Below are 57,671 nucleotides of genomic sequence, written 5' to 3'. Positions count from 1 at the left end.
TGCATGACACTATCGAGTAGAAATGCTGTTCTATGAAGCGCTGCATCAGATGCATAACGACCAGAGATAATTGGCAGTCCAGTACCTGAACTACATAAGCGTGTGTAATAGTAGCTGTTTGGCATGTTGCTAGGGTAAACTTTAATACCGCCTTGACAACCAATTGCACCATCTGGGATTGGATCAACAGGAACTGTCGGATCATCACCTAACATGTTGTAGTTACCATTGCCTTCAACGGTGATAACTTTCATACATTGTCCCGCTTGGTCGGTAACTATCCATCTGTCGCCAGTGTAACTACTACGACTCCAGCTGTCGCCTGGGGCAAAGTTATCGTTATATACTTTGTTATAACGAGAGCCATCGGCTGACAACCATTGTACTTTCAAGCCAGTTTCACTGTTGTTATTAATGGTGAAATTTGTTGAGGTACCGTTACGGCTATAAGCTTGACCTTCTAGAGAACAAGAAGCATCAGGCACTAAGTCTGGTGTAGGAACAACAATGTCATCGATAGTGTAGTCAACAACAATAGAGCCACCGCTAAATCCTGCATAAGCAGACACTAAGGCAAAATAAGTCCCTTCGCCATCGCCAGCACTACAACTCTCATTGCTATCTGGTGAATCAGATTTACAGTCGTAACTGCTAGTAGTTGGCATGCTGCCTTTTTTCACATAAAGATCGGCATCACCATTGTTTGCCGCAATACTAAAAGTTACCTCTTTGGCATCTGCTGGCACTTCAATGAAAAAGTCTTTCGTATCTCCGGCGTTGGCAATGGCAAGGCTCTTGCTGCTCGCTTTAGTTAATTCATTATCTTCTGGTGTGATAACAACATCGTCATCAGCTTCAACTTTGAAATTACCATTGGTTACTGTAGTGAATAACTCAACACAACTTTCATTGGTGTCTGTTACTACCCATTTATCACCAATATAAGAGGTACGGCTAAACGTTTCACCTGGCACAAAAGCATCATCGTAAATATTAGAATATAAGGTACCATCTTCTTGTAACCAGCGAATTTGTAGTGTTTGGTTGGTTAAGTTTTCTATATTAATAGAGGTAGTGGTTGACGTTCTACCAGAATAAGGTCCCATGGCGGCACATGATCCTTCACCCGGAGTAACAGGGTCAACGGGATCTATTGGATCAGTGGTAGGTGTATGGTCCCAACATTCCTTATTAGCACTGTCATGATAAGTAGAGGTACATTGTAGCCATTCGTACCATTCACTGCCGTTTTGATAAGAAAAGTTTTGAATATAACTATTATAAGCAGAGTAATTGCCACTTCTAAAATAAGATAGAATAGTATCAAGTGCTTCAGGATGGCGTTCAAATATAAAGGCAACACCGAGATAACCCCAGTTGTATATACGACCCGTGTCATGTTCATAAGTAGTATTTACTACATCAGCAAGAGAGTAACTTGCTTGTCCCGCCAGCTCGCGGGCATAGTCATAAGGCCAATCAACCCAAGCAACATATTCAGCTGAGCCTTCTAACCAAAAAACAACATTATTCGAGCTTTCCATATACGTGGCAAAATTGCCATCCATGTTGTACCTGCCGTCAAGGTAATGATTAAACTCATGGGATAAGTTCATTATCCACCAGCTACTGCCATCATCAGTAATATAGGTTACATAACTGGCTTGGTTACCGGGAACACTCGGATCACCTTCTAAATACATACCACCATTATTGGTATCGATACCAAATATTTGCGCTGCATTGTATTGATAAGAGGCGTAATCTTTAAAAGCGTTAATTTGCACTGTGCTGTTGTTGTCACCCGCTAAAGGCTGTTTAGCCGTTTTCATTAATCTGTGGTAACGCTCTTCTTCAGAAATTAACTCATCACATACCGCTTGCAAGTTTTGAGCAGTAATATATGACTCGGAACGAATTGATATTTTTGCACCACAGTTGTAGTTATAACGCAGTATATTTTCACCGGCATTATAAGCTGTTGTAGACTGAGCTACTGGGCTACTTTGTGAAAGTGAATGGGCATGTGAACCAGGTTTACTTAAGTTAATAATGCTATCTGCCGTTGGTGGGCTATTAACGGTTGCGGCGTTGGCTCCCATAGCCATCATAGTTATCGACATTGCGATTGTAGCCAATGCAGTTTTATAGCAAGCAGCATGACTGCTTTTATTTTTGACCTTACTATTTATCATTTTGATATCCTCATATTGTTTTTTTTAGCAAAGATTAATCACTTTCACTGTTAGCTCGTCAATTCAGTACAACTCACTACAGCATTTATAACTGTCAGGACAACCACTTTTTTTAAAGTTTTAATGTACTCGTTTTGGTAATAATAATTGCCTATAGAGCACTACAAAATGAGTCAAATAGTTACCGGACATTACCAATGTATACAATATACTTAAAAGTTCAAGGCTATTTTTTATGCAATAGTTATTTTTAAAACTTCTCATGCCTAACGGTTATTTTCTTTATTAATCAAGTGCTTGTTGTTTTTTGTGATCTGGGGTTTTTCATTGGTAACACCCAAATTGATATTGGTGACACTTTTGCTACGGCTAATGACATAGGTACTAGGTAAAAAAAAATATTTTGTTATTAATAAAAATAGAAATACGTAACTAAATATATAAAACACCGTTAATTGGCAACTTAGTTTTGTTTTATTCATTGCTGCATAGCGAGTGATTAAGACAAAAAGTCCAGCCAAATAATCTGTTTTTATCGACTAGGAGTAAAAAATGGCTGCAATTGCAGGAGAAGGTAAGATAGAAAATTGGTCATCAAGACTAACTTTTCTTATGGCCTCTATTGGTTTTTCTGTTGGGCTAGGCAATATCTGGCGCTTTCCCTATGTAACAGGTGAAAATGGCGGCGCAGCGTTTGTCTTGGTTTATCTTGCCTGCGCACTGTGTATTGGTGTGCCGCTCGTAATGTCAGAGTGGGCAATTGGTCGCCGTGCTAAAAATGCGGCCTCTGCGGCTGGCAGTTTTAAAGAGGTAGCCCAACAAAATAATTTATCATCTCGTTGGTCAGGTGTTGGCGGTATGGCAATTGTTGCCGTGTTTATGATGATGCTCACGTATACAGTGATAACAGGTTGGACTTTAGACTATTTTACTATGGCGGTAGTAGGGGAGTTTAAAGGCATTAATGCTGAGCAGTCGAAAGTTGTTTTTAATGAGCTGATGTCTGATCCCATGCGGTTACTATTTTGGCACTCGTTAGTCATTGTTATCATCATGTTAGTTAATGCACGAGGCTTAAAAGGTGGCATTGAAAAGGCGGTGAGTATATTAATGCCATCATTATTTGTCTGTTTAATAATCATGGTTATTTATGCCGCTGCAGTTGGTGACTTTGAAGCAGCAGTTAACTTTTTACTCACCCCTGACTTTTCTCAAATAACAGGGGAAACCTTTTTACTGGCATTGGGACAGGCTTTTTTCTCCATTGGTATTGCGATGGCGGTAATGGTTACTTATGGCTCTTACTTACCTAAGAAAGCTTCAATTGCTCAAAATGCTTTTATAGTGGTTTTTGCTGACACCTTGGTTGCTATGCTGGCTGGCTTTGCAATTTTTCCTTTGGTTTTTGCCCACGGCTTAACGCCTGATGCTGGCGCAGGTCTCGTTTTTCAAGTGCTACCCATTGCTCTGGGAGATTTACCAGGCGGGCAGTTATTTACTGCAATCTTCTTTTTATTGCTTATCGCCGCAGCCTTTACTTCATGCATTGGCAACTTCGAACCCATCATCGCTTGGGTAGCGGAAAAGTTTTCTTTTACCCGAAAAAAGGCCACCTTTGTTAGTGGCCTAGTTATGTGGCTTTTGGGTATCAGCTCTGTGTTGTCATTGAACCTAATCAAAGAGTTTCAACCATTCGGTTTTATATCGTTGCTTGAAGGTAAGACTATTTTTGAAAGTCTTGATTATATCTCTGCCAGTATTTTATTACCTATTGGCGGATTTTTAACGGCAATTTTTGTTGGTTGGCGAATTCCTGCTAAAGAAATGAAAGCCGAGTTAGGGTTAAAAAAATCAGCCTTTCTGGCCTGGCAAGTGCTAATCCGTTATTTGGTACCCGTTGCTATTGCCATAGTGTTTATCTCGGGCGTTACCGCTTAAGAGTCAGTGAGCTTTACACATGAAATATCGTTAAGCCTGCTCTGCAGCTGGTTCAATGGTTAATTCAATCATTGTATTAACTGCTGAATCATCCGCTGACTCCACTATTGAATCAGCCAAAGATGACAGGCCACTCGTTCCATTTATTAGAGTTATTTAATTATGAAGTTAGCCCAATTTTTACTGTTTATATTTTTTTATCTTCCCAGCATTGCCAGTTACGCCAATCTTACTGAACTCACCATTGTCAGTTCAAAGGGTAAGCAAGCTATTGAAGGCGCCATTGTTTATGATAAAAAGTCTCGCGTAGGCGTTCGAACAGATCTTAAGGGGAAAGTTTTATTAGATTCAGGTATGAAAGTGGTGCAAATAAAAGCCAAATACCACAAGCCACAACTGCTTAGCCTTGCCGAGCTAACCAGCAATACGATTGTGATGCAACATGATGAAAAACTTCTGGTGGCAGAACAAAAACTTAGTTACCCCAAAAAGAATAAGCTTTGGGGAAATTACAGTGAATATCGGGCGAATAATGATTTGCTCAGTTACGACTTATCAATCAAGGTCGATCCTGATAAAAAATATATATCAGGTAATAATAAAATACGTTTTAAAATGCTTAAAGCTGACAATATGATTCAGCTTGATCTGTACCAAAATCTTGATATAGATAAGATTCTTTATAATGGTAAGCCGCTTAAGTATGAACGAGAGGTAAATACGGTTTATATCTCTTTTCCTAAAACACTGACAAAAGACGCCATAGAAGAAATAGATTTCCATTATTCTGGCTATCCAAAAGCAACGGGCCGTTTTGGCTGCTTTACCTTTAAAAAAGACTCTCTAGGCAAACACTGGATAAACACCGCCTGTCAAGGTACTGGCTCTATGGTTTGGTGGCCAAATAAAGATCAACAACCAGATGAAGTGGAAAACATGATCATGCGGGTGTCGGTACCATCTGATCTGAAAAACATCTCTAACGGACGCTTAATACAAACCAATATTTTAGCTAATGGGTATACCGAATATGTATGGCAAACACTTAACCCAATCAATAACTATAGTGTTTCTTTAAACATTGGTAATTATGTACATTTTGGTGAAACACTTGGCAGATTAACACTCGATTATTATGTGTTAGAGCAAGATTTAGATAAAGCTAAACGGCAGTTTAAACAAGCCAAACCTATGATGGTTTCGTACCAAAAATATTTTGGCGAATATCCATTTATTGAAGACGGTTATAAACTTATTCAAGCGCCTTATACTGGCATGGAACATCAAAGTGCAGTGACTTACGGCAATGGATTTAAAAATGGTTATAACCGCGGAGCTGACGTTAGTGCAGATTGGACAGGTGTTGGTATCTCGTTAAAATTTGATTTTATTATTATTCATGAAACAGGTCATGAGTGGTTTGGTAATAGCTTAACCAGTTATGATTTCTCTGATTCATGGATTCACGAAGGCTGGTGTACCTATGCAGAAGCTGTTTATGTCGAAGATCAGTTTGGTTATGACGATGCAATCAAATATATAAATGGTTATAAGAGTAAGGTTGAGAATAAATTTCCTATGATAGGTCAACCCTCCGTTGCTCATTGGCCAACATCAGATATCTATTTCAAAGGTACCTTATTTATCAATACCCTTAGGCATATTGTTAATGACGATGACAAGTGGTGGTCTGGCGTGAAGGCATATACCACCGGCTTTAAAAAGTCTCACTTATATACCGTTGATGTTTTGAATTTCTTTAATCAATATTTTGATGAAGATTTTGAGAAGATATTCGACCAATACTTATATTTTAATAACATACCAACCTTAGAAGTATCAAAAGCGGAAGGGCAGGTAAGGTACCGATGGCAGTCTGACGTTGACGGTTTTAATATGCCCATAGATGCAAAAGTTGGCGGCGATAAAATTCGACTTTACCCAAACAATACTTGGCAAACTATAAGCACACCGGGAGATTTTTCTGTATTGGAAGAGCTATTTTATATTAATGTGAAGGAGGTATAAAATAGCTAGTACTAAAATAGTGCTGACTTCAGGGAATTGATATTGGCATGCATTTTTTTTAAAGGTATTGCTAGAGTAAGTTTTTCTGTGAATTTTAAGGTTGCAAAACTTTGGTCAAATAAACTAATATCTAGTTTGGTTAACACTAAGTTACATTTATGCGTTTTATAAGTTGTTGAATTTATTGTTTTATATTTATGGCGTAACCTTTGCTTTATTTGATAATAACTCGTTAACGCATTAGCAGTAGCTTACCTTCAACTTTCAGGTTAGATGTAAATTTAGGTTTATTTTTACGTAAAGGTTTAGGTTTAGACAAAACAAGGAATAGATATGTCAGTAACACTTGAAGATAGACCCATTGAAACAGTACGTAGTGAAGTGATTGATCAACTGATCATGAACTATAGCCATGGCGAAATATCTTATGAGGCGTTTGAGCGTAGATTAGATCAAGCGATGGAATTGGCTAATCATCAAGATTTAGTTGAGCTGACCAGTGATTTACCCCTTGCGGTAGATAAAGCTTTTGTTGAAAGTAAAAAGCAAGATTTAGCGCCGAACTATGTTGCTGGTGAAGCTGAAGAAGTTGATACCATGGTAAATATCTTTAGCAGTAGCAATCGTGGTGGCGCCTTTAGAGTTGCCAATGAAATACGCTATTTTAGTCTTTTTAGTAGCACTGAAATTGACTTTACTGATGCAATCTTTAGTCAACAAGAAGTTCGTATAAAAATGTTTAGCTTATTTAGTAGTGATACTATTTATGTGCCTGAAAATGTGAATGTAGCTTCTAAAGCTTTTTGCATTTTTGCCAGTATTGATAACTCAGCACCAAATAACGGCGTTAGCCATGTCAGGGCAACGACACCAGTACCAACCATCATTATTGAAGGGTTTTCGATATTTAGTAGTGTCGATATCGATTTAAAGCGCACTATGAAAGAGAAATTCATTAAGATGGCGGACAGCTTTAAAAAAATGTTCTCTTAATATCAGTTTGTTTAGTGATTTTAGCTAGTGAGTAATAAACTGAGAGTCATAAATAGTAAATGATTAATAATGAGATTAGGCTAAAATCATTCATTAGAGCTTGTAAAGCTTTAAGGTGCAAAGAGCTAATCTCAATATTAATGCCTATGTATGAACTTACTTGCTTGCGCGTCATATTATCCGAATTCAACAATCTACTTTTCATAACTCGCTATTATGATGGCACTACCAACAGACTCAACAAAATACCTTTCTTTAACCACTAAGTATTGAGCGTCTGAGAAAAATCCTTCCATTTTATTCTTACTGCTAAAGTTTATAGTAAATACTCGGTTGATATCACTATGGTTATTGGCGGGTGAAATTAACACCTCAGACACGGTAAAATCATAACCAAAAGAGCCTTCATAATCCGTAAGTATTGGTTTCATAGCTGTGCGGTAATCGTTATATTTCAGATCATCTAAAACATGCAAACCGACGAGTATTTCATACGACATATAATCCCTTAAATTTAATTATTAATATTGATAAATAACGATATTTTGTTTACTTGAGTTCCAAGTTAGCTTGCTTGTTTTTCAACCAGTCACTAATAGAACTTGTGGTCTCTTTAATAGAGATGTTTCCCGAGATAATTAAATCACAATTCAGGCTAACTTTGTTAGCGGCTTTGATATAAATTTCTCTAAAGTGGTCATGGTATTTATCTAAGAAAATCGCAATTGAATTTAACGAAGCTGAACTCTTACCAAGGAGGTTATCAGTATGCCTTTTTATAATGCGGCTTAGGCATAACTCTAAAGGTTGATCCAATAAAACAACATAATCAATTAATAAAGACATTGAGTCTCGCTCTCTGCCAAAAGGCTCCTCAATGAAAATGAAACTGCTGCTGTTCGTTGACCTTAGTGCTTGTAAAGCCCTAACAAATTTAGGTGTTTGGATAAGAGAAACGTTAGCGCCATTGTTAAGCCAACGTTTCATATCCTGGGGGTAAGTACGAATATCGGTATGATCATCAAAAAGTAAATATGGGCAATTAAAGCTCTTTGCCAAAAATTTAACCGCGGCAGTTTTACCTGCACCAGATACTCCGCTGATAGCGATTACTCTTGCTTTGTTATTTTTCATCGACCATAGCTTTTATCTGTTTTTTTTCTGCATCGGTTAATACCTTATACCACCTAGGGTACGACCAGCCATAACCCCACCGAAATGATGTTGGCAAATATGGACTGCCGCCAACACGAACACCCGCTAACATAAGGTTGGCGATGTGAGGTTCGCCAACCTTAGCAACACACTGTTGCAGCTCTTTGTCAGCGACCAGTCTTTCTTGGTATGTGCCTCCTTGCCAATAAGCATAATCATGAGCGGTACAGCACGATAGCCATAATTGATTATGCTCAAATGTTCCATCAGGAAATGAGCTACATCCGTCCGAAGTGAAGGGTTTGATATTCTCGGCATTTACATAAAATGAAATGAAGAAAAGTAAAAATACAAAAGTTATACGCATATATACTCTACTGGTTAAATTTAGCTGCTTTGGTTTGACTCATGTTTTTTCTCATGGTCATACCAAATGCCATACTTATCACCATGCCATATAAGTCCGTGGTATAAATAGGCAGTAGCAAGCATTAGTATACCGCCCACAAGTGCCGCTTCACTAATAAGGCCTAAACAACAAAAAATAAAGCCACTTATATGACCAATAATTTCAATTCGATAGGCTGATTTTCTACTGGGTCTGGTTTGTAAAAAATTAAAAACAAACCAGCACTTCAATAACAAAGGTAAAGTCTTCCAGTTATCTGATTTTTTATCTATCATAAATTTCTCCTGATTCAAGGTTGTTATATCAACATCAAGTGCAGCAGCAATACATTTAATAGACTCTAGGCTAGCTTTTTTTCCGCTTTCTATACGCTGGATTGTCCTAACATTTAGTCCAGACATTTGAGCTAATTGCTCTTGTGAAAAATGGCGGTTAATACGCAGTTCTTTGAGAATCATTAAATTTACCTCTGTACTTAAGAATCACAAGTATTCATTAATTTTGTTATTGTCGGTGACGATTTATACCTGACTTGTCCCCGACATGTACCCGACAGTGCCTGTTTACACTGCTAAACGAAGCTAATAGTTTATTTTTTGTTTACCGTGTTTGTTAGCTGTTCGTCTTAGGTATTGCTCTCTTTTAATGATTCGGCAACACGAAGTTTAAGTTTTGGCAGCAGTTCGATTTCAAACCAAGGATTCTTCCGAAGCCAAATATTATTTCTCGGGCTAGGGTGTGGCAACGGAACTCTATTTGGCCAACAGCTTCGCCATGATTTTACCAATTCTGTCACTGAAGCATTCGTGCCATCTAAATGATATTTATGGGCATAACTTCCGAGTACAATAGTGAGTTCTATATGCTTAAGGTGGGCAAGGATTTTACCTCTCCAAGCCGGTGCGCACTCTTTTCGTGGCGCAAGGTCACCTGTTTTACCTGTACCAGGAAAACAAAATCCCATAGGTAAAATAGCAACTATCTTACTGTTTTGTTATGTCTTTTCAGTCTGACAATTCCAACATATTTCAAAAGATGAAGCATTTGTTTCAGAACAACTTTTACAACTCCATTCAGCACTATCATTACTTTGCTGTGATGACTTTACGATTGCCATCGCAGAATCAAAATCTGAATCGTTAACAACCCAAAGCTCAGGCCAAGAGTCAAAGGGCGATATTTCACCCACAGCTCCCTGCGCGTATTCATTTTTGATCATGACTTCAATATCTTTAGTTTCAAGGAGATTTTTTACATTGTTGACAATAAAACTATTTTCGGCGCTATACACTATCTTCACAGTTGACTACTCCTAACTTAAAATAAAGTGTTCAAAACTAGTTATTACAATAGAAGGGAAACATTTCCTCTTTCAATATAAAGTAAACACTGCTTTAAAAGTAATTACTTTACCTTATTAATTGAGAAAAATACTTACCACTTAAAGTAATAGTCTCCAATTATTATTTTTTATTACAAAAGTAACTGAATCAATGTAGGAGAGTAATGTGTTAAAGGTGATTTTGTAATATTTAACTTGGTAATACTGAGCTAGTTAAGCACTTTTTTTGTCGAGGTCACAGTAATTACAGAGTACTAAAAATAATTAAAGCTGAGCCATTTCAATGATTACATGGGGAAGCTTAACTACAGTCGGAACTTCTATAAATATTCAAAAATTCACTACTTATGGTTGTTGGACAAATAACCAAACAATTAGTAGAGTTAATACTCAATAACTGGTGCGGGAAGTGCTATAATAGGTCATACCAGTTAAACCTACATTTACCTTAAGGCTTTTTATGCGCTTTCTTTCCCGTCGTCTTGTGATGCCCAACGATTTAAATTACGCCAACTCTTTATTTGGCGGTCGCGCCCTTGAATGGATTGATGAAGAGGCCGCTATTTACGCTATCTGTCAATTAGAAACTAACTGTTTAGTAACTAAGCATATCGGTGAGATTAGTTTTGAGTCTGCTGCTATGCAGGGGGATGTAGTTGAGTTTGGTTTAGAAACTAAAAAAGTAGGTCGTACTTCTATTACCGTAACTTGTTTGGTGCGTAACAAAGCCACTAAAAAAACCATTTGTTTGGCTGATGATATTGTTTTTGTGCAAGTTGATGCTAAAACTCGTTTACCTATACCCCATGGAAAAACGCTGGAAATATTAGCTCAGCAAACTAAAATAGAAATTAATACGCTTAATATGTAGAAGACATCAAATGCCAGTTACCAATCAAGCTGCATTTTGCATGGTAAAGGATATAAACCGCTATTGCTAAGCCTAGCGCTTAGCAATACACTAGCAATATTATTTATTCATCGTCCTATATTATTATGTCCTCAGATCGCTTTGGCACTAGTGCCAATTACAAGCAACAAGAAAAAGGTTATCGTGACCGAGCATTAAAACTGTTTCCTTGGGTGTGTGGTCGCTGTGCCCGTGCTTTTGAATTCTCTAACTTAAAAGAATTAACTGTACATCATGTAGACCATGACCATACCAACAACCCAAATGATGGTAGCAACTGGGAATTATTATGCATCTATTGTCACGACAATGAACATGATAAATATACTGATCAGTCTAGGTATCAAAGGGAAGTTAAAGCGGGCGATACCAATCAAGATACCGCTACCTATAATCCATTCGCCGATTTAAAGTCTATGTTGAAGAAGTAGCCTGTTAATGCTCTTCTTGGGTAAGATATTGTTCATATCCTGAAATGCCAAAAAAACGAATGGATTTATGCTGTTTTATTTTTTTGGCAATCAGTAACTCACCGCAATAAATTTTAACGACTTGTTTATCGCCATTACTGTCGGTTTCATAATCGTGTTTACTATTAAGCCTAAGATTATCAAACTCAGTTTTCATTATTAGCTTCATCGCTTAAATACTCCGTCATTCATGGATAAAATCTATAATGTACCTAAGTAACTGAGCTTATAGTTTGTTAATATCTTTTTGTACTTGATAGCCTTCATCGGTAACAATCTTCTCTAGTATTTGTACACGCTCGGTTAGAGCTAGGACTTCTTTGCTAAGCTCATCATTTTTCCCGTCAACATCATGATTGTGGGCAATTGTTTTGGCTTTGAATTCGAGATGTTTGTTATACATCTTATATAAAACGCCAAAAACGACACTGACAATGACAACCACCATAGTTGTACCACTCATAATTATCTCCTTATTATTTTTTTAGTTGTTAACTTTTAAATATTAACTCTTATGTACTTGCTCTTAACTCATAGTTTTAGCGTTGAACTGGGTAAAGGGCTGACGGTTTTATCAGCCGTTATCTTGTTTATATTAGCAATATAGCTGGTTAATGCTTTACTGGGAATTTTTCACCTTCAAACACTGTACCCCAAATTTTAATATCTTTAAGCTTTTTAGGATCTATTTGGTAGGGGTCTTGCTCTAAGATAGCAAAATCTGCATTTTTTCCTGCGACAATAGAGCCAATTTTATCTTCCCAGCGCATAGTCCAAGCAGCATCTATGGTAATTGCACGTAGTGCCTCATCAACCGTTAACTTTTCACCAGCAATATTTTTATTACCATTGATAGTTGTTCGGTTAACGGCAGTCCAAACCAGTGTTAATGGACTTAATGGCGCCATAGGAGCATCAGAATGCAAAGCGATTGGTACGCCATGTTTTTTAGCTGTACCTAACGGTACCATTTTTCTGGCTCTGTCTTCACCGAGCCATTGCTCAGCATAGGTGTCCGCTAGGATGTATTGGTAATAGGGGTTTGCCGAAACCATCATGCCTAGTGCACTCATTTGCTTTAATTGCGCCTCAGTAGCATAAGCAAAATGCTCTAGAGTGGTGCGATGATCGACTCTTGGATGTCCAGCTTGTAAGCGGCGAACCATATTGATTAATTCTTTGGTACTGCCATCACCATTGGTATGAGCATGAAGTTGATAGCCATTATCCCAAAACACTTTTGCATAGTTATAGGTGGTTTCAAGCGGTGCCAGCCACATGCCTTTATGGCCATCCTTATAGCCAGGGAAGTCCATTTGTGATGCGCCAGAGAAGATAGCGCCATCCATCATTAACTTAAAATGTTTATCATATACAACGCGGTGGCTATTTCCCTCGGTCCATTGCTCAACTTCTTTTAGTGCATCTTCAGGTGAAATACCCCGGGCAATAAAATCGGTAATCAAAGGGGTTAGCACTAAACGAGCTGGTGCTTTGCTTTCTTCAGCTATCTTTCTAATAAGTGCTGTTTCGCCAACCGGATCACCAAATACTCCCATACCCATATCCATAACTGTAGTGGTGCCGCTTTGATGCATCATTTTTAAAAAGTTTTTCATACCTTGACCATAACGTTTTGGCGTAAACATAAAGGACATTTTAGGTAACATGAGTTGCATAGCGCCATTTTCCCAAAAATGACCTTTCTGCCAATCTGCTTCATGATGGGCAATGGTTGCGGCTTTATCTATGCCGAGCATTTTTATCGCGGCATCATTGGCAATGAGTTCATGAAAAGAACGTTGCCATAAAATAACTGGCTTGTTAGGAAATAATTTAGATAGCTCACTGCGGTATATATCGCCATGCCATAGTGCATGGTAGCCCCAAGTAACAAATGGCACTGTCTTATCGGTATTTGGGTCGTTATAATGTTTATTAACCAGTTCAGTTAATCGCTCAATATAGCCTTTTTTTGTTGTTTCACCGGGAAACTCCCCAGTAGGTAGCGACCAATCATCAGGGGCGATGAAAGGGAATTGTGTTAATACTGCCGGTAAAGAAGGGTGCACGTGTGGGTCAATTAAGCCCGGCATGATAATTTTATCTTTAAAGGTAGGGTCTATGGTTGCGCCACGCTCTTTAATCCAACCTTGTAGGGAATCAAGACTACCCACGGAAACGATTTTGCCATCGGCTACCGCAACAGCGGTGGCGTAAGGTTGGCTGTTATCCATGGTAATAATTTTTTTAGCAATATATACGGTAAGTATGGAAGGGTTAGTACTTTGTGCGGCATGGTTGCTAAAACTAATAACGGCCAAAGAGCTGGTTACTAGCAGTGCAAATACTTGTTTTGAAAACTTCATTTTTTTCTCCGTGATAAATTAATGATGCGGAACAGGGAAACTAAATTTTTATAAGGAACTTTTGGCGACAGTCTTATCTGAAATAACGCTATTTCGGTAATAACAGTACTTCGGCAATAACTTTACTTGGGAAACAACATAGTAAACATTAATCTAATGCCAACACCTTCTGGACCATTGTTAGTACTTTTAGCCCAATATCTTACACCACCGCCAACACTTATCAGCTGACCGCCTACTTTTACCATTTGCGTGACGGTGAAATTAACAGGTACTGCCCATTGCTTAGATTCCCAGTCATAAGTTGACTCAGTATTTAAGGCATATGTTGTCGCTGCTCTGGTGGTGTAAACCAAAAAGGGTTGTAAAAAAGTGGCATTAACATCGGCTCTATCACTCCTTCCGCCAACAGACCAAATATGATTGCCTAAGGCGCCATAAGTCCATGGGCCTTGTTGTTTTAATGCTACTGCAGTTGGACCAAGTCCAACTTTATCTGCTGTTAGCTTGTCATCAGAGCCAGTAGGTAAAAGCAAAACCGGACCTGCGCCTAAAATCCAGCCATTTTTGGTTGGTGCTTTAGGTGAGAAAAATACACTCTGTACAATATCGCCAACGCCAGATTGAGTACCTGCATTGCTATGAATATTTTCTTGGTCAATTAGCGGCAGAATTGTACGGGAGATAAGATTCCAATTTTCACTGATAGAAAAGGGAATAACCGGCTGAATATTAACCGTGGTTCGGCTGCCTTTATCATCAGCACCAATATTTTCATCAAAATTATATTGAATAGGGGTACTTATTAACGCGGCCACAGGGTTACTTAACTTTTTTGCTAATGCTTCTTTATTTTGCGAGCCATCACCTTGGCCATAAGCAAGGCTCGAGCAGCTAAGTGAGGCCAAGATTAACAGTTGTTTCAACTGTTTTATTGAATTAATTTTTTTACCCGCATTTGCTGAAGCGTTATTCATATCTATCTCCATGATATTAAAATCCATCTAACTAATTGATTGTGCTAATTGAGTGCATTGTTGGGAGGAAGGGCACATGACTTTCCCATTCAACATTTAAGTTAATTTACCTTAGCGGCTGGCTGTATTAATGTTGATTTTTGGTGTTTATGATAAAGCGCTATCACCGCACAAAGTACTAAGATAAAAGGTATGCTGGTGATCACCACCCAATGCCAACCGGCATTAAATAATACCCAGCCAGCTAACAGTGACGCCGCAGCTTGAAAACCAAATAAAATAAAATCGTTGGTCGCCTGCACTTTATGACGTTCACTGGCGTGATAACTTTGTGGTAGTAAAGAGGTACCCGTTAAGAACAAGAAATTCCATCCAATACCCAATAAAATCAATGCCCACCAATAATGCATTACGTCATGCCCAGACAAAGCGATAAAGGCGACTACCGCATATATAAGTGTTCCGATAAACATCATGCCTTTTAACTTCAGGTGTTTTACTAACCAAGGGGTAAATAATGACGGCAGATACATGGCGGCAATATGGCTTTGAATAACCCATTTGGTTTCTTGTAAACTATGGCCTTGCATATTATGCATACTGATAGGCGTTGCGGTCATTAAGTAACTCATCAGCGCAAAGCCGATTGTTGCCGTACAAATTGCTATCAAAAAAATGGGTTGTTTTACAATTTCACTTAACGGTCTTGCTTCACCCGTAGCTTCATCGGTATTAATAGTGGGATTTTTAAAAACCATCATAATAAGCATGGCGCATAAGGTCAGGGCTGCCACTAATAAAAATGATCCAGCATAACCATAAGGAGACTGGAGTAAATCTTTACCCACTACCGCTATTTCTGGGCCTAAAAAGGCAGCAAAAACACCGCTGAGCATCAAAATAGATAATATCTTAGGTACATCGCCGCTATTCAAGCTACTTTCAATGGCGGCAAAGCGTAGCTGTTGACCGAAGGCGCCGCCAACACCAATGAGCAAACTAGCAAAGCAAAATAATTCAAAAATTGCTGTTTTTGCCGCCATTATGGCGATAACCGCCGCTATTAACGAGCAACTTAAACCTGTATAAATGGCAAATTTTCTGCCTTTGTTTTTAGCTAACATTGCCGCAGGAATAGAGCCGGCAGCAACACCTAGGATCATTAAGGTAAGTGGCAGTGTTGCTAAGGATGGATCACTAGCCATTTTACTGGATAGAAGGCCACCAATAAAAACTATGATAGGCGAAGCTGACATCACTAACGGCTGAGAAATAAACAACAACCAGATATTTCTCGGTAGGGTGAATATTCGAGAAAGCACAAAAGCAGTTAACAGCAAAAGGGCGATAGTAATAAGGATATTAATAGGCATAGTCAGTATCGTTTTATGTCAGCTTAGTTTGATGTTTTTTAGCTCTAGAGCAGTTTAGCTAGAGAACAGCTTAGCCAGATTCCAGGGCAAGTAAGGCTTTTATGTCTATTACCTTGCTATATCGAATCATAGGTTCCTGGTGCTGTTTTCTCGCCAATACCGCCATTCTATCGGCCAGTTCATTACCTTCTATATTGGCATGAGCCTTGACGTGGCGAATAGTGATTTTAGTGTGCATGGTTTTATAGAGCGCATAACATTGTTGTACTAGTGCTAGGTTTTTAACTTCTTCGCCTTTTCCGCGAGTCCAACCTTTAGCTTGCCAACCTTTGGCCCACTTAGTGATGCAGTCAATTGAATATTTTGAATCAGAGAGTATACAAATACTTTGCTCGTTATCTTTATCAATAAAATGCTGTGCTAATTGAAATGAAGAAAGCAGTCCGTTTAACTCGGCAGTATTGTTGGTGCCGTTTGGCTGGTAAAGACCGTAATACAATGAGGTCACTTTACCCAGCTCGTAAACTGCAATGCCTGTACCTGACTTTCCTGGATTAGGGGAGCAAGCGCCATCACAGTATATTTCAATATCACTTGGGCCATTGGGACTAATTGCTGCTGTTTTAGCGCTGCCTTTTTTGCTACTGGCTTTGCGGTTAGAGCTAGGCGCTGCGCTTGAGCCGCCAGCTTTACTTAAAGAGCGTTGCATTAACGCTTTGGTATAAGTTGAGGCAAATGCTTGCTCAGCGGCTGCTTTTGATTCAAAACCCATATATTGTGCGTCTGAACGACCGGCAGTATGTTGTTGAACTTCAGGCCACGTGGTGAAAATACCTGTTTTTGCACCTTTCCAGATAACGTAGAATTTTTTACTCATAGATTATTTGCTAATTTTGATAAATGATAAAGACAATTAATGTTTAGCATTATCATCAATAAGTTAATGCTTAGCTACTAAAAAAGTGGCAGAGTTGTAAGAAAATTTATTAGGTAAGCCGTAGGTAAGTACTTGCTAAGTGTAAAGTGAAAAAAGCCAGTTTAGCTTCTATGAAATAAAAACTAAACTGACATAAAACGTGTGTTATTTTTAGTGAGGGCTTGAAAATAAAACGTTAAAAAAAACCAAGCGGATTAACATCATAACTAACCAGTAAGTTCTTGGTTTGTTGATATTGTTCTAACGCCATTTTGTGGGTTTCACGACCAACACCTGATTTTTTATAACCGCCAAAAGCAGCATGAGCAGGGTACATGTGATAACAGTTAGTCCAAACGCGGCCAGCTTGAATTTTACGTCCCATGCGATAAGCGCGATTCATATCACGTGACCAAACACCCGCCCCTAAGCCAAATTCAGAACTATTTGCTAACTCAAGAGCTTCAGCTTCATCCTTAAAGGTACATACTGAAATAACAGGGCCAAAAATTTCTTCTTGGAAGACACGCATATCATTTGTACCTTTCAATAAGGTCGGTTGAATATAAAAACCACTGTTAAGTTCATCGGTTAATTGTTCAACGTTTCCGCCCATGAGTACTTCTGCACCTTCATCTTTACCTATTTGAATGTAACTTAGGATCTTATCGAATTGCTGTTTAGATGCTTGTGCGCCAACCATGGTTGTTGTATCTAATGGATTACCTCGGGTAATGGCTTTAGTACGTTCTATGACTTTTTCGACAAATTTATCATAAATATCTTCTTGAACGAATAAACGTGATGGGCAGGTACATACTTCACCTTGGTTAAAGTAAGCAAGAACAGCGCCTTCAATACATTTACTTAAATATTCATCTTCAAAATCAAGCACATCTTCAAAGAAAATATTTGGCGATTTTCCACCAAGCTCTACGGTTGACGGGATAATATTTTTCGCGGCGGCTTGCATTATTTTTTCACCAACAGGTGTTGAACCAGTAAAGGCAATTTTAGCTATACGTGTACTGGTGGCTAATGCTTCTCCGGCTTCCGCGCCAAAACCATTAACAATATTAAGTACACCTGCAGGTAATATGTCTTCAATTAACTCCATCAATACTAAAATTGATGCGGGGGTCTGCTCTGCCGGTTTTAATATTACACAATTACCTGCTGCTAATGCTGGCGCCAGTTTCCAAGCGGCCATTAATATGGGGAAGTTCCATGGGATAATTTGACCAACCACACCTAAAGGCTCATGAAAATGATAAGAAACAGTTTTCTCATCTAACTCAGCTAATGAGCCTTCTTGTGCACGTAAACAGCCGGCAAAGTAGCGGAAGTGGTCAACTGCCAGAGGAATATCTGCCGCTAGGGTTTCACGTATCGCTTTACCGTTATCCCATGTTTCGGCCACGGCGAGTAATTCTAAGTTTTGTTCAAGGCGGTCAGCAATTTTTAATAAAGCATTTGAGCGGTCGGTTACCGATGTTGTGCCCCAAGCATCTTTTGCTTTATGCGCTGCGTCGAGCGCAAGTTCAATATCAAGGTGATCAGATTGTGGGATTTGGCAAATTAATTGACCATTGACTGGGCTAATATTATCAAAGTATTTACCATTTTGTGGTTCAACCCATTGGCCACCAATAAAATTTTGGTAACGTGATTTGAAGGTCATTAGCGCGTTTTCTGAACCGGGTTTTGCATAAATCATAACATTTCCTTTCATGGGTAATTGCTAGTTAAGCGGTTTATTCTTGTTCTATTTTACTATTGCGTTTTTGTCCGAGGTTATTTACCTTAGTCAATAAGCGATTGCTTAACTGTGCTGTAAATTCAGAAAACTTGCCTACTAGTTCAAATTAGCGGATAAACTTTTATGATCAGACAAGCTATAGATAGTGTCAGAAACCCACCTAAGGTACTGGTGGAAAATAAACTCAGCTTTGCCGGTCCTGAGTCTGAGTTGAGTATTTATGATACCTATCAACAAGCAGAGAAGGTTAAGTTACAGTCGGATCAACTGCTTTTTTGCGCTATGGTGACAGGAAAGAAAGTGATGCATAGCACATTAGATAATTTTCATGGCGAGTTTTTGCCCCATGAGTCTTTTATTATGGCGCCGGGTAGTTCGGTAGAAATTGATTTTCCCATTGCACAAATTTCTCAACCGACCACGTGTTTAGCCATAGAGATATCAAGTGAGCGGGTGCAACAAGTTTCTGCCATGTTAAACCAGCAGCAACCGCTAAATCAGGCCTTTGGTTATTGGCAATACGACAACAAACTTGTGCATACTCATCATAATAGTGAAACACAGAGTGTGTTAAATCGTATTGTGCACATCTATACAGAAAACCATCCCGACCGCAGTGCCATGGTTGCTTTAGCCGTATCAGAGTTAACAATTCGATTATTGCATCAACAAACCCGTGAGTTTATTTTGGCATTTTCACAGCAGGAGCCTGATCACAACGGCTTGAATGCAGCGATAAATCAGATTGAATTACACCTAAATGAGAGCCTATGTATTGATGAGTTGGCACGGATTTCTTGTATGAGCCGCACTAAGTTCTTTCATGAGTTTAAGGTACATTTAGGTTGTAGCCCTATGGTCTATCAATTACAAAGCCGTCTTAAAAAAGCCGGCAAATTATTGAAACAAGGTCAGCAGATAACCCAAACGTGTTTTGCCTTAGGTTTTACTAATACCAGCCACTTTAGTCGATGTTTCAAAAAATTCTACGGTATCAGTCCCCGTCAGTACAAAGAACGTTACTTAACCCGTTTGGCATAGCCTGTTTGAACTAAATTGTCAGTATGGCTAGCCACCTTGGCTAAAAACTTGTTAAAATTGGCACATTATTTTTTATTCATTAGTTAGATTAGGATTTTCATGGCGATTAACTGGTTTCCAGGCCACATGCACAAAGCGCAAAAAGAAATAAAAGAGATATTACCTCAAATAGATGTGGTTATTGAAGTGTGTGATGCGCGTTTACCCTTTAGTAGTGAAAACCCTATGATCACTGAGATCAGGGGTGACAAACCACTGATAAAGATTCTTAATAAAAGTGATTTAGCCGATCCTGCATCCACTAAAATTTGGTTAGACTATTTAGAATCTCAGCATAATGTCAAAGCAATTGCTTTAACCACTGAACAGCCGAGCGTTGCTAAAAACCTTATCAGCTTAATTCGAAAAATGGTGCCGAATAAAGATGAAGAAGGTAAACAAATTAACGCCATGATAATGGGTATACCCAATGTTGGAAAATCAACATTACTCAATACCTTAGTAGGCAAAGCAAAAGCGAAAGTGGGTAATGAACCAGCGGTAACTAAAGGTCAGCAACGTATTCGTCTTGAAGAAGGTTTATACCTTTTTGATACTCCGGGCATGTTGTGGCCTAAAATTTACAATGAAAATTCAGGTTATCGTCTAGCGGTATCAGGTGCGGTGAAAGATACTGCCTTTGACCATGACGATATTGCCTACTTTGCCGCCGACTACTTACTGAAGAATTATCCTAAGCGGCTAATGGATCGCTATCAGCTTGACGAATTACCTGAGCATGAAGAAGACCTAATTGAAGCCATTGGCAGAAGACGTAGTTGTGTTAAAAGTGGTGGGCGGGTGGATTTATATAAAGCGTCGGTCATTCTGATCAATGAAATTCGTGATAAAACCCTAGGGCCTATTTCTTTTGAGTTACCAGATATCGTAGTTGCAGAGAATCTCCACTTTGCCGAATTAGAAGAGAAACGCATTGCTGCCCGAGAAGCTAAAAAAACTGCTCGTGGTCGCGGTCGTAAAAACAAACGTTAATAGCTTTTACCAGAAGGCTTAGCAAGGTTTGCTACTAAGGCGTGAGAGTGGATTGCAGATAATATCCATCTCACTGTTTACCGACTTAGCAGAGGAACGCATTGCGTCACACAAGTACAGAAGCTAAAAAAACTGCTCGTGGTCGCGGTCGTAAAAACAAACGTTAATACTTTCATTTGTAATGTTTTTATTTAATAAGGTTTTGATAATGAGCGAAGAGACACTTTTCACCCTACATCCACAGTTGGAAAAAGACGGTATTGAGTTGGCCGATTTACCTTTGTGTAAATTACTATTGTGTAATGACAGTGCCTACCCTTGGTTTATTTTAGTACCGAAAGTTGCCGATATCAGTGAAATTTATCAATTAGATTGGCAGCAACAGCAGCAGTTACTCAATGAGTCGAGTTTGCTCAGTGAGTTACTGATGCAAGCCTTTAGCGGCGATAAGATGAATGTTGCAGCTTTAGGCAACGTGGTTGAGCAACTACATGTTCATCATGTAGTGCGCTTTAAAGATGATGCCCAATGGCCAAAACCTATTTGGGGGCAACAGGCGCTAACCCCGTATTCAGCTGAAGAGGTAACGGCACTAAAAGATAAGTTGTTACCGCAATTAGCAGTGATCTTTTCTGATAAGTAACTTTGCTGAGAAATAGTTTTCCGATAAGTAACTTTTGCTGATAAGTAATTACATTACCTATAAATAAAAAAGCCTCAATATGTTATTCACATATTGGGGCTTTTTGTTTTCAGAACGAGCTAACTTACAACTCTAACCGCTATCTTCAATCGCTTTCTTTAGCTGTTCTTAGCAGCTATTTCTAGCCGTAATATTAGCTTCAGCCTTGAGATCAATAGCAAATCATAATGACTACCGCACATCATAATTAATTCTGGCTCATTCTAACTAATGTCAGTTAAGCTGCACTAGATGCTTTAGTAATACTGGTAACATTGTCGGCTTTACCTAGAGTCACCTGTGCTAAGGCTTGCGATAAATCGGCAATAAGATCATCAACATGTTCTAAACCAACAGAAATCCTGATCAAGCTATCGCTAATACCCGCCTCAGCTCGCTCTTCAGGTGTGTAAGGTGAGTGGGTCATGGAAGCTGGATGTTGAATCAATGACTCGGCATCACCTAAACTGACCGCAATGGAGAAAAGCTCCATGGCATCAATAAAGGTTGTGCCGCCGGTGAGGTCGGTATTTAATTCAAACGCAATCACACCACCTGCGGCTTTCATTTGTTTACCTATAAACTTGTATCCGGAGTGACTTTTAAGGCCTGGGTAATAAACTTCTGACACCATAGGGTGTTGCTCTAAAAACTCAGCTACGGTTTGGGCATTGCTACAATGTCTATCCATGCGAATGGGTAATGTTTTAAGACCGCGCATAATTAACCAAGCATCATGAGGGCTTATTGTTGCGCCAATGTCTTTTAAGGTGGTCATTTTGATTTCGTTAATCATTTCAAAACTAGCACAAACAATACCCGCGACAACATCACCATGACCATTGAGATATTTAGTGGCACTATGGACAACGATATCGGCGCCAAATTTAGCTGGTTGCTGTAATACAGGAGTAAGGAAAGTGTTATCTACTATGGATAATAACTTATGCTCTTTGGCAATGGCGCAGATTTTCTCTAAATCTAATACCACCAAATTTGGGTTGATTGGCGTCTCTAAGAAGACCAGCTTGGTATTTTCTTTTATTGCAGCTTTGATATTTTCAGGCTCTGTCATATCAACAAAAGTCACCTCAATCGCGAATTTTTTAAGCATGTGGCTCATCAGGGCGAAGGAACAACCATAAACTGCTTTTGAGGAGATCATATGATCGCCAGCTTGTAAGTTAGTGAGCAGCGCAGCAGAAACCGCAGCCATACCGGTAGCAGTTGCTGCAGCATCATCCATACACTCCATGGCAGCAACGCGCTGCTCCAGTTGACGGGTCGTTGGATTACCTAAGCGGGTGTAAATATAGCCTTCGCTTTCACCAGCAAAGCGGTCGCCACCTTGTTTAGCATTATCAAAAATAAAGGTTGAGGTTTGATATAACGGCGTAGCTAGCGAGCCAAATTGCTTGTCATCAATTCTGCCGGCGTGAATGGCTTTAGTTTCTATATTCTTGCTCTTAAACTTGGTCATAGCTTCTCTTCCAAAATGAGGTTAAATTATTATTATTTTGTTATTTGTAATAGCCTATACCGGCTTCAGTGATACAAGGTAAGTGCATTATTACTGTTATAACGCAGCTTAATGACTCGATTGCAACGACAGTATTTGCTTCTTACCAGTACTCCTATCTGTGTCTTGCAACTATACTGCCAACAAATAAAACTGTTATTTTTCAATTGGATAGGTTTTTTGTGATTGTAGTTATAACTTTTTGTAATTAAATTATGACAACCAAGTTACTTATTAAGCGCTAGTTTTATTTAAATACTGATTGAAGCCATTACTAATAGGGGGAACTCTGTATTTGTACTATTTTTATTACTGTGTCATATTTATAGTACGATCTAATTGTTAACGTGTCCTTTTATGCGTATTGTTATTGAATCAAGCGATAGAATTGGTATTTCACAAGAAATATTAGCTGTTTTTGCCAAGCAAGCCTGGAATTTAAAAGCGGTAGAAATCACCAGTTGTTTTACCTATTTGCACCTTGAGTTTGAAGCGCTTACCTTGTCTCAAATTAAGCATTGCTTAGCTCACGTAATGGGAGTGATAAGTGTTGAGTCAATAAACTTGCTGCCTAGTGAGCAGCGAGCCAATCACTTACAAGCATTATTAGACAAAATGCCAGAGCCTATCATCGATGTTGATAGCCAAGGTTTAATTTTAGCGATGAATAAGGCTAGCCATAAACTTATGCCGCAAGCCGCGGGCGGTAAACATGATTTTATTGCCACTGATTATTTAGGCAAACCTATTAATGAGTATATAGAGCAAATAACTAACGCTATGCTGACTAATACGGCAACCAGTCAGGCAATTACCATTCAAGGTAAGGCGTATATTTTGGATATAAGCCCAGTGTTATCGAGTTCCGTCACTAACTCAGTAAATGATCCATCAAATAAGTCAGCAGGTAACTCAGAAAAAAATTCAGCAAAAAATAAAGACAAGCAAGTTAACGGCTCGGTTTTACTGTTGCGTTCGATGAATACTCTCGGCCGACAGATATCTTTAATGCAAAGTCATCAAGAGCACAGCTTTGACAATATTATTGGTCAATCAAAAAGTATCAGTTTAATTAAGGCGCAAGGCGAGCGCTTTGCTGAATTAGATTTACCGGTATTAATCAGTGGTGAAACAGGTACAGGTAAGGAGTTAATTGCTAGGGCGTTACATCAAGCGAGTTCAAGGGCTAAAGCACCTTTTCTAGCGATTAACTGTTCAGCATTACCTGAACATTTATTAGAAAGTGAGCTATTTGGTTATGAAAGTGGCGCATTTACTGGCGCACAAAAAGGCGGTAAACCAGGTCTAGTTGAATTGGCTGAAGGTGGCTGTTTGTTTTTAGATGAAATTGCTGAAATGTCACCGTATCTACAAGCAAAGCTATTACGTTTTTTACAAGACTTAACTTATCGCCGTGTGGGTGGCACTAAAGAGCTGATTGCTAATATTCGAATAATCAGTGCTAGCCATCAAAATTTAGCCAAGTTAATCAGTGAAAAAACCTTTAGAGAAGATCTTTATTATCGGCTTAATGTACTCAGTATTGAACTGCCGCCTCTTAGAGAACGTATCGCTGATATGAGCCTATTAGCCAACTTATTTATTGAAAATGCAGCCAAACAAGTCAGTCACAGTCAACAAACCAAGCGTGCTAAACCTAAACTTACTCATCAGGCTCTTGCCTTATTACAGCGCTTTGCTTGGCCGGGTAATATCAGGCAATTGCAAAATGTATTATTCAGCGTGGTCGCTTTAAATAATGGTGATGATATTTGTGCAGATGATTTGCTACCTGTACTCAATAAATATGCAGGTAACAGTCATGCTGGTAGTAACCATGCAGATAAGAGCCAAGAAGGCGATTTAGTTATTGACGCTGCTACCGATTGGTCAAGTGCACAGGCAGATTTTGAAGCTAAATTACTCGGACATTTATACCCCTTATTTCCAACGACTCGCAAGCTAGCTGAACGCTTAAAAGTTTCACACAATAAAATTGCGATGAAGTTAAGGCAGCATGGTATTCGATGAAAGCTGATCGAGCATTTAAGTATTTAGCAGTTAGGCAATTAAAAGCTACGCGTACTTGTAGTTCAAATTAAATCTCGGTAGCGTAACTACTGGCAAAGTTATTATTTTAATAATTACTTTGCCAGTAAATTCCCATTTAAGAATAAAAGCAGCATGGTAGATAAAAGCGGAAAACTAAAGTGACCAATAAAAAATTACAGCATTTCTACATTGCTCAAGAGCAATCCATTTACTTACTCAGTCATAAAGACGCGACTAAGTTAAAACAATGGGTTGAGCTTTGTCAGCAGCAATTAAAGCAAGTTGGCTTTGAGGAGGTTGCTCTGTTAGGTAAAGGCGCCTATGGGTTTGTTTTCTCTGGTATTAAACGTAAAAATGCTCTGGAGCAAGAACAACCAGTTGTTTTTAAATTCTCTCGCATTAACTTACCGCAACATGTGCAAGACCGTTTAGCCGAAGAAGCAGATATTCAAGGTCAGCTCGATCACCCACAAATTCCCAAGGTGATTGAATATCAAAAAATAAAGCGCCAATCTATTTTACAAATGAGTCGCGCCCCTGGTATCGATTTAGAAAAATTATCGCTACAAGTTGGCCCATTAGCACCCGAGTTGGTGGTCAGTATCGCCTTGCAGTTAGCCGATATCTTGCTGTACTTACGTCAACCTAATAACCATAGGCAGTTAAAACCTATTGTTCATGGCGATATCAAACCTTCCAATTTGGTTTACGATAAAAGCACTGGCAAGGTACAACTTATTGACTGGGGTTCATCCGTGAGTGCGCAGCTTGATTGTAATCGACAAAGCACTAGTACTAACGTAATGGAACTGATGAGTAGTGATTTGCAACATAGTAACGCCCGTTTAGGCGATGTCTACTTTATCGGACCAGAGCAACTTACCGGTGGACTATCGACTCCTCGTTTTGACGAGCAGGGCTTAGCAGCAACCTTGTATGCATTGGCATCAGGGCAATCATGCCGTTATGGTATAAAAGTGATACCGCCAAACGCCTTAGGTTTACCTAAGTTACTTGCTCAGGTGTTAACGGGGATGTTAAGTGACGATGAAAAGTTGCGCAGTAAAGCTGGGGATTACTTTTTTAATAACCTTAGCTACCTCAAACAAGTAGTCTTGGCGGATAAACCAACGCAAGTAGAAACCATTGCCCATATTCCAGTGTGGATAAAACCTCAAGGTGAGCAAATTGATACCGTAGTTTATGGCTCAAGAAAGTCATTTTTACGTGAGCAAACCGGGCATGATCACTTATTAGATATAGATGATGCCCAATTGGATAAGTATTATAAAAATTACCTTATGGGTATGGGCGATAATGAAAAAGCCTTTATCGCCGCATTAAGCCGGCTAGGTAATTTCCCTGTGGTGGGCGGCTTTGCCATTCGTTGGGCAAAAGAGGGGGTTTATATTGACTCCAACTTAACCTTATTTGATGAAAGCCTTAAAGCTTCTTTTACCAGTGCGGTTAATAATATAATTTACTTAGCGCAAGGTATCTTCCGTATTGGTATGTTTAAAAGTTGTTTGTTTAATGCTCGTAATACCTTACATGTTGAGCGCAATTGCGAAAGCCAGCCTTTTATTGCCGACCCTGCCCAGCAAATAACTTTTGAAGTAAGTGATATTGCCGATGTTGATGATGTAACGCGTTTGCACTCCTACTTTGAAGACGGTAAAGACCCCGATGAATATCTATATTTACCGGATGAGTTAATGACAGTGTTGGCTAAGTTGAATTTAATTCACCATACCGGTTGTATTATCTTTGAAGTACTACCTAAACATTTAAAAATTCATAGTTATTTAATGCTGTTAAACCATGAAAAGAAAGCTGAATTTAAAGCCTGTTTAGCACAAATCTTAGCACTATTACCTACTATAGATGGTGTTGGTATCTCGGGTTTTATGAAGTTACCTTACAAAGACACCCGATTCTTTGAGCACATTAGTAGCATGCCAGATAAGTTTTACCCGAAAAACCCTAAGCTAAGCTTACACCAAGAACAATAATGTTGATGTCGAGGTTAAGTGGCTTGAATAGCATTTTTTGGAATATCGATTTTTGGTAATAGAGTTTTTTGATTATTACTCAGATTTACCACGTTTTATATAATTTAATCAGTTATTAGGAGCAGCGTTATGTATGGAGAGAAGCTAGGTGAAATGGCTTGGATGGATTTATCGGTTGCCGATGCCGAAGTGGTAAGCCATTTTTATCAAAGTGTTTTAGGCTGGCATAGCGAGCCAATATCAATGACATTAGGTGATGAAAAATACCATGACTTTGTCATGAGTTCAGCAACTGAACCTAATGTATTTAGTCAGGCTAGTAGGGTAAGTGAAGAGTATACTAATCAAGGCACGGAAGAAAACATACCATCACCTTCAGCCCTATCTTCAACACCAAAAAGCTTAGTGACAGGAATTTGTCATGCCAGAGGTGAAAATCAAGATATGCCAGCGGTTTGGTTACCATACTTTTTAGTCAAAGACCTGGATGAATCGGCTGATAAAGTTGTGGGAAATGGCGGTAGTCTAGTAACTAAAGTTAAAAATGTCGGCGCTGATCGATATCTAGTGATAAAAGACCCAGCAGGTGCTATGGCAGCTATATACCAAAAGGCTTGATTGATAATAATTTAGCTAAATTTAAAGCTAATTAGTTTAATTTCAATCAGCTAGCAGAGCATGATTATTCTGCACTGATTCACTCACTAACTACTCACTAGTTTACTCATTTATTAATTGACCAAGAAGTTAGGATTTAAGCTGTTCTTGGTAGCGAAATCTGAAACTCTAACCTATGTTTATTTCACTATAAGAAACTAAATGAAGGTTATTATGCTTAAAATATCTAAAATTTTTGGTCAATACCCGCGCTATGTTTTGTTCTCCGTCATGATTTCAACCTTGTTATTGTCAGGTTGTGGCGGCAGTAGTTATGGTGATGATAAAGTAGCTGCTGATACCGTAGCTCCAGTAATAACTTTAACTGGGGAAGCCGAAGTTAATGTGTTAGTCAATGGTACTTATACCGATGCAGGCGCAACCGCCACTGATAATGTCGACGGCACAATTAGCGTAGTAACCACAGGTAATGTTGATACCATGACTGTAGGTAGCTATACCCTGACATATACCGCCACTGATTACGCAGGTAATGTGGCTACGTTAACACGTACTGTCACTGTCGTACCGCCAACTCTGACGGGCACCGCCGCCGCAGGTGCTGCTATCGTTGGTACTGTTACTATCAAAGATTCTTTAGGGGCTACAAAGTCTGAATTAATCGAAGCCGATGGTACATATTCGGTTGATGTGACTGGTTTAACGCCACCATTTAGATTACGTGCGGAGGGCACTGTTGGTGGTAAAAGCTATCGCTTACATTCCTATGCAGAAGAGGCGACCTTAGATGGCACGATAAATATTACTCCTTTTACTGACTTGATAATTGCTAATGCCGCCCATCAAATAGCCGAAGCTTATTTTGATGAAACCTCGCCGACAAACTTAGACCCCGCAGAACTTGCAGCGCAAGAAGATGCGCTGCAAGCAAAACTACAAGCAGTATTTGATGCCCTTGGTTTAGATTCAGCTATTAACTTACTAACCACTACTTTTAGTGCTGACCACTCTGGTTTAGATGCCGCGTTAGATATTATTCAAATTGAAACTGACCCGACGACGAACATTGCCACCATTCAAAATGTTTTAGATGGCTCTAGTATTGAAGATGATATAACCGACAGTGATGATAACCAAGCAGTTATAATGGTAGATGTTGCAGCATTGACTACGGCGGTAACAGATACTCAAGCTATTGCTGATCTATTTAATAACTTTGCCGCAGCATTTGCTGACGGTTTACCGACCTCCGCGAGTATTGATAATTTTTTTGCTGAGACTTTCCTTCATGAAGACCAAGCTAAGAGCCAGTTTTTAACCGATATTACTACCGACCCTAGTGTCATTGGTCTTGCCTTTTCCAGTATAGTTGTACGGGATCTTGACTCAACAGCTGGCACCGCAACGGTAGACTTTAATGTCAATATTAACGGTATTGTCGAGGTTGAAGTGGAAACATGGTTGCTACAAAAAAATAGTAGTCAAGCTTGGCAACTATTAGGTAATCAACAATTTTTTGAAGCAGATCTTTTGACTTTCCACTGTAACGATTTTGATGGTACTGATGATGTATCAGGTGGTTGTGGCTTAAATGTTTCCTTTTATGATAATGACTTTACCAATAATGGTACTAATAATGCGCCTTTAGCCTCTGCCACTATGACTATTATTGACGGCACCGACGGTGAAACCGTGAAAGATATTATCTATTTAGGTAACCCAGAGCACATCGGAGCAGGTGAATTGCAAGTCTATAACCAAACTACGCAAATGTATCAGTGGGATTATGCCGGCTTTGGCGATTCGGATGGCGACGTTGACCCGGCTACCTTTGTCGTCGGCGACATTATTCGTTATAAATTATATACCGAGCAACTAGACCTGACGGTGCCGGGTCAACCTATGGTGAGTACAGGTAGTGAAGTGGCAATGTTTGATAAAACCTTATTGCACCTACCCGAAACTACGGGTCGCTATCCGGCATTAACTGCTGAAAGCATTACGGCTTTAAATAACTTTGCTTTAGATGAAGACTTAACTGTGTCATGGACCTTACAAGCTGGCACTGTCATTGACTCTATTTGGGTTGAAATTAGCGACAACCAAGGCAATTACTATGATGTTGAAGATGAAGCTATTGCGCTAGATGCAACCAGCACGACAGTTGATTCATCAGTGTTTTCACAAAAATTGTTAGATGACCTAGATTTTGATCAAACTAACATGACCTTGTTAGTGCGTATTTACTCAATAGTGCCAGCAACCGGGCAAACACATTCTACAGACTATCGCAGGAACTTTGATGGTACCAGTGAACCGGGTGATGGTACTGGTGGTAATAGTGCTAATGTAATGTGTAATACAGAATCGCCTTGGGATGATGAAGCTGAAAAACCAACGGTATTTTATTCTATTAACGATTTTGAAACAGCGGTTGCTGATTGCGAAAACCAAGCCAATTTATCAAGCTTTACTAAAGCTAATCTTGAAGGACTTACTTGGTATGTCGATGATGAACGTATTGCCTTTGACGCAACCGCCGAGACCTTTGTTATAACTACCTATGGTGATGATGGTGTATTAGGCGGGACGGATGATGAAACCTTTTATGGCACAGTGGCAGACTATGCTACCAATGTCATCGAGCTTTCATTTTCATTTACTGAAGGTGGAGATATTGTTGGTCGTGACTTGATAAGAGTGAAGGGAGAGCAGACCTTCGAGGGAAAATCGGTCTTTACTGCAGTTATTCTTTGGGAGTTCTACGACTGGACTGAATCCGATGGTGATAAAGTCGACAAAACACATCAAGGAGGCGAGTTACACACTGGATCTTATGCCCTTGATGCCGATTTTGATTGGAATGCTTGGGATGCGACCCCATAAAGTAAAGGTATTAAATGTGTGAACATAATAAAGCCAGTAGTGATACTGGCTTTATTATTAGAGTCTGCTATCACTAAGCGGACAGGTGGCTTAGTGATAGAAGACTCTAGAGCATTTTTCTCTTAACGCTTCTTAACGTTTTTTAACCATTATGATATATATTAAACCCATAATCATAGTTAGAGATAGACCTGATAATATGAAAGGATCTACAGGCAGATTCAGCTGGAATTCACCAGCGGACACCTTTTTCCACCCCATGAAATGTTGATTTGCGGCAACTACGGCACCAAAAAAACCTATGACAAGTGCTGCATACTTCCCAATCCAATGGAAAGATATAGGTAGTATCAAAATCAAGCCTAATATGCCTATAACAGAGCGTTGCACACGGCAATAAGGGCACTCATAAACCATACCGCCTATATCCATAATCCAAGAGATAATAGCAATGGCAATAGCGATTAATGCGATAATTTTACTATGTTTTATATAAGTATCTAATTCAAATAATTTCAAGACTTTCCCGTGTACACTTTTTTAGTAGTTATTAAATATTGAAAATAAAAAAGCCAGTGTAATCATACTGGCTTTGATAGTTTATCTAATATATTTATTGCTGAGCAGCTATTTAACTTCTTCACCGGCAGCTTGTTTGTCAGCATGGTAACTTGAACGAACTAATGGTCCACAAGCAGCATGGACAAAGCCCATCTTTTTAGCTTCACGTTCGAGCATAGAAAAATCATCTGGATGCACATAACGTTCTACCGCTAAATGGTCTTTACTCGGTTGTAAGTATTGACCGATAGTGAGCATAGTAACGCCATGGTTGCGTAAGTCTTGCATGACTTCTAAAATTTCTTCGTTAGTTTCACCTAAACCGACCATTAAGCCAGATTTAGTTGGCACAGTAGGGTTAGCATCACCAAAATTCTTCAGTAAGTCTAATGACCATTGATAGTTTGCACCGGGACGAACTTTGGTATAAAGGCGTGGCGCAGTTTCCATATTATGGTTAAAAACATGCGGCGGATGTTGATTAAGTATTTCTAATGCTCTATCCATACGGCCACGAAAGTCAGGTACTAAAATTTCAACCTTGGTGTTTGGTGCTTGCTCGCCAATTTCTTTTACGCAATCAGCAAATTGTTGTGCGCCGCCATCTCGTAAATCATCTCTATCTACCGAGGTGATAACGACATACTTTAAGCCCATATCTTTTAAACTATTGGCAAGTTTTTTCGGTTCATCTTTATTCGGTGGTAGTGGGCGACCATGGCCGACATCACAAAAGGGACAACGTCGTGTACATAGATCACCTAAAATCATAAAGGTGGCCGTGCCGTGATTAAAGCATTCTGCTAAATTGGGACATGATGCTTCTTCACACACCGAGTGCAAGTTGTGTTTACGCAAATTAGCTTTAATGGCATCAATACGTTCACTCGAGCGAGGCAACTTGATACGTAACCAACTTGGTTTACGTAACATAGTAGCTTTTGTTGAACTGACAACTTTAATGGGAATGTGAGCTAATTTATCGGCATCGCGAAATTTTTCGCCGGCGGCACGATTGGCTGTTTTGGTTGCTGAAGTTAAATCACTACTCATGATGCGTGTTCTTCTCGTTTGGTAAACCTGTTTGATAACTAACATCATTAGCTTCAAGTAAGGTTATTAAATGTTTCACTAACGCAGTACTTGCACTAGCGGTATCTTGTGGACCTTGTAAATCGGCAGTTTGCACCATTTCTAAACCGGCATAACCACAGGGGTTGATACGTAAGAAAGGTGATAAATCCATATTGACGTTGATGGCTAAACCATGAAAAGAGCAGCCTTTACGTACTCGTAATCCTAACGAGGCAACTTTTTTCTCATCGACATAAACACCCGGTGCGTCAGCTTTGGCATAAGCTACAACATTATAATCAGCTAAGGCTGAAACAATACTGTTTTCGATCAAAGTAACTAGCTGTCTAACACCTATCTTCTTGCGGCGCAGGTTTATCATACAATAAATAACTTGCTGACCTGGGCCGTGATAAGTCACTTGACCACCACGGTCAACTTTTACCACCTCAATATCGCCAGGTATTAGTATATGTTCGGCTTTTCCTGCTTGTCCTTGGGTAAAAACAGCAGGGTGTTCTACTAGCCATAACTCATCAGCAATGGTGTCATCACGACTATCAGTAAAATCTTTCATGGCATGCCAAACTTGGCTGTAATCCATGGTATCTAACTCTCGGATAACCAATGAGTCTGCAAGGTTAATAGTTTCTTGCTCGACTGTTGAATTTGAGTGCACTAAGCAAACCTCGTTAATCTAGGGTTTTGAAAACGGATGGCGTTAAAGCGTGTTATAAAACGTACCGTACTTGCTCAATAGCCATTAAGGTTGTGTAGATAGTTTCAATGTGCTCTTTACTGGTCACTGTCACCGCAATTGAAACTGAGAGGTAAGTGCCTTTTGAGCTAGGTTTGATTTTTGGCACATAATCACCAGGAGTATGTTTTTGCAACTCGGCAATAATTAAATCAGGCAATTCGTCACAGGCAAGGCCCATCACTTTAAAATTTAATACCGTTGGGAAGTCTAATAATTCATCAAAATGGGTTTTCATGGTCTTTTACTTCTTTATCTAGCTAGGTTTGTACTTTGGCGGCATTTTATCATCAATTTTCATGTGCTGATATTGTTTTTATTCTCTGTCTTATACGTTTTTTTGCTAGGGCAGTATGAGCTGTGTTTAAGTGTATGAATCTTTTTGTGTTAAAAACAAAAAAGCCTCAATAAAGAGGCTCTTATACTTGGATTCTAATAACGCCTAGTTAGCAAACTGCAACTTAACATAGTCAACTAAACGGCTAAATAAGCTGCCTTCGCTAATTTCTTCCAAAGTCACTAGTGGATATTGAGCAATATCTTCATCACCAAGTTGTAAAAACAAAGTGCCAACTACCGTACCTTTAGCTAAAGGTGCCGTTAATTGTTGGTTTAACTCAAAATTTGCTTTTAGGTTTTTACGTTGACCACGTGGAATGGTGATTGGTGTATCTGAGATAATACCTAAATCGACATTTTCTTGGTCGCCCATCCAAACACGGTTAGAGATAAACTTTTCACCGGCTTTATAAGGGGTGATGGTTTCAAAAAAGCGGAAGCCGTAGTTTAATAGTTTCTTACTTTCTACTTTTCGTGCTCGCTCGCTAGCAGTGCCCATAACCACAGTAACTAAGCGCATATCGCCTTTAGTGGCCGAGGTAACTAAACTGTAACCTGCATTTGAGGTGTGACCAGTTTTCATACCGTCAACATTTAAGCTTTTATCCCACAATAAACCGTTGCGGTTATATTGCTTGATATTGTTATAGGTGAAAGATTTTTGCTTATAAATCGCATACTCTTCTGGAACATCACGGATAAGCGCGATAGCTAACGTTGCCATATCTCTAGGCGTAGTCATATGAGAGTTGCTGTCTAAACCGTGACTGTTTTCAAAAAAGCTGCTCGACATACCTAATTGCTCAGCATGGGCATTCATTAAGTCGGCAAAGGCACTTTCGCTACCGGCAATATGCTCAGCCATAGCAACACAAGCATCATTACCTGAGGCAACGATAATACCTTGGTTTAACAAGCTAACCGATACTTCGGTACCCACTTCAATAAACATTTTTGAAGAGTCCGGGAATTTTTTCGCCCAAGCTTTTTCACTGATCATAACTTTATCAGTGTTTTTAATATTACCGTTTTGAAGTTCTTTACCAATAATGTAACTGGTCATTATTTTGGTTAAACTGGCTGGCGCTAATAGAGTGTCAGCATTTTCTTCGGCAATAATTTTACCCGTGGTGTAGTCAATTAAGATAAAGCCTTTAGCATTAATTTGTGGCGCATCGGGGATGATAGTAATGGCATGTGCGGATGGTGTAAGAACCACTGCCGCGCTAAAAAGAGCGCCACTGAATAAGGTCAATAATTTGTTGGCGCTATATTTGCCAGAAAAGTTTGTTGTTTTAGTCATAGTGTTAGTCGTGTGTGAAAAGGTAAGGGAAATCAACAGGACGAAAGTATACCACTTCTAAAAAACTTGGCTATGGGCAAAAAACAGATAATATACCAATCGGACTAATTTATTGACCACTTAGCGAGAATTAAAAGGTTTAGAGGCAAGGCATTGATTGAAGATAATGGTTATTCCCTTGTCAAAATCAATAACGCAGTATATAAACCCTTTTAAACTCGCCCTTCGGGAACTCATTAGTAAACTGATAACATCACAAAATGAATGAAATATAGAATAACTATGTTTAAGTCATTTTGTTTGTTCTAAGCTCACTAATTTAGCTCTAAGTTGGTTAATTAATTAATCCGTTTGGTATTTCAATAAATTCGCAGAAAAAGCGTTGAATATGTAACAAGGTTTATAAAACTTCGGCTTAAATTCCGCTACAAATTATCTAATTAGAGCCTTGTTCGGGCTTAATTTGAACTAAGTGTGGGACTTTTTATGGTGCTGATTTTGGGTAAGCGTTAGGGTAGCCATTTTGCTTTAAAGCCAGTAAAAGAGCATTTAACGTGGCAAGATCGCTAATTGGACCAATTTGAATACGGTAAAGTCCTTGATGTTCAGGATAACTGGTTGCTTGTTTATACTGATTTTTTAGCTTATTAGCTGTGCTAATTGCCAGTTCTTTTTTACTGGTGGCCAATACTTGAATATAAGGTGTGGCAATACCCATTTTATCTTGTTGCTTTTCAGTGACTGTTTGTTCCTTAACCGCGGGACTGACAATGACTACAGATGATGCCTGGATAGTGGTGGGCTCTACGACTTTGCCAGTTTTTTTATCAAAGTTAGTAATGGCCGATATCTTAACCTCGGCGGTGCCGGTTTTTAACAGGTCTAGCTTATAAGCCGCGCTATAGGATAAATCAATAATACGTGACTGATGAAAAGGGCCTCTGTCGTTCACGCGGACAATGACCGATTTATTATTAGCTGTATTGGTGACTTTTAAATAGGTCGGCAAAGGTAAGTTTTTATGGGCGGCACTCATGGCATACATATCATAAATTTCACCATTTGAGGTGAGGTGGCCATGAAATTTGTTGCCATACCAAGAAGCAATACCGGTTTGTTCAAAGCCATGAGCGGATGTCAATACTTTATAAGGCTTACCAAACACTTGGTAATCTTTATTACCGCCACGACTATAGGGCTCTGCGCGGGCAATAGCATCTTTTAATTCTGCTTGGCTTGGTAAGCGTGTTGGCGTGCTGTCATGTTTTTGTTGATAGCGGCCAGAGCTGCACGCACTTAACAAAGTGAGCAGTGATATTAAACAGAGTAAAATAAGTCGTTGGTTTATATCTTTCATAAATTTAATATCTTTAATTACTGTCATAGCAGGAAATGGGGCGCTGGTAAGTTGTTTGGCTTAAACATGGAAGCGTCGATGAGTACTAATGGCCATTAATATGCCAAACCCGGCCATCAAAGTTACCATGGAAGTACCGCCAAAACTCACTAATGGCAGCGGTACACCAACCACAGGTAAAAGACCGGAAACCATGCCTATGTTGACAAACACATAAACAAAAAAGGTTAAGGTAAGGCTACCGGCGAGTAGTTTAGTAAAGGCATGTTGGGCATTAACCGCAATCCATAAGCCGCGCATAACCACAAATAAATAGACGGCAAGCAGAGCAGCAACACCAATTAAGCCAAACTCTTCACTAAATACCGAAAATATAAAGTCAGTATGGCGCTCGGGTAGAAACTCTAACTGTGATTGGGTACCTTGTAACCAGCCTTTACCTTCAATACCACCTGAGCCAATGGCTATTTTAGACTGGATAATATGGTAGCCAGAGCCAAGTGGGTCTTGCTCTGGGTTTAAAAAGGTCAAAACTCTTTGCTTCTGATAACCTTTCATCAAAAACATCCATAAAATGGGTACAAAAGCGGAGGCTAACCCTAGGCAAACGCCAATGAGCTTCCAGCTTGCACCAGCAAGAAAAATAACAAAGATTCCTGAACTAGCAATCAGCAGAGATGTGCCCAAATCCGGCTGTTTAGCAATAAGTAAAGTGGGCAATAGTACGAGAATGAAAGCAAGGATTACCGTGGATATCTTTACTGGTAAGTTTTCTTGGCTAACGAACCAAGCAATCATAATAGGGACTATCAGTTTCATGATTTCTGAGGGCTGAAATTTCATGAAACCTAAATCTAACCAACGTTGAGCGCCTTTGCCGACATGACCAAACAGTAAAACACTGATCAGCATTAATAAACCTAAGACAAAAACCGGCACGGCCCACTTACGATAAACCAGTGGCGGGATTTGTGCGACGATAAACATGCCAAACAGCGCAACACCAATGCTTCTGGCTTTCAGGTAAACAACGGCAGTTTCTTGGCCGCCAGCGCTATAAACCAGAAATAGCCCTAACGCTAACAGGGCTAAAATACCTAACAGTAACGGTACATCTATATGAAGTCGTTGCCAAATACTGTGAACTTTTTGTGGATCTTGCCCGGTACTACGCATTAGTCAGCCTCTTGTGGTGTTGCTGCTATATCAGTAGCTATCTTGGGTTTTACATTACGTTTTTTACTGGTAATCACTCTATCACCAAAATATTGATCCATAATTTGTCTTGCCACTGGCGCAGCATTAGTAGCACCGCCCCCTTTGGCGACATTTTCAATGGCTACCGCAATAACAATTTCAGGTTTATCAAAAGGGGCAAAGGCAATAAACATGGCGTTATCACGTTTGTTTTCTGAGGTGGTTTTTGCATCATACTTCTCACCTTGCTTACGTCGAGCTACCTGTGCGGAACCCGTTTTACCTGATGCGTCATAGGTACTACCCTTGAAGGGTTTGTGGGCGGTAGCACCAAGTTTTTGCACGGTATTATGCATGGCGTTTAGCACGATATCCCAATTCTTGTCATCTCTAAGCTTTAAAGGTGCGCGTGGTTCATATTCTATTGGCGTTATTTGATGATAAGCATTGCCACTACTTTCAATAATCAATTCACTTTTTGCTTTCAGTAAATGAGGGATTTTGCGTTCACCTTTATTTACCAGAGTCGTCAACGCTTGGGTTAATTGCAGTGGTGTTACTGTCCAAAAACTTTGGCCAATACCAACCGAAAGCGTCTCACCGGTATACCAAGACTGATTGTATCGAGCACGCTTCCAAGCAACACTGGGCATAATTGCTTTATTTTCTTCGTAGATGTCGAGACCGGTATAGTCACCAAAACCGAACCTTTCCATCATGTTACTGATTTTAGTAATGCCTAATTTAAAGGCGAGGTCATAAAAATAGATGTTACACGATTGCTCAATAGCCTTGGTTAAATTAACCTTGCCGTGGCCCCAAGGTAACCAGTCACGATATTTATTAGGTAGACCTTTTAACTGATACCAACCTGGATCGTAAACTTCAGTCTTTGGCGTGATAACATTCTCTTCCAAACCCGTTAAAGCCAGAAATGGTTTGACTGTAGACGCAGGCGGGTAACCACTTTGTACGCTGCGATTTATAAGCGGTAAATCTTTTGATTCAAGTAACTTTTTATAGTTTTTAGTACTGATGCCATGAACAAATAAATTACCGTCGTAACTTGGATTGGAATACATGGCTAAAATACCACCGGTACGTGGATCCATAGCAACTATAGCGCCACGTTTACCTGATAAGGCGCGTTTGGCAATCATTTGTAATTCTATATCTAAGGTTAAGGTCAGGTCTTTACCGGGGACGGGTGGCGTATAATTTAAGGTACGAATCACTCTGCCTTGATTATTGACCTCTACTTCTTGATGGCCAATGGTGCCATGCAGCATATCCTCATAGTATTTTTCAATACCCAGCTTACCAATACCATAGGTAGCAGCGTAGTTCTCAGCTTTTCCTGCTTGCTCTAGTTTTTTAGCATCTCTTCTGTTTATACGGGCGACATAACCAAGATTATGGGTGGTTAAATCGGAAAAAGGGTAATAGCGTTTTAAACGAGCATTAACATAAATTCCTGGGTATTTATGTTGGTTTACTGAGAATAAGGCAACTTGTTGGTCACTTAAGCGGGAGTGTAACTCTACGGGTTTAAAACGACGCTTGCGTTTCATCGATTTGAAAAATTTACTTTGTCGGTCTGCGCTGATATTAAGCAGTTTGCTTACTTGCGCTATGCTAGCTTTAATATCATCGACATCTTCAGCTATCACTTCTAAACTATATACGGGTTTGTTATCGGCGAGTAATACGCCATGCCTGTCATAGATTAAACCACGATTTGGCGCTACCGGTAGTAGCTTAATGCGGTTAGAGTTTGAGCGCGTTTGGTATTTCTCGAAAGATTCGACTTGCAGGGTATAGACATTGGCAAAGAGTATTAGTAATACCAATACAACGCCGGAAAAAGCAATAAAAGTACGTCGGGCAAATAAGTTTGCTTCAGCGGAGTGATTTCGAATAACAATACGACGTGGAGACACTAGCGCACGCTATCAAAAATAAAATTATTTACTAAAACTATGGCCAACGTAGTCATCAACAAAAGCTATTCTCTATGGTAAGGGTGGTTAGTGTTTACACTCCAAGCGCGATATAGACTCTCTGCAATGAGTATTCGTACCATTGGATGAGGCAGCGTTAAGGCGGATAATGACCACTTTTGCTCCGACGCTTTAATACAAGCGGGAGATAAGCCTTCAGGACCACCAACAAGTAAAGCGACATCTCTGCCATCAAGTTGCCAGCTTTCTAGCTGTTTGGCAAGTTTTGGTGTTGTCCAAGGTTGTCCTTCAACTTCCAAAGTAACAATACGGTTGCCTTTAGGGATTGCCGAAAGCAACAATTCACCTTCTTTTGCTAAGATACGGGTGATGTCAGCATTTTTACCACGTTTACCTGCGGGAATTTCAACTAAATTAAAACTTAAATCTCGGGGGAAGCGGCGGCTATACTCAGTAAAACCCTGAATAACCCATGCAGGCATTTTGCTGCCAACGGCATATAAGGTGAGTTTCATAAATCTATTTTGATTATTCGGTTATCATCATTGAAAAGGATGTTGCATTATTTGTTCGGTTAAAACTTACTAGATCGAAATTGCATTGATAAAAATAACGAGAGCAAGACGGTTGATAAATAAAAGTAACTTCTTTTACTTACTAACCACATAGCACTCGTCTTTTTACTAAGCAAAACTAGCAAGCAATTTATTCAGCCCAAAGCTGCTCTAGGTTATATTTATCACGTTGTTCATCTGTCATCACATGTACAATAATATCGCCTAAGTCGACTAATGCCCACTCACCAACATCATTGCCTTCCATGCCACGTGGCTCTTGGCCTTGAGCACGATACTCCATCGCTAATGATTGTGCGATAGATTTTACATGGCGATTTGAATTACCTGAACAAATGATCATGTAATCAGCAAAGCTTGCTTTGTCGCTAATATTAAGGGCAATAATGTCTCTGCCTTTCATGTCTTCAAGTTTTTCTATGACAAATGCTTTAAGTTGTTCAGTTTGCAAGGTGTTATTCCTATCGTTAATCGTAACTATGAGGTGCTCTTTAGCGAGCAACTATAAATAATAGTGCGATATTAACACTTTTTGCGCGCAGGGTTAACGGTAAAGCTTATTTTTGTGAATAAATTCTGATATTTCTGGTTGTAGTTGCAGATGACCGCTTTGTTTTTGCGCCAAATGTTGACGTATTTGTGTTGATGAAATATCAAAAAAGCATGCTTTGGCAAAGTATATCCTACCAGATTTATCTTGGCTAAGTTCAGTGATATCAGAGGCTTGGTGCTGGCAGAGTAAGGCTTTTGTTGTTTTGTTTAGCTGTTCAATAGGGTAGTTAGGCCTAGTATTTACCACTAAGTGACATAAAGTTAAAATTTCTTGATATTGATGCCAAGAGGTAAAACTCATGAGTGAGTCCATGCCAATAATAAAATACAAAGTTTGTTCGGGGTATTGTTGTTTGAGTTCTTTGAGGGTTTCAACCGTGTAAGAATGGCCAGAGCGTTTCAATTCTCGCGGGTCACAGAAAAAAAGCTTACTTGACTGGCAAGCAATCTCAACCATGGCTGCGCGTTGTTCAGCACTTGCATGGGGCACTAGAGTAGCTGAGGTTTTATGAGGGGGAATATGCGCAGGTATTAACAGTACCTTAGTTAAGCCAAGCTCATTAGCAACCGCTTGGGCTGATTGAGTATGCCCTAAGTGAATGGGGTCAAAAGTGCCGCCTAAGATACCGATACCGTTAGTCAAATCAAGTGTTGCTGAAGTCATATAACTACTCACTGGCTCTTAGCTCCGTGGTCTAGCCATAGTTTAGGCTAAAGGCAGCGGTCTTTTCACCGTGATATAAGGTGACACACAAGTCAGCTAATAAAATAAAAATATTAAACTCACTGCTGGTTTTACTTAACAAATCAATATCAGCAATACGGCCCATGGCACGCTTTACGTTATCAATTTTGATGTGAGTTAAGGCATGCTGGTACAAGGGTTTACGTTTATCCCAAATACGATATTGTTTGTAAACATTAGCCATGTTTTCACCTTGAGCTAATTGATTTAGCATGGTGTATAACTGGTTTATCTCTTTATGGAAAACCCAAATTAATTGCGCGGGTGCCATGCCTTCTTGCTGTAGCTGATCGAGCATAACAATACATTTAGCACAATCCCCTCGCAGTAAGGCATCGATAACTTGAAAGGGATTAAATTTCGCTTGTTTGAGTAGTAACTGTTCGGCTTGCTCAATGCTAATGGCCTGTGAGCCAAAGAGTAAAACAAGTTTATCTAGCTCTTGGGTAAGGGCGAGTAAGTTACCTTCAAATAGCTCAACAAGTAGTGCGTTTAATTCACCTGAGACATTAAGCTTTCGCTGTCTTGCTTGATTATTCAACCATTGGGGCATGGCTTTCAATTCAATATCATACAAGGGCAAATAGCAGCCTAATTTCGTTAGGCTTTTAAACCACTTTCTATTTGCACTGGCCGCATCAAGTTTGGCGCCGTGGAATATGAACATTACATCTTGTGGGGCATTACCGCTGTTAAAGTCTTGGGTTAATCGTTCAGCCAAAGCTAATAGCGCTTTGTTGCCAGCATCACCGACTTTTACCGTGGTTAATTCAATTTCAATAATACGTTGGCTGGCAAAAAGACTTAACGCTTGATACTCATCAAGTAATTGTTGCCAGTCAAAGCTTGTATCACTACTAAAACGAATGATTTCACTAAAACCTTGATTTTTTGCATGTTTTTTAATAACAGCAAGGCTGTTATCTTTTTGCCAAGGCTCATCACCAAAAACCAACCAAACAGGTTTAAAACCCTGGCGTAGGGTATTGTCTAGCTGGTTATGATAAATTTTCATGGAAACCTTATATACATTTTACAGTGACGGGTGGCGTTAAAAAAAATGCTTTGCTAATAGCTATAGCTAACTACTAGCGTTGGATTCTTGCTAAGTCACGGAGTATTTTATCGGCGGCCGACGTTCTCATTTCACTTAATAAAAGTGATAACTCTCTACTTTTTGCTAAGGCAAGGTTAGGATCATCTTGATAATCACGATACAGTTCAAAACTGAACTGTTGAGCATCTTCGCCAGTAAAGCGCACTTGATAATGCACTGAATAAGTAAGTTCATATTCGGCCACTTGACCGTTAGCGAATAGTGACAAAGTACGTCTATCTAATTTATCTGAAATAATTCGTAATTCAGGGATATCCGTTTTCGAATGCTTTAATACTTTAACTTGATTGCGTGTTAAATTTAGTTTAACTAAACGCGTCAACTCACCGTGAACATCCGTTGAGCTGACATAAAGTGTTTGCAGCTCATCATCGAGTAAATAATCACCGCGGAGTTGAAAACCACAAGCAGATAATAAGCTTGTGGTTAACAGGGCGATAGCTAAATTTCTAAAGGTTAAGCTTTTAATAGCAAGGCTCAATTTATACATTTATCATTTACCCTTAATTGCGAGAACAGGTGAGTGAGCAGCAACAAGCTAGTTGGCGACAATGTTAAATATCTTGCCAGGGATATAAATAACTTTGCGTATTGTTTTACCTTCAGTAAATTTCAATACGTTTTCATCATTTAAGCCCAATGCTTCCACGTCTTCTTTGCTTGCATCAGCAGCAACGGTAATTTTTGCGCGTAACTTGCCATTTACTTGCACAATAATAAGCTTCTCATCTTCTATTAGAGCACTTTCGTCAACTACAGGCCAGCTAGCATCTTCAACATTTAAGTCGCTACCGCCAACCGCTTGCCATAAGTGATGACATAAATGTGGGGTAATAGGTGTTAGCATTAATACCACAGCGCGAACAGCTTCTTGCATGACCGCTTTATCTTCATCACTGTTCAGTTTAGCTTTGCTTAAGTGATTCATTAACTCCATAACGGCAGCAATCGCTGTGTTAAAGGTATTACGACGACCGATATCATCGGTAACTTTAGCAATGGTTTTATGTAACTCACGACGTAATTTCTTCTGATCACTGTTTAATGTTAATCCAGCAATATCTGACACGGTAGTATCACTAGTACTTTCAACAAAATCATTGGCTAATTTATAAACTCGCTTAACAAAACGATACGCACCTTCAACACCGGCGTCAGACCATTCTAACGTTTGCTCTGGCGGTGAAGTGAACATAATAAATAAACGCACAGTGTCAGCACCGTATTTCTCGATAACTTTCTGCGGGTCAATACCGTTATTTTTCGATTTAGACATTTTGCTCATGCCAGCAGATAACACAGGTAGGCCATCAAGCTTGCTAATGGCTGAAACTATGTCGCCTTTATCGTTACGTTCTAAGACTTCAACATCACTTGGCGCAATCCAATCTTGTGCACCGTTGTCAGCTTCACGGTAAAAAGTTTCCGCTAGCACCATACCTTGGCATAACAGCTTTTTAAAAGGTTCATCACAATCGACTAAACCGACATCACGTAATAATTTATGGAAGAAGCGTGAGTATAATAAATGTAAAATTGCATGTTCAATACCACCAATATATTGATCTACCGGCAACCAATAATTCGCTTTGGCCGGATCTATCATTTGGGTATCGTCATTTGGTGAACAGTAACGTGCGTAATACCAAGAAGACTCCATAAAGGTATCAAAGGTATCTGTTTCGCGTAATGCTGCTTCACCGTTATAAGTTGTCTTGGCCCACTCTGGGTCATCTTTAATAGGCGAGGTGGTACCATTCATGACCACGTCTTCAGGTAATAACACCGGCAATTCACTTTCCGGTACAGGTACAGACTCACCATTAGCTAGGTTAACCATTGGAATTGGTGTACCCCAATAACGTTGACGGGAAACACCCCAGTCACGTAAACGGTAGTTAGTGGTAGTTTTACCCTTGTTTTCACTGACTAATTTTTCACTGATAGCTTTAAAAGCTTGTTCGAAATCTAAGCCATCGAATTCGCCAGAGTTAATTAGCGTCGACTTTTCTGTGATAGCGGCTTTGTTAATATCGTCAGACTCTTGACCGGCAATAACTTGCTCTATGGCTAAGCCATATTTAGTGGCAAACTCATAATCGCGTTGATCATGACCAGGTACTGACATAACTGCACCTGAGCCATAATCCATTAGTACAAAGTTGGCCGCCCATACTGGCACTAACTTACCGGTAAGAGGGTGAAGAGCTTTAAGGCCGGTATCAACGCCTTTTTTCTCCATTACAGCCATGTCGGCTTCAGTGGTTTTGCTGTTTTTACATTCAGCAATAAATTTCGCTAAATCGGCATTATCTTTTGCTGCCGCTAATGCTAATGGATGCTGCGCAGCTAAGGCGACATAAGTAACACCCATTAAAGTATCTGGTCGAGTGGTGTAGATATCAAAACTGTCGTCTGAATCTGCGACAGCAAAAGTCATCTCAACACCTTGCGAGCGACCAATCCAGTTACGTTGCATGGTTTTAACTTGCTCAGGCCACTCCGTTAACTTGTCTAAATCGTCAAGTAATTCTTCGGCGTAAGCGGTGATTTTGATAAACCATTGTGGAATTTCTTTACGCTCAACAATTGCACCTGAACGCCAGCCACGACCGTCAATAACTTGCTCGTTTGCTAATACAGTTTGATCAACCGGATCCCAGTTTACCGTGGCATTTTTCTTATAAACTAAGCCTTTTTCATAAAGCTTAGTGAAAAACCATTGTTCCCAACGATAGTAATCAGGCTTACAAGTCGCTAATTCACGGCTCCAGTCGTAACCAAAACCAAGGGATTGTAATTGATTACGCATGTAATCAATATTTTCATAAGTCCATTTTCCTGGCGCTGTTTTGTTTTTAATGGCTGCATTTTCAGCAGGTAAGCCAAAAGCATCCCACCCCATAGGCTGCATGACATTTTTGCCCTGCATACGCTGGTAACGGGAAATAACATCACCTAAGCTGTAGTTACGCACATGACCCATGTGCAATCGACCACTTGGGTAAGGGAACATTGCTAAGCAATAAAACTTTTCTTTGTCTGGATTTTCAATAGCTTGAAATGTGTTGTTATCAGTCCAAAATTTTTGTACTGTGGCTTCAATCGCTTGAGGATTATAAATGGCTTCCATTAAGGCTTTCTCGAATGCTTTTAAGGTGTTATCGACTTGTTGGCTATCTTCTCTGTTATAGAGTGCAAATTTGCATAAACAGCGGATAAATCGACGTTAGATTATCGCTGTAGAATACCTTATCTGGCGGGGTAACAACAAGCATAATTAAGCTTAAATTTTAACTTTTCCTATACTTAAACCTATAGTTAAAGTTCAACAGTCGCTGAACTCATAAGGGGAAATACTAATGGCACTTCAAAATGATTACTTTGCTGAAATCTATCAAAAGCTCAATGATTGGTTAACTGAAGTCAAAACTGAGCAAAAGCCACACCTTGATGAGTTTATTAAACAGGCTAAGTTGTATGCTGGTGCAGCGGAAACGATGACTGAGGAAAAGCTGAAACAATTTTCCGACAATTTAAAATATGACTTGCATGATTTTTATCAATTAAATCGCTCACAAGCTAAACATTCGCTCTACCTTGGCTTATTAAATGAAACACTTTGGCAGAATCTCGCCCAGTTAACCGATAAGTCACAAGTTGAATGGGCTGAGCTGGTTGATGACTTTGACCATGATGGCCTCTATAAAAGTGGTGATTTCATTGGCTTTGGTGAGCTGCAATGTGAGCAGTGTGATGAAAAAATAACTATTTTGCATTTTAGTGAAATTGGCGACTGTGTTCATTGTGGCTCAACAGACTTTATTCGTCTGCCGCTCAACCCTTAGCACTTAACTTTTAGAATCAACTTGTTAGCTAAAATGTTAGCAAGTACACTAGCGACAAAATTACGATACCTTGATTTCGAAATGTATACTTTGATGCGCTACTTTCTCAAATTAGTTTCAAAACGTTTGCTTCGATACCTTATTTAGTAGACTCGTTACTTCATAACGCTCTTTAAAGGATTTATATGACTAAAACTCTTACTTGCCTTGTCGATCATACCCGTATTGGGGTTGATGAACTTACTTCTTCCTTATCAGTTGCCTTATTTTCCAATAATAAAGAAACAGTCAATAAAAACCATGATTCCGGCGTGCAAGGCTTTGTTGGCCATGAGCGGGCAAAAGAGGCGTTGGAGTTTGGTTTATCAATGTCGACAATTGGTTTTAATGTTTTTGCTATGGGTGAGCATGGTACGGGGCGACAAACATTAATCAAACAAATGTTAACGTCCCTTGCTTCCGAGAAAACCGCACCTGATGAATGGTGCTATACCAATAATTTTGATGAAAGCCATATTCCCTTAACCTTGTCGCTAAAGCCAGGCGATGGTAAACAGCTCTTAGTGAGTATGAACAAGTTTATCGATGGTTTACTGAGTTTATTCCCTGAGGTCTTTGATAACCCGGGTTATCAAAGACAAAAATCCGCCATTGATCGAGAGTTTAATAAAAAATATGATCAGGCCATCAGTATTGTTGAAAAAATTGCTTTAAAAGATAATGTGGTTTTATATGAAGAAAATGGCGAATTAGTATTTTCACCTTTGGTTGATGGTAAACCGTTAACTGATAAAGAATTCTCTAATTTAAATGAAGAGGAACGAAGCAAGTTTTACCAACTACTCGGTGACTTAGAGAATGTGTTGGCCGAGCAATTATTAGAGTTACCACTATGGAAACGACTGTCTTTTGATCAATTAAGAAAGCTTAAAAATGACACTGCTGAGCAAGCTATTAAGCCTTATATTACTGAATTAGAAAAAGAGTTTAGTAATAATCAAGACGTATTGAAATATTTAGATAAAGTAAGAAATCATGTAGTAGATGCAGTATTAGAGACGCTAGTCACAGAATCTGATGACATGCCAACGGATAAAGAGTTACGTAAATTGATGGTTGAGCGTTTTCTGCCCACCTTACTGGTGCCGCGTGATGACACACAAGGAGCTCCGGTCGTTTATGAGCAAAACCCAACCTATCAGAACCTCTTTGGTCATGTTGATTTTGCCAGTTTTCAAGGCAGTAGCTATACTAGCTATCGGTTAATCAGGCCTGGTGCTTTGCATAAAGCTAATGGCGGCTATTTATTATTAGATGCCGACAAAGTGCTAAGTCAACCTATGGTGTGGTCGCGTTTGAAACTAGCCTTGAAAACTCAACAAATTACCATTGAAAACCCTTATTCTGAATATAGCCCGCCAAGTGGTTATAGCTTACAGCCTGAAAAAATTCCTCTGCAAGTTAAAGTGGTGTTACTGGGTGATGCCGAAATTTATTATACCTTACAAGATTACGATCAAGAGTTTACCGAACTTTTTCGGGTGTTAGCTGATTTTGATCGCCATCTAGATAAAACCGATAGTAATTTAATTGCCTTTGGTCAATTAATAAGGCGACGGGCTGAACAATATAATTACCCCGAGGTTAGTAATGACGCGGTATTAGAACTAGTTCGTTATGCACTGAGACGCAGTGCACATAAACACAAGATTTCAGCCAATATTGTGCAAATAAATGATTTACTAGATGAAGCAAATTATTGCTGGCAAAAACAGGGTGGTACGGGTGAATTAACCGCACAACATATCGCTTTGGCGCAAGCAGCGAAGAACCACCGTATTGGTCGACTCAGTGAAACTTGGCTCAGTGAAATCAAAGAACGGCAAGTCTTAATCCATACCGAGGGAGAGTATGTTGGTAAGGTCAATGGTTTAACCGTGTTAGAAATAGGTGATAGTGTTTTTGGTACTCCAGCCCGGATAACCGCAACCGTTTATGCGGGTAGTGAAGGTGTAACTGATATCGAGCGAGAGGTAGACCTAGGTAAGTCGATTCACTCCAAAGGGGTATTATTGTTAACCGGATATTTAGGTCATAAATATGGACAAACCTTTCCTGTATCTATATCCGCCAATATAGCCATAGAACAATCCTATGGGCATATCGATGGCGATAGTGCCTCCATGGCTGAGCTTTGTGCACTTATTTCTGCCATTACCTTATTACCGATAGATCAAAGCCTAGCGATAACTGGTTCAATTAACCAACATGGTGAAGTGCAATCCATTGGTGGCGTTAATGAGAAAATAGAAGGCTTCTTCCAGTTGTGCCAAGACAAAGGCTTAACCGGAAAACAAGGGGTTATTATTCCACAAACCAATATCATTAACTTAATGCTTAATGATGAAGTGATAGCTGCGGTTGCTCGTGGCGACTTTACCATACACGCTGTTGAGACTATTGACCAAGCATTGGAGCTCTTAATGAATGTCGATGCCGGTGTCATTAGTCGAACAGGTCGTTATCCACGTAAATCTATCCATGGGTTAGCCCTAGATAAACTAGAAAACTTTGCCGATATACTCAATGGACCCGAAGAGTAATATTGTTTTTCATCTAAAGGTTAAAAAACAAGCCATAACAGTTCGATAATTGCACTTTTATAGTGCTTTTGTTATGGTGGTTTTAGATAAAAACAATAAACGGTATGAAGTTTAAATGGAATTTTCGACGGAAGAGCTGGATTTTTTCAATAATATTTTTACTGAAACATCAACAGATTGCATGGTTAGTGACGCTAAACACCAACTTAGTGTGCAAACTGATGTGCCACAATCGTTAAGACAAATTCTAGTGGGCAGTAAATTAACGCTATTAGCAGAAATTAGTCATTATCAATTGTGGTTTCCCGTCTCTCTAACGATGAATAAAGCCGGTGACTTTTCCCCTAAACTAGGTACGCCAGAAATAATTGATGCTAATGGCAGTGAACGTAGTTGGCGGGTTAATACACCTAAAAATGTGGCAATTACTGACGTCTTTCATGATCAAAAAATTGAAGTTTTATCACTTTCTGCCACAGGATTAACATTCAAAATCCCTAATTCAGCAGAGCATACGATAGATTTACAGCACACCTCATTAGAAATGAGCTTAGCCGGAGAAGAGCCGTTAAAGCTAGAGCTTGATTTGGTTCGACACGACAACAATGTGGTAGCGGCTAAATTTAAAGACTTACAAGAGGGTAGGGAATCATTAAGAAAATTTCTATTTAACTCACATAAAATAAAATACTCCAACCTTTATCAAGACATTATTTTATAAAGTTCTTGCCAAGCCTTAAAAACTCTGTATAATGCGCGCCTCGATGGCAGGTTGAATGAATTTCAGCCAAAGTTAGTCCGATAGTGACTTACTTATACCAACTAGCAATAGTTCATGGATGTATAAGTACATTGAGAATGAGTGGGGTTTTACCGCCCAATAGACTTGCCCAGCTAATTCGTCCCTAGAATTAGCAAGAAATATAGCGTCAATTTACGCTATGCGCCTAAAGTCTTCCTGGTGGTTTCCTCGTATATATTTTACGCAGGTTAAGACTTAGCAATTTAAATCAAATGCTATTAAGTGCAGCTAATTAACACCCGTTAATTTGGCGGCAGCTTGGTGATTGATTTTTATAATTACGCCCAAGTAATTATGCTCAAGTAATGCGCCTGCCTTGCGAAGATGAAAATTATTATGACTGATCAAAAAACTGAAACTGAAACTGAAACTGTTACTGAAGCTGTAGCATTTGCCTCTCTAGGCTTACCTGAAAACTTATTATCCGCTGTTCTTTCTATTGGCTTTGAATCTGCTACCGATATTCAAGCACTCACCATACCGCCATTACTTGCCGGTAAAGACGTATTAGGTGAAGCACAAACAGGTACAGGTAAAACTGCTGCCTTTGGTTTACCTGCATTAGCAAAAATTGATACTTCAATTAGAAAACCACAATTAATGGTTTTAGCACCTACACGTGAATTAGCGATGCAAGTTGCTGAAGCAATTGAGTCTTTCGGTAAAGACATGAAAGGTTTACGTGTTGCTACATTATACGGTGGCCAATCTTATGGACCACAATTTCAACAACTAGAGCGTGGCGCACAAGTTGTTGTTGGTACTCCTGGTCGTTTAATGGACCATTTACGTCGCAAAAGCCTTAAATTAGATGAATTACGTGTTTGTGTGCTTGATGAAGCAGATGAAATGTTAAACATGGGCTTTTTAGAAGACATCCAGTGGATTTTGGATCACATCCCAAAAACTGCACAAATGTGTTTGTTCTCAGCAACAATGCCACCAGCGATTCGTAAAATTGCTAACCGTTTCTTAAAAGATCCTGAGCACATTAAAGTTGCCGCTGTTAAAAAAGCCAAAGCTAATATTACTCAGTACGCATGGAAAGTTAGTGGCATCACTAAAATGACTGCGTTAGAGCGTATTGCTGAAGTGGTTGAATACGATGCAATGATTATTTTTGTTCGTACTCGTAATGATACTGTTGATATTGCAGAAAAATTAGAGCGTGCCGGTTACCCTGCATTAGCACTAAATGGTGATTTGAATCAAACACAACGAGAGCGTTGTATTGACCAAATGAAATCTGGTAAATCATCTATCTTAGTTGCTACTGATGTTGTTGCTCGTGGTTTAGATATACCACGCATCTCATTAGTTATTAACTATGATTTACCTGGTGATAACGAAGCATATGTTCACCGTATTGGTCGTACTGGTCGCGCTGGTCGTGAAGGTATGTCAATTGCTTTTGTACGTCCACGTGAAATGTACTCAATTCGTCATTATGAGCGTTTAACGAATGGTACTGTTCTTAACTACGATTTACCAAATATCCAAGATATTGGTAAAATACGTATTGAGCGTACTCGTGTTGAAGTTGCTAAGATTGTTGCTGATAAAGATATCTCAAGCATGCGTGAAATTGTTGAAGCTATGGCTGCAGAGTCTGAAGTTTCTATGATTGACCTTGCCGCAGCATTACTTTTCCAAAAGCAAATGAAGCAACCACTGCAACCAAAAGAAGATCCTAAGCCTCGTCGTGATGCGCGTGAACGTAACGACCGTAATGACCGTGGTAACGATCGTAACAGCCGTGGCAATGACCGTAACAGCCGTGGTAATGACCGTAATAGTCGTGGTAATGATCGAAATAGCCGCGGTACACGTGAAGAAAGACCTCGTAAAGAAAAGGTAAACCGTAACGATGTTGATTGGCAGACTTACCGCCTTGAAGTAGGTAAAGAGCATGGTGCACGTCCTGGAGATATCGTTGGCGCAATCGCTAATGAAATTTCACTTGATAGCAGCTATATCGGTGCGATTAACTTGCACGAGAAACATAGTTTTGTACAATTACCTAAAGGTATTCCTACAGACTTGTTCAATCAATTGAAAGGTGTACGTGTTCGTCGTCAACCTTTAGCTATTACAACTTCAGACGAAGTAGTAGTTAGCCAAAAGCGAGCACCTCGTCGTACTGAACGTGCACCACGTCATAGTTAATTGATGTGTGAGCACTAGTTGAAAAAGCGCCTTAGGGCGCTTTTTTTGTTTTTAGTTATAAAGAAAATCGTTTTTAGTGGCTTTTCTACTTAAAATTGTAAAATATTAACGCTACCACCTTGTTTGCCCATTGCTTTATCTATTACTATAGAGCCACCTAGCTTAAGTAATCATTCAATTTCATAATAATACTAATAGTCATGTCTGAAGAAGTACCTAAATCAACCACAGTGACAGCGCATAATTTCGCTATTCGTGTTTATTACGAAGATACGGATGCTGGCGGTATTGTCTATTATGCCAATTATTTAAAGTTTTTTGAGCGAGCACGTACCGAGTGGTTGCGAGAGATAGGAATAAATCAGCAATCTTTTTTGCAACAAAAGTTAGGTTTTGTGGTCAGAAAGGTTGAAATGGACAACCTTGCCTCAGCCAAACTCGATGATTTACTCGAAGTAAAGTCAACAATAATAACTTTGAAACGGGCAAGTTTAGTGTTTCAACAACAAATAACCAATCAAGCACAACAAGTACTTTGTACCGCTAAAATACGTGTTGCTTGCGTTGATTTTAGCCAGCATAAACCCTGTGCTATTCCCGAATCAATATTAGGAGCGTTTAAACGTGTCAGCTGAAATTTCCTTTTTCCACTTAGTCATGGAAGCAAGCTTATTAGTGCAATTTGTTATGCTTATCTTACTTATCTTCTCAATTATGTGCTGGGCGATGATCTTTCAGCGCAGAAAAATACTAAAAACAGCAGCATTAGAACTAAAGGCGTTTGAAGATAAGTTTTGGAGTGGCGCTGATTTAAGTAAACTCTATAGTGAAATCTCGGCTAAACCTCAGGTGCAAGGTATTGAAACCTTATTTATTGCAGGTTTTAAAGAATTTGCTCGCTTAAGAAAAAGTCATATTGATAATCCACAAATTATTGTCGATGGTACTCATCGTGCCATGCGTGTTGCTTTATCACGAGAAGTTGATAGCTTAGAAACTCACTTGCCCTTTATGGCTACAGTGGGTTCTATTAGTCCATATATTGGTCTATTCGGTACAGTGTGGGGCATCATGACTTCATTTGTTGCTTTAGGTGCGGTAAAACAGGCGACACTTGCTATGGTCGCGCCAGGTATTGCCGAAGCACTAATCGCTACTGCTATGGGCTTATTTGCCGCTATACCTGCTGTTATATTCTTTAACCGTTTTAGTCATAAAGTAGAAAAGCTTGAGAACAGCTATGGCAACTTTATGGATGAATTTTCCAGTATATTACAACGTCAATCTGCTGCGGAGCAATCTGCGAATAAGGCATAACTATGTACCAAAGAGTTAGACGCCGCAAAGTGGCTGAAATTAATGTTGTCCCTTATATCGATGTAATGTTGGTATTGTTGATTATTTTTATGATTACTACGCCGTTAATTACCCAAGGCGTTAAAGTTGACTTGCCACAGGCGGAAGCTGAGCCCCTTGATGCAGATAGTAAAACCCCATTAGTAGCGAGTGTTGATGCACAAGGTCGCTATTACCTAACGGTGGGGGCAAATGATAAAGAGCCGATGTCGGCAGAAGAAGTTGCGATATTAGTAAAAGCGCATTTAGCTCTTGAACCCGGAACACCGGTCGTGGTTAATGGTGATGGCGCTGTTTCTTACAATGCAGTTATACAACTTATGGTCATGCTGCAAACAGTTGCCGGTGTACCATCGGTAGGTTTAATGACCGACTCGGTAGGGGAATAGCGTGGTACAGCAACGAGCTTCTGTTTTTACTGCCAAATCAACTTTTCTTAAAGCCATCTGGTTCAGTATTGCTTTACATCTGGTATTGCTTTTTGGTTTGTTTGCCGGGGACTTCGCCTCCGCACCTAAGCCAAAACCAACCCCGTCAGCCCAGTCTTTAGAACCAATAAAAGCGGTGGTTATTGATAAAGCCAAATTTGAGCAAGCGATAAAAAAAATACAACGGCAGAAAACTGAACAACTCGATGCGGAAAAGCAACGTCTTAAAGACGTAGAAAAGCGGGCAAGTGATGCTAAAAAACGCCGAGCTAGAGAAGAAGCGCGTATTAAGAAATTAGAACGTCAGCGTAAGAAAAAAGAACAAGAAAAAATTAAAGCCGATAAAGCGGCAAAAACTTCCAAAGCAAAAGCGGCCGAAGCTGAAAAAATACGCAAGCAAAAAGAGCAAGAAAAGCAAGTTGCTGAAAAAGCAGCTGCCGCAGCAAGATCTAAACGTTTAAAAGAGGAAGCTGCAGCGAAAAAATCCGAGCAGTTACGACTTGATAAAATAGCTGAGCGTAAGCGTCAAGAAATAGCAGCGAAAGAGCAGGCTATACAAGATGCTCTGCTAGCCGAGCAAATGGCCGCTGAAATGGCCAGTCGTAATCAAGCACGTCAGCAGCAAGTGATGACAGAAGTTCAGCGCTATTCAGCCTTGATTACTCAAAGTATTAATCGTCATATGATCAAAGATCGCAGCACCATGGCAGATAAGTCTTGTAAGTTAACTATCAGTTTGGCGTCTTCGGGCTTTGTTACCAACGTAAAAGTAGGGCAAGGCGATAAAACAGTATGTGATGCAGCGAAGAGTGCTATTTATAAAGCCGGTACTTTACCTGTCTCTAAAGACCCTGAGGTCTTTAAAGAAATGCGCAGAATAGCGGTAACCGTTGCACCTGAGTTTTAGTGCTCATTAGCGAGTAAATGGCTTACCAGCAAAAATCTTTAGTGCAAGATGTAATATTTCGTTAAGTATTACGCCTAAAAGTGCACCAAATTAAAGGGGATATAGTAGAGAAAATGAGATTATTACCAAGTATTTTAATCAGCGCCATTATTGCGTTAGCTTCACCTCGTGCGATGGCAGCATTAGAAATAGTCATTACCGGCGGTGTAGATAGCGCACGGCCAATAGCCATAGTACCTTTCCAATGGACAGGTACAGGTGAACGTCCAGAATCCCTGGCAAAAGTTATTAGTGATGATTTATTGCGCAGTGGTAAATTTAGTCCTATTTCCCCAAACAAGTTCCCTGAGATTATTACTGATGATAAAAATATTGATTTCAGTGCCTGGGCTAGCTTAGGCGCAGAAGCCATTGTTATTGGTAAAATAAAAGAAATTTCAATAGGTCGTTATCAAGTAAGCTATCAATTAGTCGACGTTATTCGCGGTCAAATCACCGGCGGCCAAACGTCAATGCTCAGTAATGGTCAACTGGTTAAAGCACAAGACCATATCCTAGCGCAAAGCAGTGCCAATATTAACCCTAATCAAGCTCGTCGCTATGCTCACAGCATTAGCAATGTTATCTATGAAAAACTCACAGGAACAAAAGGGGCTTTTTTAAGTAAAATTGCCTACGTTATTGTTCGTGATCAAGGAAAGTATCCATATCAATTGGCATTTGCCGATTATGATGGTTTTAACGAACATGTCTTGTTAAGTTCTAAAGAGCCATTAATGTCGCCATCTTGGCGTCCCAACGGTGAGCAACTGGCGTATGTTTCTTTTGAAAATCGTCAAGCGCAAATCCATACCATTGATATTTATACCGGTGAACGAAAACTGATTAGCTCATTTAGGGGCATAAACAGTGCACCTCGCTTCTCACCTGATGGTGAAAGCATGGCGATGGTCTTGTCAAAAGATGGCAACCCAGATATATATGTTATGTCGTTAGCGACTAAAAAATTACGTCGTGTTACCCGTAATAGAGCCATCGATACCGAGCCAAGTTGGACACCAGATGGTAAATCATTGATATTTAGTTCAGAACGGGGTGGAAAACCTCAGCTATATCGCGTAGATTTAGCCGGGGGAAAAGTAAGACGTTTGACTTTTGATGGTGAAATGAACCTAGGAGGTTCGGTTACCCCGGATGGTAAACAGCTGATCATGGTCAATAGAACTCGCGGTAATTATCGTCTAGCAAAGCAAGAGTTAGCTACGGGTGCATTCCAGGTGCTAACCGAAACGCGTTTAGATGAGTCGCCAAGTGTGTCGCCTAATGGTGGTATGATCATATACAGTACCTTACATAATAACCGACAAGTGTTGGGTTTAGTGTCGGTTGATGGAAGATTTAAAGCTAGATTGCCGGCACTTGATGGTCAAGTGAAGGCACCAGCCTGGTCACCATTTTTATAATAATAATATGTAAAACAACTAATAATTTTTAACTTATATTTTTAGAATAAAGGATAATAAAATGCGCTTTAATAACATAGTAAAATGCTTAGCAATTGCTTTACCTCTTACCGTTTTGTCAGCTTGTAGCTCAAACTCAGATACAGATGAGCAAAGCCAAGTCGATACTAATGCCCAAATCACTCAAAATGCTGAAGCCGCTCAAAAAGAGCAAGAAGCCGTACGAGTTACTGCTGCTAAACGTGCTGCAGAAATTGAAGAACAAAAACGTCAAGAATTAGAAGCATTACGTGCAGAGCACATTATATATTTTGATTTTGATGTTTCTAATGTAAATGAACAGTTTTCAGCAATTTTAGATGCACATGCTAAATTTTTAAATACTAACTCTGACGTAAAAGTTTTAGTTGAAGGTCATGCTGATGAACGTGGTACGCCAGAGTACAACATCGCTTTAGGTGAACGTCGTGCTAAATCAGTAGTAACCTATTTAGAAAACATGGGTGTTGCCGCTAGCCAAATTACTGTTGTTAGCTATGGCGAAGAAAAGCCAATGATTAAAGATCGTAGCGAAGATGCTTTTGCTAAAAACCGTCGTGCCGTACTAGTTTACTAATACTTACTAATACTTACTAAGACTTAATAAGTCTCAACTAAGCAGGTAACTGAATGAAACTAAATAAAGTTTTATTTGGCATGATGTTTACAGCTAGCGCCCTTAGTGCGTTAGCTGTAGCTAAAGCGCCAGTCATTGATGTTAACGCCAATTCTATCGACTCTGCCGCGTTAACAGAGCAATTAATCTCCTTATCACGTAAGTTAGACTCACGTAATAAGGCACAAGTAAATATTCAACGTCAGTTGGACCAATTACAATCCGAAGTTAATGAACTTCGTGGCGTAACCGAATTACATACCCACAAGTTAGGCCAAGTATTAGAGCGCCAACGAGAGCTTTATCAAGAAATTGATAGACGCGTGAATGAAGTCCTTGCTTCTACAAGTAAAACAGCTTCAGCTACTGTTATTCCTAGCGCAAGCATTAATACAGCAGTCAATGCGAGCAGTTATAGCGATAATTTAACTGAAAACGAGGCTTATGACCGCGCACTTAACCTAGTGTTAAAGGATAAGCGTTACCAGCAAGCTATTGTGGAATTTAAGGCCTTTAATAATAACTTTCCCAATTCTAGCTATGCACCCAATGCTCATTACTGGTTAGGTCAGTTGCTCTTTAATCAAGGGGAACATGCCCAAGCAAGCCAAGAGTTTATGATTGTGGTGAACAAGCATAAAGACTCAACTAAGCGGCCTGATGCGCTATTAAAGCTTGCCATGGTTGCTCAAAAGCAAAAAGATAACAAAAAAGCGATTGCACGCTATCAACAGTTAGTAAAAGAATACCCAGAATCAACGGCGGCAAAACTTGCTAAGCCACGGTTAGCTAGTTTAACCAAGTAAGGTCATTGGCAGCTAATGGCATTATATTACTTTTAGTTGCTGATAAAACTAGCGTATTGTTGAGAATTTGCTCTAACAGAAAATAATATCAAGAAAAACGAAATTTATTGTTGCACTTAAAAATATTATGAGTATTATATGCCCCGCATTGAGGCAGTGACTCAACGTACGGCGGCCGTTAGCTCAGCTGGTAGAGCAGTTGGCTTTTAACCAATTTGTCGAAGGTTCAAATCCTTCACGGCCGACCAATTTTCTAGCTATAGTAATTACTTGTTGAAGTGCTACTTTAGTCAGAATATAAAAAGTCTCCTAATCCTAATAGATATTGGAGCAAGTAAATGTAAAATAGAAAACTTGAATCGGCCGTTAGCTCAGCTGGTAGAGCAGTTGGCTTTTAACCAATTTGTCGAAGGTTCAAATCCT

At 39.5% G+C, this 57,671-nt stretch carries 51 protein-coding genes, 1 tRNA gene and 1 pseudogene (1 of these 53 cut by a window edge); 24 read left to right on the top strand and 29 right to left on the bottom strand.

Going from position 1 to position 57,671, the window contains the following annotated elements:
- Positions 1 to 2,195, bottom strand: partial view of a collagenase gene (locus tag HRT55_RS12685; RefSeq protein ID WP_291621763.1) — the 5' portion only. The gene continues 535 nt to the left of window position 1, outside the view; the window shows 2,195 of its 2,730 coding nt (coding positions 1-2,195); it begins with the start codon at positions 2,193 to 2,195; its stop codon lies off the left edge, out of view.
- 552 nt (positions 2,196 to 2,747) lie between these two features.
- Here HRT55_RS12685 and HRT55_RS12680 point away from each other — a divergent pair.
- The 3 genes from HRT55_RS12680 (at position 2,748) to HRT55_RS12670 (ending at position 7,154) form a co-directional block, all read left to right on the top strand.
- A complete protein-coding gene (locus HRT55_RS12680; protein WP_291621761.1) occupies positions 2,748 to 4,133 on the top strand; it encodes a sodium-dependent transporter in 1,386 nt (461 codons plus the stop codon).
- A gap of 162 nt (positions 4,134 to 4,295) precedes the next feature.
- A complete protein-coding gene (locus HRT55_RS12675; protein WP_291621759.1) occupies positions 4,296 to 6,161 on the top strand; it encodes a M1 family metallopeptidase in 1,866 nt (621 codons plus the stop codon).
- Between the two features lie 333 nt (positions 6,162 to 6,494).
- A complete protein-coding gene (locus tag HRT55_RS12670; RefSeq protein ID WP_291621757.1) occupies positions 6,495 to 7,154 on the top strand; it encodes a LiaF domain-containing protein in 660 nt (219 codons plus the stop codon).
- Positions 7,155 to 7,348: 194 nt separating this feature from the next.
- Here HRT55_RS12670 and HRT55_RS12665 read toward each other — a convergent pair whose 3' ends face one another.
- From HRT55_RS12665 to HRT55_RS12640, 6 genes and pseudogenes are all read right to left on the bottom strand, one after another.
- Positions 7,349 to 7,654 (bottom strand): DUF1330 domain-containing protein, encoded by a 306-nt coding sequence (locus tag HRT55_RS12665; protein ID WP_291621755.1) that lies wholly within the window; start codon positions 7,652 to 7,654, stop codon positions 7,349 to 7,351.
- Positions 7,655 to 7,703: 49 nt separating this feature from the next.
- The gene (locus HRT55_RS12660) at positions 7,704 to 8,288 is read right to left on the bottom strand and encodes a hypothetical protein (RefSeq protein ID WP_291621753.1); all 585 of its coding nucleotides are present in this window, start codon (positions 8,286 to 8,288) and stop codon (positions 7,704 to 7,706) included.
- Complete coding sequence (locus HRT55_RS12655) at positions 8,278 to 8,676, bottom strand: hypothetical protein (protein WP_291621751.1); 399 nt, start codon at positions 8,674 to 8,676, stop codon at positions 8,278 to 8,280. Before HRT55_RS12655 ends, HRT55_RS12660 begins: the two co-directional genes overlap by 11 nt.
- A gap of 20 nt (positions 8,677 to 8,696) precedes the next feature.
- Positions 8,697 to 9,176 carry a helix-turn-helix transcriptional regulator gene (locus tag HRT55_RS12650; RefSeq protein ID WP_291621749.1) on the bottom strand — a complete coding sequence of 160 codons (480 nt, stop codon included), beginning with the start codon at positions 9,174 to 9,176 and terminating at the stop codon, positions 8,697 to 8,699.
- A 167-nt stretch (positions 9,177 to 9,343) separates the two neighbouring features.
- Positions 9,344 to 9,709: pseudogene (locus tag HRT55_RS12645) on the bottom strand (uracil-DNA glycosylase family protein); the annotation flags it as partial.
- Positions 9,710 to 9,712: 3 nt separating this feature from the next.
- Positions 9,713 to 10,018 (bottom strand): DUF2007 domain-containing protein, encoded by a 306-nt coding sequence (locus tag HRT55_RS12640; protein WP_291621747.1) that lies wholly within the window; start codon positions 10,016 to 10,018, stop codon positions 9,713 to 9,715.
- Positions 10,019 to 10,520: 502 nt separating this feature from the next.
- Between HRT55_RS12640 and HRT55_RS12635 the strand changes: the two genes are divergently transcribed.
- Both HRT55_RS12635 and HRT55_RS12630 read left to right on the top strand, forming a co-directional pair.
- Positions 10,521 to 10,931 (top strand): hotdog domain-containing protein, encoded by a 411-nt coding sequence (locus tag HRT55_RS12635; RefSeq protein ID WP_291621745.1) that lies wholly within the window; start codon positions 10,521 to 10,523, stop codon positions 10,929 to 10,931.
- Positions 10,932 to 11,056: 125 nt separating this feature from the next.
- On the top strand, positions 11,057 to 11,401 hold the full coding sequence (locus tag HRT55_RS12630; protein ID WP_291621743.1) for a YajD family HNH nuclease: 345 nt from the start codon (positions 11,057 to 11,059) through the stop codon (positions 11,399 to 11,401).
- A 4-nt stretch (positions 11,402 to 11,405) separates the two neighbouring features.
- On the opposite strand, the gene HRT55_RS12625 is transcribed toward HRT55_RS12630, so the two are convergent.
- The 7 genes from HRT55_RS12625 to HRT55_RS12595 all read right to left on the bottom strand — a co-directional run bounded on the left by HRT55_RS12625 (position 11,406) and on the right by HRT55_RS12595 (position 18,792).
- Positions 11,406 to 11,609: a hypothetical protein gene (locus HRT55_RS12625; RefSeq protein ID WP_291621741.1), complete on the bottom strand. Its 204-nt coding sequence runs from the start codon at positions 11,607 to 11,609 to the stop codon at positions 11,406 to 11,408.
- Positions 11,610 to 11,666: 57 nt separating this feature from the next.
- Complete coding sequence (locus HRT55_RS12620) at positions 11,667 to 11,903, bottom strand: hypothetical protein (RefSeq protein ID WP_291621739.1); 237 nt, start codon at positions 11,901 to 11,903, stop codon at positions 11,667 to 11,669.
- A gap of 148 nt (positions 11,904 to 12,051) precedes the next feature.
- Entirely contained in the window at positions 12,052 to 13,809 is a 1,758-nt protein-coding gene (locus HRT55_RS12615) for an amidohydrolase (RefSeq protein WP_291621737.1), read from the bottom strand.
- Between the two features lie 122 nt (positions 13,810 to 13,931).
- Positions 13,932 to 14,786 carry a transporter gene (locus tag HRT55_RS12610; RefSeq protein WP_291621735.1) on the bottom strand — a complete coding sequence of 285 codons (855 nt, stop codon included), beginning with the start codon at positions 14,784 to 14,786 and terminating at the stop codon, positions 13,932 to 13,934.
- Between the two features lie 101 nt (positions 14,787 to 14,887).
- Positions 14,888 to 16,159 (bottom strand): MFS transporter, encoded by a 1,272-nt coding sequence (locus HRT55_RS12605; protein ID WP_291621733.1) that lies wholly within the window; start codon positions 16,157 to 16,159, stop codon positions 14,888 to 14,890.
- 70 nt (positions 16,160 to 16,229) lie between these two features.
- Positions 16,230 to 17,036, bottom strand: a complete 807-nt coding sequence (locus HRT55_RS12600; RefSeq protein WP_291621731.1) for a ribonuclease H family protein — start codon at positions 17,034 to 17,036, stop codon at positions 16,230 to 16,232.
- Between the two features lie 235 nt (positions 17,037 to 17,271).
- On the bottom strand, positions 17,272 to 18,792 hold the full coding sequence (locus tag HRT55_RS12595) for an aldehyde dehydrogenase family protein (protein ID WP_291615485.1): 1,521 nt from the start codon (positions 18,790 to 18,792) through the stop codon (positions 17,272 to 17,274).
- A gap of 165 nt (positions 18,793 to 18,957) precedes the next feature.
- Here HRT55_RS12595 and HRT55_RS12590 point away from each other — a divergent pair, with 165 nt between their 5' ends.
- From HRT55_RS12590 to HRT55_RS12580, 3 genes are all read left to right on the top strand, one after another.
- On the top strand, positions 18,958 to 19,875 hold the full coding sequence (locus tag HRT55_RS12590) for a helix-turn-helix domain-containing protein (protein WP_291621729.1): 918 nt from the start codon (positions 18,958 to 18,960) through the stop codon (positions 19,873 to 19,875).
- A gap of 99 nt (positions 19,876 to 19,974) precedes the next feature.
- Positions 19,975 to 20,907, top strand: coding sequence for a ribosome biogenesis GTPase YlqF (ylqF, locus tag HRT55_RS12585; protein ID WP_291615488.1), 933 nt, complete (start codon positions 19,975 to 19,977; stop codon positions 20,905 to 20,907).
- Between the two features lie 208 nt (positions 20,908 to 21,115).
- Positions 21,116 to 21,550 (top strand): HIT domain-containing protein, encoded by a 435-nt coding sequence (locus tag HRT55_RS12580; RefSeq protein ID WP_291621727.1) that lies wholly within the window; start codon positions 21,116 to 21,118, stop codon positions 21,548 to 21,550.
- A gap of 277 nt (positions 21,551 to 21,827) precedes the next feature.
- Here the strand turns inward: HRT55_RS12580 and megL are convergent, their stop codons facing one another.
- The gene (gene megL, locus HRT55_RS12575; RefSeq protein ID WP_291621725.1) at positions 21,828 to 23,069 is read right to left on the bottom strand and encodes a methionine gamma-lyase; all 1,242 of its coding nucleotides are present in this window, start codon (positions 23,067 to 23,069) and stop codon (positions 21,828 to 21,830) included.
- A gap of 396 nt (positions 23,070 to 23,465) precedes the next feature.
- Between megL and HRT55_RS12570 the strand changes: the two genes are divergently transcribed.
- From HRT55_RS12570 to HRT55_RS12555, 4 genes are all read left to right on the top strand, one after another.
- The gene (locus tag HRT55_RS12570) at positions 23,466 to 25,139 is read left to right on the top strand and encodes a sigma 54-interacting transcriptional regulator (RefSeq protein ID WP_291621723.1); all 1,674 of its coding nucleotides are present in this window, start codon (positions 23,466 to 23,468) and stop codon (positions 25,137 to 25,139) included.
- Between the two features lie 179 nt (positions 25,140 to 25,318).
- Entirely contained in the window at positions 25,319 to 27,172 is a 1,854-nt protein-coding gene (locus HRT55_RS12565) for a protein kinase (protein ID WP_291621721.1), read from the top strand.
- A 129-nt stretch (positions 27,173 to 27,301) separates the two neighbouring features.
- The gene (locus tag HRT55_RS12560; protein ID WP_291621719.1) at positions 27,302 to 27,790 is read left to right on the top strand and encodes a VOC family protein; all 489 of its coding nucleotides are present in this window, start codon (positions 27,302 to 27,304) and stop codon (positions 27,788 to 27,790) included.
- A 201-nt stretch (positions 27,791 to 27,991) separates the two neighbouring features.
- Positions 27,992 to 30,676 (top strand): DUF5011 domain-containing protein, encoded by a 2,685-nt coding sequence (locus HRT55_RS12555; protein WP_291621717.1) that lies wholly within the window; start codon positions 27,992 to 27,994, stop codon positions 30,674 to 30,676.
- A 132-nt stretch (positions 30,677 to 30,808) separates the two neighbouring features.
- On the opposite strand, the gene HRT55_RS12550 is transcribed toward HRT55_RS12555, so the two are convergent.
- The 14 genes from HRT55_RS12550 to leuS all read right to left on the bottom strand — a co-directional run bounded on the left by HRT55_RS12550 (position 30,809) and on the right by leuS (position 45,347).
- On the bottom strand, positions 30,809 to 31,195 hold the full coding sequence (locus HRT55_RS12550; RefSeq protein WP_291621715.1) for a disulfide bond formation protein B: 387 nt from the start codon (positions 31,193 to 31,195) through the stop codon (positions 30,809 to 30,811).
- 108 nt (positions 31,196 to 31,303) lie between these two features.
- Positions 31,304 to 32,290, bottom strand: coding sequence for a lipoyl synthase (lipA, locus tag HRT55_RS12545; RefSeq protein ID WP_291621713.1), 987 nt, complete (start codon positions 32,288 to 32,290; stop codon positions 31,304 to 31,306).
- On the bottom strand, positions 32,283 to 32,990 hold the full coding sequence (lipB, locus tag HRT55_RS12540; protein WP_291621711.1) for a lipoyl(octanoyl) transferase LipB: 708 nt from the start codon (positions 32,988 to 32,990) through the stop codon (positions 32,283 to 32,285). Before lipB ends, lipA begins: the two co-directional genes overlap by 8 nt.
- 52 nt (positions 32,991 to 33,042) lie before the next feature.
- Entirely contained in the window at positions 33,043 to 33,306 is a 264-nt protein-coding gene (gene ybeD, locus HRT55_RS12535) for a DUF493 family protein YbeD (protein ID WP_291615776.1), read from the bottom strand.
- Positions 33,307 to 33,510: 204 nt separating this feature from the next.
- Entirely contained in the window at positions 33,511 to 34,710 is a 1,200-nt protein-coding gene (locus HRT55_RS12530; RefSeq protein WP_291621709.1) for a serine hydrolase, read from the bottom strand.
- A 484-nt stretch (positions 34,711 to 35,194) separates the two neighbouring features.
- Positions 35,195 to 36,058: a septal ring lytic transglycosylase RlpA family protein gene (locus tag HRT55_RS12525; RefSeq protein WP_291621857.1), complete on the bottom strand. Its 864-nt coding sequence runs from the start codon at positions 36,056 to 36,058 to the stop codon at positions 35,195 to 35,197.
- A gap of 69 nt (positions 36,059 to 36,127) precedes the next feature.
- Positions 36,128 to 37,243: a rod shape-determining protein RodA gene (gene rodA / locus HRT55_RS12520; RefSeq protein WP_291621707.1), complete on the bottom strand. Its 1,116-nt coding sequence runs from the start codon at positions 37,241 to 37,243 to the stop codon at positions 36,128 to 36,130.
- On the bottom strand, positions 37,243 to 39,204 hold the full coding sequence (mrdA, locus tag HRT55_RS12515; protein WP_291621705.1) for a penicillin-binding protein 2: 1,962 nt from the start codon (positions 39,202 to 39,204) through the stop codon (positions 37,243 to 37,245). The genes rodA and mrdA overlap by 1 nt, the downstream gene beginning before the upstream one ends.
- Before the next feature lie 65 nt (positions 39,205 to 39,269).
- Complete coding sequence (gene rlmH / locus HRT55_RS12510; RefSeq protein ID WP_291621703.1) at positions 39,270 to 39,740, bottom strand: 23S rRNA (pseudouridine(1915)-N(3))-methyltransferase RlmH; 471 nt, start codon at positions 39,738 to 39,740, stop codon at positions 39,270 to 39,272.
- Positions 39,741 to 39,930: 190 nt separating this feature from the next.
- Positions 39,931 to 40,251 (bottom strand): ribosome silencing factor, encoded by a 321-nt coding sequence (gene rsfS, locus HRT55_RS12505; protein WP_019029828.1) that lies wholly within the window; start codon positions 40,249 to 40,251, stop codon positions 39,931 to 39,933.
- A 93-nt stretch (positions 40,252 to 40,344) separates the two neighbouring features.
- Entirely contained in the window at positions 40,345 to 41,016 is a 672-nt protein-coding gene (gene nadD, locus HRT55_RS12500) for a nicotinate-nucleotide adenylyltransferase (protein WP_291621700.1), read from the bottom strand.
- Between the two features lie 31 nt (positions 41,017 to 41,047).
- On the bottom strand, positions 41,048 to 42,112 hold the full coding sequence (gene holA / locus HRT55_RS12495; protein WP_291621698.1) for a DNA polymerase III subunit delta: 1,065 nt from the start codon (positions 42,110 to 42,112) through the stop codon (positions 41,048 to 41,050).
- 73 nt (positions 42,113 to 42,185) lie between these two features.
- Positions 42,186 to 42,704, bottom strand: coding sequence for an LPS assembly lipoprotein LptE (lptE, locus tag HRT55_RS12490; RefSeq protein WP_291617282.1), 519 nt, complete (start codon positions 42,702 to 42,704; stop codon positions 42,186 to 42,188).
- A 48-nt stretch (positions 42,705 to 42,752) separates the two neighbouring features.
- Positions 42,753 to 45,347 (bottom strand): leucine--tRNA ligase, encoded by a 2,595-nt coding sequence (leuS, locus tag HRT55_RS12485; protein WP_291621696.1) that lies wholly within the window; start codon positions 45,345 to 45,347, stop codon positions 42,753 to 42,755.
- Positions 45,348 to 45,576: 229 nt separating this feature from the next.
- Between leuS and HRT55_RS12480 the strand changes: the two genes are divergently transcribed.
- The 12 genes from HRT55_RS12480 (at position 45,577) to HRT55_RS12425 (ending at position 57,496) form a co-directional block, all read left to right on the top strand.
- A complete protein-coding gene (locus HRT55_RS12480; RefSeq protein WP_291621694.1) occupies positions 45,577 to 46,062 on the top strand; it encodes a hypothetical protein in 486 nt (161 codons plus the stop codon).
- 185 nt (positions 46,063 to 46,247) lie between these two features.
- Complete coding sequence (locus tag HRT55_RS12475) at positions 46,248 to 48,665, top strand: Lon protease family protein (RefSeq protein WP_291621692.1); 2,418 nt, start codon at positions 46,248 to 46,250, stop codon at positions 48,663 to 48,665.
- 115 nt (positions 48,666 to 48,780) lie between these two features.
- A complete protein-coding gene (locus tag HRT55_RS12470; protein WP_291621690.1) occupies positions 48,781 to 49,386 on the top strand; it encodes a hypothetical protein in 606 nt (201 codons plus the stop codon).
- Positions 49,387 to 49,803: 417 nt separating this feature from the next.
- Complete coding sequence (locus HRT55_RS12465) at positions 49,804 to 51,633, top strand: DEAD/DEAH box helicase (RefSeq protein WP_291621688.1); 1,830 nt, start codon at positions 49,804 to 49,806, stop codon at positions 51,631 to 51,633.
- Between the two features lie 200 nt (positions 51,634 to 51,833).
- A complete protein-coding gene (gene ybgC, locus HRT55_RS12460) occupies positions 51,834 to 52,268 on the top strand; it encodes a tol-pal system-associated acyl-CoA thioesterase (RefSeq protein WP_291615519.1) in 435 nt (144 codons plus the stop codon).
- Positions 52,258 to 52,950 (top strand): protein TolQ, encoded by a 693-nt coding sequence (gene tolQ, locus HRT55_RS12455; protein WP_291615517.1) that lies wholly within the window; start codon positions 52,258 to 52,260, stop codon positions 52,948 to 52,950. Before ybgC ends, tolQ begins: the two co-directional genes overlap by 11 nt.
- Before the next feature lie 2 nt (positions 52,951 to 52,952).
- Positions 52,953 to 53,378 (top strand): protein TolR, encoded by a 426-nt coding sequence (gene tolR / locus HRT55_RS12450; RefSeq protein ID WP_291615515.1) that lies wholly within the window; start codon positions 52,953 to 52,955, stop codon positions 53,376 to 53,378.
- Between the two features lies 1 nt (position 53,379).
- Complete coding sequence (tolA, locus tag HRT55_RS12445) at positions 53,380 to 54,324, top strand: cell envelope integrity protein TolA (protein ID WP_291621685.1); 945 nt, start codon at positions 53,380 to 53,382, stop codon at positions 54,322 to 54,324.
- Between the two features lie 113 nt (positions 54,325 to 54,437).
- Entirely contained in the window at positions 54,438 to 55,787 is a 1,350-nt protein-coding gene (gene tolB / locus HRT55_RS12440; RefSeq protein ID WP_291621683.1) for a Tol-Pal system beta propeller repeat protein TolB, read from the top strand.
- 61 nt (positions 55,788 to 55,848) lie between these two features.
- On the top strand, positions 55,849 to 56,403 hold the full coding sequence (gene pal, locus HRT55_RS12435) for a peptidoglycan-associated lipoprotein Pal (RefSeq protein WP_291621681.1): 555 nt from the start codon (positions 55,849 to 55,851) through the stop codon (positions 56,401 to 56,403).
- Positions 56,404 to 56,456: 53 nt separating this feature from the next.
- Complete coding sequence (gene ybgF, locus HRT55_RS12430) at positions 56,457 to 57,248, top strand: tol-pal system protein YbgF (RefSeq protein ID WP_291621679.1); 792 nt, start codon at positions 56,457 to 56,459, stop codon at positions 57,246 to 57,248.
- Positions 57,249 to 57,420: 172 nt separating this feature from the next.
- A tRNA-Lys gene (locus tag HRT55_RS12425) sits at positions 57,421 to 57,496 on the top strand.
- Positions 57,497 to 57,671 lie beyond the last annotated feature (175 nt).

The organism is Colwellia sp. (assembly GCF_013214175.1).
Classification (GTDB): Bacteria; Pseudomonadota; Gammaproteobacteria; order Enterobacterales; family Alteromonadaceae; genus Colwellia.
Note: the sequence above shows the minus strand (reverse complement) of the source record. Positions and strands in the feature narration are given on the sequence as shown.

Bases quoted from the DNA above. Each gene is read 5' to 3' on its own strand.
- HRT55_RS12560 (WP_291621719.1), top strand. From the start codon at position 27,302: ATGTATGGAGAGAAGCTAGGTGAAATGGCTTGGATGGATTTATCGGTT.
- HRT55_RS12660 (WP_291621753.1), bottom strand. From the start codon at position 8,288: ATGAAAAATAACAAAGCAAGAGTAATCGCTATCAGCGGAGTATCTGGT.
- HRT55_RS12670 (WP_291621757.1), top strand. From the start codon at position 6,495: ATGTCAGTAACACTTGAAGATAGACCCATTGAAACAGTACGTAGTGAA.
- pal (WP_291621681.1), top strand. From the start codon at position 55,849: ATGCGCTTTAATAACATAGTAAAATGCTTAGCAATTGCTTTACCTCTT.
- HRT55_RS12650 (WP_291621749.1), bottom strand. From the start codon at position 9,176: ATGATTCTCAAAGAACTGCGTATTAACCGCCATTTTTCACAAGAGCAA.
- HRT55_RS12630 (WP_291621743.1), top strand. From the start codon at position 11,057: ATGTCCTCAGATCGCTTTGGCACTAGTGCCAATTACAAGCAACAAGAA.
- rlmH (WP_291621703.1), bottom strand. From the start codon at position 39,740: ATGAAACTCACCTTATATGCCGTTGGCAGCAAAATGCCTGCATGGGTT.
- HRT55_RS12570 (WP_291621723.1), top strand. From the start codon at position 23,466: ATGCGTATTGTTATTGAATCAAGCGATAGAATTGGTATTTCACAAGAA.
- HRT55_RS12620 (WP_291621739.1), bottom strand. From the start codon at position 11,903: ATGAGTGGTACAACTATGGTGGTTGTCATTGTCAGTGTCGTTTTTGGC.
- ybeD (WP_291615776.1), bottom strand. From the start codon at position 33,306: ATGAAAACCCATTTTGATGAATTATTAGACTTCCCAACGGTATTAAAT.
- HRT55_RS12465 (WP_291621688.1), top strand. From the start codon at position 49,804: ATGACTGATCAAAAAACTGAAACTGAAACTGAAACTGTTACTGAAGCT.
- nadD (WP_291621700.1), bottom strand. From the start codon at position 41,016: ATGACTTCAGCAACACTTGATTTGACTAACGGTATCGGTATCTTAGGC.
- tolR (WP_291615515.1), top strand. From the start codon at position 52,953: ATGTACCAAAGAGTTAGACGCCGCAAAGTGGCTGAAATTAATGTTGTC.
- tolB (WP_291621683.1), top strand. From the start codon at position 54,438: ATGAGATTATTACCAAGTATTTTAATCAGCGCCATTATTGCGTTAGCT.
- HRT55_RS12470 (WP_291621690.1), top strand. From the start codon at position 48,781: ATGGAATTTTCGACGGAAGAGCTGGATTTTTTCAATAATATTTTTACT.
- HRT55_RS12475 (WP_291621692.1), top strand. From the start codon at position 46,248: ATGACTAAAACTCTTACTTGCCTTGTCGATCATACCCGTATTGGGGTT.
- HRT55_RS12480 (WP_291621694.1), top strand. From the start codon at position 45,577: ATGGCACTTCAAAATGATTACTTTGCTGAAATCTATCAAAAGCTCAAT.
- lptE (WP_291617282.1), bottom strand. From the start codon at position 42,704: ATGTATAAATTGAGCCTTGCTATTAAAAGCTTAACCTTTAGAAATTTA.
- HRT55_RS12655 (WP_291621751.1), bottom strand. From the start codon at position 8,676: ATGCGTATAACTTTTGTATTTTTACTTTTCTTCATTTCATTTTATGTA.
- HRT55_RS12625 (WP_291621741.1), bottom strand. From the start codon at position 11,609: ATGAAGCTAATAATGAAAACTGAGTTTGATAATCTTAGGCTTAATAGT.
- holA (WP_291621698.1), bottom strand. From the start codon at position 42,112: ATGAAAATTTATCATAACCAGCTAGACAATACCCTACGCCAGGGTTTT.
- HRT55_RS12555 (WP_291621717.1), top strand. From the start codon at position 27,992: ATGAAGGTTATTATGCTTAAAATATCTAAAATTTTTGGTCAATACCCG.
- ybgC (WP_291615519.1), top strand. From the start codon at position 51,834: ATGTCTGAAGAAGTACCTAAATCAACCACAGTGACAGCGCATAATTTC.
- HRT55_RS12610 (WP_291621735.1), bottom strand. From the start codon at position 14,786: ATGAATAACGCTTCAGCAAATGCGGGTAAAAAAATTAATTCAATAAAA.
- HRT55_RS12665 (WP_291621755.1), bottom strand. From the start codon at position 7,654: ATGTCGTATGAAATACTCGTCGGTTTGCATGTTTTAGATGATCTGAAA.
- HRT55_RS12600 (WP_291621731.1), bottom strand. From the start codon at position 17,036: ATGAGTAAAAAATTCTACGTTATCTGGAAAGGTGCAAAAACAGGTATT.
- HRT55_RS12590 (WP_291621729.1), top strand. From the start codon at position 18,958: ATGATCAGACAAGCTATAGATAGTGTCAGAAACCCACCTAAGGTACTG.
- megL (WP_291621725.1), bottom strand. From the start codon at position 23,069: ATGACCAAGTTTAAGAGCAAGAATATAGAAACTAAAGCCATTCACGCC.
- HRT55_RS12680 (WP_291621761.1), top strand. From the start codon at position 2,748: ATGGCTGCAATTGCAGGAGAAGGTAAGATAGAAAATTGGTCATCAAGA.
- ylqF (WP_291615488.1), top strand. From the start codon at position 19,975: ATGGCGATTAACTGGTTTCCAGGCCACATGCACAAAGCGCAAAAAGAA.
- HRT55_RS12605 (WP_291621733.1), bottom strand. From the start codon at position 16,159: ATGCCTATTAATATCCTTATTACTATCGCCCTTTTGCTGTTAACTGCT.
- ybgF (WP_291621679.1), top strand. From the start codon at position 56,457: ATGAAACTAAATAAAGTTTTATTTGGCATGATGTTTACAGCTAGCGCC.
- HRT55_RS12595 (WP_291615485.1), bottom strand. From the start codon at position 18,792: ATGATTTATGCAAAACCCGGTTCAGAAAACGCGCTAATGACCTTCAAA.
- HRT55_RS12675 (WP_291621759.1), top strand. From the start codon at position 4,296: ATGAAGTTAGCCCAATTTTTACTGTTTATATTTTTTTATCTTCCCAGC.
- lipA (WP_291621713.1), bottom strand. From the start codon at position 32,290: ATGAGTAGTGATTTAACTTCAGCAACCAAAACAGCCAATCGTGCCGCC.
- rodA (WP_291621707.1), bottom strand. From the start codon at position 37,243: ATGCGTAGTACCGGGCAAGATCCACAAAAAGTTCACAGTATTTGGCAA.
- HRT55_RS12635 (WP_291621745.1), top strand. From the start codon at position 10,521: ATGCGCTTTCTTTCCCGTCGTCTTGTGATGCCCAACGATTTAAATTAC.
- HRT55_RS12580 (WP_291621727.1), top strand. From the start codon at position 21,116: ATGAGCGAAGAGACACTTTTCACCCTACATCCACAGTTGGAAAAAGAC.
- HRT55_RS12615 (WP_291621737.1), bottom strand. From the start codon at position 13,809: ATGAAGTTTTCAAAACAAGTATTTGCACTGCTAGTAACCAGCTCTTTG.
- HRT55_RS12530 (WP_291621709.1), bottom strand. From the start codon at position 34,710: ATGACTAAAACAACAAACTTTTCTGGCAAATATAGCGCCAACAAATTA.
- leuS (WP_291621696.1), bottom strand. From the start codon at position 45,347: ATGGAAGCCATTTATAATCCTCAAGCGATTGAAGCCACAGTACAAAAA.